The sequence below is a fragment of the Mycolicibacterium aromaticivorans JS19b1 = JCM 16368 genome, assembly GCF_000559085.1.
GTDB classification, from domain to species: domain Bacteria; phylum Actinomycetota; class Actinomycetes; order Mycobacteriales; family Mycobacteriaceae; genus Mycobacterium; species Mycobacterium aromaticivorans.
Map to the genome: position 1 here is coordinate 519,045 of NZ_JALN02000001.1, position 56,792 is coordinate 575,836.

General features: G+C 67.6%; 54 protein-coding genes and 2 pseudogenes (2 of these 56 cut by a window edge). 27 read left to right on the forward strand and 29 right to left on the reverse strand.

The genetic code is table 11. The annotated features are described in order from the left end of the window. Positions 1-187, forward strand: the 3' portion of a protein-coding gene (sthA, locus tag Y900_RS02490; protein WP_036338600.1) for a Si-specific NAD(P)(+) transhydrogenase. It extends 1,226 nt beyond the left edge of the window; only the last 187 of its 1,413 coding nucleotides appear in the window; its start codon lies off the left edge, out of view; its stop codon occupies positions 185-187. A 4-nt stretch (positions 188-191) separates the two neighbouring features. Here sthA and Y900_RS02495 read toward each other — a convergent pair whose 3' ends face one another. Continuing rightward, on the reverse strand, positions 192-977 hold the full coding sequence (locus Y900_RS02495) for a trypsin-like serine peptidase (RefSeq protein ID WP_036338603.1): 786 nt from the start codon (positions 975-977) through the stop codon (positions 192-194). 217 nt (positions 978-1,194) lie between these two features. Here Y900_RS02495 and Y900_RS02500 point away from each other — a divergent pair, with 217 nt between their 5' ends. The 3 genes from Y900_RS02500 to Y900_RS02510 are packed head-to-tail and all read left to right on the forward strand — an operon-like array spanning position 1,195 to position 3,959. Then, positions 1,195-2,169 (forward strand): proteasome assembly chaperone family protein, encoded by a 975-nt coding sequence (locus Y900_RS02500; protein ID WP_036345646.1) that lies wholly within the window; start codon positions 1,195-1,197, stop codon positions 2,167-2,169. Positions 2,170-2,202: 33 nt separating this feature from the next. Then, positions 2,203-3,249, forward strand: a complete 1,047-nt coding sequence (locus Y900_RS02505; protein ID WP_036338606.1) for an alpha/beta fold hydrolase — start codon at positions 2,203-2,205, stop codon at positions 3,247-3,249. Between the two features lie 23 nt (positions 3,250-3,272). Continuing rightward, positions 3,273-3,959, forward strand: a complete 687-nt coding sequence (locus Y900_RS02510; RefSeq protein WP_036338609.1) for a PhzF family protein — start codon at positions 3,273-3,275, stop codon at positions 3,957-3,959. Positions 3,960-3,965: 6 nt separating this feature from the next. Here the strand turns inward: Y900_RS02510 and nrdR are convergent, their stop codons facing one another. Both nrdR and Y900_RS02520 read right to left on the reverse strand, forming a co-directional pair. Then, a complete protein-coding gene (gene nrdR, locus Y900_RS02515) occupies positions 3,966-4,430 on the reverse strand; it encodes a transcriptional regulator NrdR (protein WP_036338613.1) in 465 nt (154 codons plus the stop codon). An 89-nt stretch (positions 4,431-4,519) separates the two neighbouring features. Continuing rightward, positions 4,520-5,002, reverse strand: coding sequence for a LysM peptidoglycan-binding domain-containing protein (locus Y900_RS02520; RefSeq protein ID WP_036338616.1), 483 nt, complete (start codon positions 5,000-5,002; stop codon positions 4,520-4,522). 213 nt (positions 5,003-5,215) lie between these two features. Here Y900_RS02520 and lexA point away from each other — a divergent pair, with 213 nt between their 5' ends. Then, a complete protein-coding gene (gene lexA, locus Y900_RS02525; RefSeq protein ID WP_051659839.1) occupies positions 5,216-5,875 on the forward strand; it encodes a transcriptional repressor LexA in 660 nt (219 codons plus the stop codon). A 17-nt stretch (positions 5,876-5,892) separates the two neighbouring features. On the opposite strand, the gene Y900_RS02530 is transcribed toward lexA, so the two are convergent. Continuing rightward, a complete protein-coding gene (locus tag Y900_RS02530; protein ID WP_051659840.1) occupies positions 5,893-7,974 on the reverse strand; it encodes an LGFP repeat-containing protein in 2,082 nt (693 codons plus the stop codon). A 262-nt stretch (positions 7,975-8,236) separates the two neighbouring features. After that, positions 8,237-9,409: an acyl-CoA dehydrogenase family protein gene (locus Y900_RS02535; protein WP_036338622.1), complete on the reverse strand. Its 1,173-nt coding sequence runs from the start codon at positions 9,407-9,409 to the stop codon at positions 8,237-8,239. A gap of 137 nt (positions 9,410-9,546) precedes the next feature. On the opposite strand from Y900_RS02535, the gene Y900_RS02540 reads away from it, so the two are divergent. Further along, on the forward strand, positions 9,547-11,829 hold the full coding sequence (locus tag Y900_RS02540) for a molybdopterin-dependent oxidoreductase (protein ID WP_036338625.1): 2,283 nt from the start codon (positions 9,547-9,549) through the stop codon (positions 11,827-11,829). A 96-nt stretch (positions 11,830-11,925) separates the two neighbouring features. Further along, complete coding sequence (locus Y900_RS02545) at positions 11,926-13,359, forward strand: PE-PPE domain-containing protein (RefSeq protein WP_051659841.1); 1,434 nt, start codon at positions 11,926-11,928, stop codon at positions 13,357-13,359. On the opposite strand, the gene hflX is transcribed toward Y900_RS02545, so the two are convergent. The 5 genes from hflX to Y900_RS02570 all read right to left on the reverse strand — a co-directional run bounded on the left by hflX (position 13,356) and on the right by Y900_RS02570 (position 18,258). Continuing rightward, positions 13,356-14,759, reverse strand: coding sequence for a GTPase HflX (gene hflX, locus Y900_RS02550; protein ID WP_036338628.1), 1,404 nt, complete (start codon positions 14,757-14,759; stop codon positions 13,356-13,358). The genes Y900_RS02545 and hflX overlap by 4 nt on opposite strands. Positions 14,760-14,831: 72 nt before the next feature. Further along, on the reverse strand, positions 14,832-15,701 hold the full coding sequence (gene dapF / locus Y900_RS02555) for a diaminopimelate epimerase (protein WP_036338631.1): 870 nt from the start codon (positions 15,699-15,701) through the stop codon (positions 14,832-14,834). 15 nt (positions 15,702-15,716) lie between these two features. Beyond that, entirely contained in the window at positions 15,717-16,634 is a 918-nt protein-coding gene (gene miaA, locus Y900_RS02560; RefSeq protein WP_036338635.1) for a tRNA (adenosine(37)-N6)-dimethylallyltransferase MiaA, read from the reverse strand. Further along, complete coding sequence (locus tag Y900_RS02565) at positions 16,631-17,353, reverse strand: class III extradiol ring-cleavage dioxygenase family protein (RefSeq protein WP_036345655.1); 723 nt, start codon at positions 17,351-17,353, stop codon at positions 16,631-16,633. The genes miaA and Y900_RS02565 overlap by 4 nt, the downstream gene beginning before the upstream one ends. 20 nt (positions 17,354-17,373) lie before the next feature. After that, positions 17,374-18,258, reverse strand: coding sequence for a DMT family transporter (locus Y900_RS02570; RefSeq protein ID WP_036345657.1), 885 nt, complete (start codon positions 18,256-18,258; stop codon positions 17,374-17,376). A 215-nt stretch (positions 18,259-18,473) separates the two neighbouring features. Here Y900_RS02570 and Y900_RS02575 point away from each other — a divergent pair, with 215 nt between their 5' ends. Continuing rightward, a complete protein-coding gene (locus tag Y900_RS02575; protein WP_051659842.1) occupies positions 18,474-19,799 on the forward strand; it encodes a DUF349 domain-containing protein in 1,326 nt (441 codons plus the stop codon). Here the strand turns inward: Y900_RS02575 and Y900_RS02580 are convergent. Next, complete coding sequence (locus tag Y900_RS02580; RefSeq protein ID WP_036338641.1) at positions 19,796-20,392, reverse strand: Rv2732c family membrane protein; 597 nt, start codon at positions 20,390-20,392, stop codon at positions 19,796-19,798. The genes Y900_RS02575 and Y900_RS02580 overlap by 4 nt on opposite strands. Beyond that, entirely contained in the window at positions 20,389-21,915 is a 1,527-nt protein-coding gene (gene miaB / locus Y900_RS02585; RefSeq protein ID WP_036338643.1) for a tRNA (N6-isopentenyl adenosine(37)-C2)-methylthiotransferase MiaB, read from the reverse strand. Before miaB ends, Y900_RS02580 begins: the two co-directional genes overlap by 4 nt. A 117-nt stretch (positions 21,916-22,032) precedes the next feature. Between miaB and Y900_RS02590 the strand changes: the two genes are divergently transcribed. From Y900_RS02590 to Y900_RS02605, 5 genes and pseudogenes are all read left to right on the forward strand, one after another. Beyond that, positions 22,033-22,761, forward strand: coding sequence for an amino acid ABC transporter ATP-binding protein (locus Y900_RS02590; protein ID WP_036345660.1), 729 nt, complete (start codon positions 22,033-22,035; stop codon positions 22,759-22,761). Between the two features lie 16 nt (positions 22,762-22,777). Then, positions 22,778-23,578, forward strand: a pseudogene (locus Y900_RS32935) (glutamate ABC transporter substrate-binding protein); the annotation flags it as partial. 33 nt (positions 23,579-23,611) lie between these two features. Next, entirely contained in the window at positions 23,612-24,286 is a 675-nt protein-coding gene (locus Y900_RS32940; protein WP_237752657.1) for an amino acid ABC transporter permease, read from the forward strand. Then, a complete protein-coding gene (locus Y900_RS02600; RefSeq protein ID WP_036338649.1) occupies positions 24,283-25,146 on the forward strand; it encodes an amino acid ABC transporter permease in 864 nt (287 codons plus the stop codon). The genes Y900_RS32940 and Y900_RS02600 overlap by 4 nt, the downstream gene beginning before the upstream one ends. Before the next feature lie 54 nt (positions 25,147-25,200). Next, on the forward strand, positions 25,201-26,496 hold the full coding sequence (locus Y900_RS02605; protein ID WP_036338652.1) for a DUF1254 domain-containing protein: 1,296 nt from the start codon (positions 25,201-25,203) through the stop codon (positions 26,494-26,496). A 62-nt stretch (positions 26,497-26,558) separates the two neighbouring features. Here Y900_RS02605 and Y900_RS33420 read toward each other — a convergent pair whose 3' ends face one another. Beyond that, entirely contained in the window at positions 26,559-29,909 is a 3,351-nt protein-coding gene (locus Y900_RS33420; RefSeq protein ID WP_051659843.1) for a hypothetical protein, read from the reverse strand. Positions 29,910-30,054: 145 nt separating this feature from the next. Here Y900_RS33420 and Y900_RS02615 point away from each other — a divergent pair, with 145 nt between their 5' ends. Next, on the forward strand, positions 30,055-32,661 hold the full coding sequence (locus tag Y900_RS02615) for a helix-turn-helix transcriptional regulator (RefSeq protein WP_036338655.1): 2,607 nt from the start codon (positions 30,055-30,057) through the stop codon (positions 32,659-32,661). Positions 32,662-32,702: 41 nt separating this feature from the next. Here the strand turns inward: Y900_RS02615 and Y900_RS31575 are convergent, their stop codons facing one another. Further along, the gene (locus Y900_RS31575) at positions 32,703-33,149 is read right to left on the reverse strand and encodes a hypothetical protein (protein WP_051659845.1); all 447 of its coding nucleotides are present in this window, start codon (positions 33,147-33,149) and stop codon (positions 32,703-32,705) included. Positions 33,150-33,354: 205 nt separating this feature from the next. Then, positions 33,355-34,182 (reverse strand): TIGR03560 family F420-dependent LLM class oxidoreductase, encoded by an 828-nt coding sequence (locus Y900_RS02625; protein ID WP_036338658.1) that lies wholly within the window; start codon positions 34,180-34,182, stop codon positions 33,355-33,357. Positions 34,183-34,282: 100 nt separating this feature from the next. Between Y900_RS02625 and Y900_RS02630 the strand changes: the two genes are divergently transcribed. The 4 genes from Y900_RS02630 to Y900_RS02645 all read left to right on the forward strand — a co-directional run bounded on the left by Y900_RS02630 (position 34,283) and on the right by Y900_RS02645 (position 37,095). After that, the gene (locus Y900_RS02630) at positions 34,283-34,717 is read left to right on the forward strand and encodes a DUF4189 domain-containing protein (RefSeq protein ID WP_036338661.1); all 435 of its coding nucleotides are present in this window, start codon (positions 34,283-34,285) and stop codon (positions 34,715-34,717) included. 55 nt (positions 34,718-34,772) lie between these two features. Next, the gene (locus Y900_RS02635) at positions 34,773-35,000 is read left to right on the forward strand and encodes a hypothetical protein (protein ID WP_036345668.1); all 228 of its coding nucleotides are present in this window, start codon (positions 34,773-34,775) and stop codon (positions 34,998-35,000) included. A gap of 166 nt (positions 35,001-35,166) precedes the next feature. Then, entirely contained in the window at positions 35,167-36,453 is a 1,287-nt protein-coding gene (locus Y900_RS02640) for a cytochrome P450 family protein (RefSeq protein ID WP_237752489.1), read from the forward strand. Positions 36,454-36,534: 81 nt separating this feature from the next. Next, entirely contained in the window at positions 36,535-37,095 is a 561-nt protein-coding gene (locus Y900_RS02645) for a DUF305 domain-containing protein (protein ID WP_036345670.1), read from the forward strand. Here the strand turns inward: Y900_RS02645 and recX are convergent, their stop codons facing one another. The 4 genes from recX to Y900_RS02665 all read right to left on the reverse strand — a co-directional run bounded on the left by recX (position 37,096) and on the right by Y900_RS02665 (position 40,151). Beyond that, positions 37,096-37,614 carry a recombination regulator RecX gene (gene recX, locus Y900_RS02650; RefSeq protein ID WP_036338667.1) on the reverse strand — a complete coding sequence of 173 codons (519 nt, stop codon included), beginning with the start codon at positions 37,612-37,614 and terminating at the stop codon, positions 37,096-37,098. Continuing rightward, on the reverse strand, positions 37,583-38,635 hold the full coding sequence (gene recA, locus Y900_RS02655; RefSeq protein ID WP_036338669.1) for a recombinase RecA: 1,053 nt from the start codon (positions 38,633-38,635) through the stop codon (positions 37,583-37,585). The genes recX and recA overlap by 32 nt, the downstream gene beginning before the upstream one ends. Positions 38,636-38,780: 145 nt before the next feature. Beyond that, a complete protein-coding gene (locus tag Y900_RS02660) occupies positions 38,781-38,975 on the reverse strand; it encodes a DUF3046 domain-containing protein (protein ID WP_036338673.1) in 195 nt (64 codons plus the stop codon). A gap of 9 nt (positions 38,976-38,984) precedes the next feature. Next, a complete protein-coding gene (locus Y900_RS02665) occupies positions 38,985-40,151 on the reverse strand; it encodes a glycosyltransferase (protein ID WP_036338676.1) in 1,167 nt (388 codons plus the stop codon). A 42-nt stretch (positions 40,152-40,193) separates the two neighbouring features. Between Y900_RS02665 and Y900_RS02670 the strand changes: the two genes are divergently transcribed. Beyond that, on the forward strand, positions 40,194-40,637 hold the full coding sequence (locus Y900_RS02670; RefSeq protein WP_036338677.1) for a limonene-1,2-epoxide hydrolase family protein: 444 nt from the start codon (positions 40,194-40,196) through the stop codon (positions 40,635-40,637). An 11-nt stretch (positions 40,638-40,648) separates the two neighbouring features. Here Y900_RS02670 and pspM read toward each other — a convergent pair whose 3' ends face one another. From pspM to pgsA, 5 genes are all read right to left on the reverse strand, one after another. Further along, positions 40,649-41,479 carry a phage shock envelope stress response protein PspM gene (pspM, locus tag Y900_RS02675; protein WP_036338679.1) on the reverse strand — a complete coding sequence of 277 codons (831 nt, stop codon included), beginning with the start codon at positions 41,477-41,479 and terminating at the stop codon, positions 40,649-40,651. 14 nt (positions 41,480-41,493) lie between these two features. After that, positions 41,494-42,306 (reverse strand): phage shock protein PspA, encoded by an 813-nt coding sequence (pspA, locus tag Y900_RS02680; protein WP_036338681.1) that lies wholly within the window; start codon positions 42,304-42,306, stop codon positions 41,494-41,496. A gap of 117 nt (positions 42,307-42,423) precedes the next feature. Beyond that, positions 42,424-42,759, reverse strand: coding sequence for a transcriptional regulator ClgR (gene clgR / locus Y900_RS02685; protein WP_036338684.1), 336 nt, complete (start codon positions 42,757-42,759; stop codon positions 42,424-42,426). Between the two features lie 71 nt (positions 42,760-42,830). Beyond that, entirely contained in the window at positions 42,831-43,319 is a 489-nt protein-coding gene (locus Y900_RS02690) for a CinA family protein (protein ID WP_036338688.1), read from the reverse strand. After that, entirely contained in the window at positions 43,297-43,902 is a 606-nt protein-coding gene (gene pgsA, locus Y900_RS02695) for a CDP-diacylglycerol--glycerol-3-phosphate 3-phosphatidyltransferase (RefSeq protein WP_036338691.1), read from the reverse strand. Before pgsA ends, Y900_RS02690 begins: the two co-directional genes overlap by 23 nt. A 55-nt stretch (positions 43,903-43,957) precedes the next feature. Here pgsA and Y900_RS02700 point away from each other — a divergent pair, with 55 nt between their 5' ends. Next, a complete protein-coding gene (locus Y900_RS02700; protein WP_036338694.1) occupies positions 43,958-44,458 on the forward strand; it encodes an amino-acid N-acetyltransferase in 501 nt (166 codons plus the stop codon). A gap of 57 nt (positions 44,459-44,515) precedes the next feature. Beyond that, positions 44,516-45,327: pseudogene (locus tag Y900_RS02705) on the forward strand (endonuclease domain-containing protein). 58 nt (positions 45,328-45,385) lie between these two features. On the opposite strand, the gene Y900_RS02710 reads toward Y900_RS02705, so the two are convergent. Next, a complete protein-coding gene (locus tag Y900_RS02710) occupies positions 45,386-47,899 on the reverse strand; it encodes an FtsK/SpoIIIE family DNA translocase (RefSeq protein WP_051659847.1) in 2,514 nt (837 codons plus the stop codon). Positions 47,900-48,105: 206 nt separating this feature from the next. On the opposite strand from Y900_RS02710, the gene Y900_RS02715 reads away from it, so the two are divergent. The 5 genes from Y900_RS02715 to Y900_RS02735 are packed head-to-tail and all read left to right on the forward strand — an operon-like array spanning position 48,106 to position 51,700. After that, positions 48,106-48,420, forward strand: a complete 315-nt coding sequence (locus Y900_RS02715; protein ID WP_036338698.1) for a putative quinol monooxygenase — start codon at positions 48,106-48,108, stop codon at positions 48,418-48,420. Positions 48,421-48,425: 5 nt separating this feature from the next. Next, positions 48,426-49,241, forward strand: a complete 816-nt coding sequence (locus Y900_RS02720; protein ID WP_036338701.1) for a mycofactocin-coupled SDR family oxidoreductase — start codon at positions 48,426-48,428, stop codon at positions 49,239-49,241. A gap of 19 nt (positions 49,242-49,260) precedes the next feature. Further along, entirely contained in the window at positions 49,261-49,791 is a 531-nt protein-coding gene (locus Y900_RS02725; protein ID WP_036345672.1) for a dimethylamine monooxygenase subunit DmmA family protein, read from the forward strand. Further along, entirely contained in the window at positions 49,788-50,711 is a 924-nt protein-coding gene (locus Y900_RS02730; protein ID WP_036338704.1) for a PDR/VanB family oxidoreductase, read from the forward strand. Before Y900_RS02725 ends, Y900_RS02730 begins: the two co-directional genes overlap by 4 nt. Before the next feature lie 5 nt (positions 50,712-50,716). After that, on the forward strand, positions 50,717-51,700 hold the full coding sequence (locus tag Y900_RS02735; RefSeq protein WP_036345674.1) for a heme-dependent oxidative N-demethylase family protein: 984 nt from the start codon (positions 50,717-50,719) through the stop codon (positions 51,698-51,700). On the opposite strand, the gene Y900_RS02740 is transcribed toward Y900_RS02735, so the two are convergent. From Y900_RS02740 to Y900_RS02755, 4 genes are read right to left on the reverse strand one after another with little or no spacing between them, the layout of a single operon-like run. Continuing rightward, a complete protein-coding gene (locus Y900_RS02740; RefSeq protein ID WP_036338707.1) occupies positions 51,697-53,376 on the reverse strand; it encodes a ribonuclease J in 1,680 nt (559 codons plus the stop codon). The genes Y900_RS02735 and Y900_RS02740 overlap by 4 nt on opposite strands. Beyond that, on the reverse strand, positions 53,373-54,281 hold the full coding sequence (gene dapA / locus Y900_RS02745; protein WP_192827467.1) for a 4-hydroxy-tetrahydrodipicolinate synthase: 909 nt from the start codon (positions 54,279-54,281) through the stop codon (positions 53,373-53,375). Before dapA ends, Y900_RS02740 begins: the two co-directional genes overlap by 4 nt. Positions 54,282-54,299: 18 nt before the next feature. After that, positions 54,300-55,064, reverse strand: coding sequence for an FAD-dependent thymidylate synthase (gene thyX, locus Y900_RS02750; protein ID WP_036338713.1), 765 nt, complete (start codon positions 55,062-55,064; stop codon positions 54,300-54,302). Positions 55,065-55,073: 9 nt separating this feature from the next. Continuing rightward, the gene (locus Y900_RS02755) at positions 55,074-56,189 is read right to left on the reverse strand and encodes a GGDEF domain-containing protein (protein WP_131536068.1); all 1,116 of its coding nucleotides are present in this window, start codon (positions 56,187-56,189) and stop codon (positions 55,074-55,076) included. A 91-nt stretch (positions 56,190-56,280) separates the two neighbouring features. On the opposite strand from Y900_RS02755, the gene Y900_RS02760 reads away from it, so the two are divergent. Next, positions 56,281-56,792: the 5' portion of a class I adenylate-forming enzyme family protein gene (locus tag Y900_RS02760; protein ID WP_036338719.1), read on the forward strand. It continues 1,048 nt past the right edge of the window; only the first 512 of its 1,560 coding nucleotides appear in the window; it begins with the start codon at positions 56,281-56,283; its stop codon lies beyond the right edge, outside the window.

Below are 56,792 nucleotides of genomic sequence, written 5' to 3' on the forward strand. Positions count from 1 at the left end.
CGTCCACATCTTCGGCACCGCGGCAACAGAATTGGTGCACATCGGCCAGGCCGTGATGGGTTGCGGCGGGACCATCGAGTACCTGGTCGACGCTGTCTTCAACTATCCGACGTTCTCGGAGGCCTACAAGGTGGCCGCGCTCGACGTGATGAACAAGCTGCGCGCGCTGAACCAGTTCCGCCGTTAGGCGCTCAGCACTCGCTGTCGAACGACGTCGGCGCGTCGTCGCCCGGACCCCCCGCTTCGGCGCGCGCCAGCAGCGCTGCCGTCGCCGCGTCGAACGGCGCCGAGTAGGACACGTTGTCCTGGCAGCCGCCGCCATTGCGCCCGCCGATCACGCCGACCACCGTCGCCCCGGCGATCCATGGGCCGCCGCTGGTTCCGTCGACCAGGCCGTTACAGCGCAGTGCCGGGTATCCGTCCTCGATGCGGGCAACGGTGTCGCAGCCCAGCGGGGGTCCGCCGTCACCCGTCGGGTAGCCGATCACCGTCACCGGCGCGGACTCGGTGGGCGCCGCGCCGAGGGTGAGCGCCCGGCCCGCAGCGGATTCGACAGTGCCGCCAGCAGAGCGGCTGACTCGGGCGAACGCATAGTCTGCCTTCGGGTCCTGTGTGCTCAGCCATCGGGGATCGAGGTAGACGGAGTCGACGGTCCAGACGTCGCCGGGAGCGGCGCTCTCGCTGAATCCGGGTACGAAGGTGGCGGGCAGGCCCGCCGCCAGGCAGTGCGCGGCGGTCAGGATCAGATCCTGGGCTGCCGAATGAACCACCGAGGCGGTGCAGGTGTGGGTGTCGGTGGCGCCGAGGAACAGTGCTCCCACGGCGGGCCGGGCCGCCACCGGCTGGGCATTCGCGGCCGACACCGCCGCCGCCCGGGGCTCCTCGGCGGCCTTGGCCCGCGGCTCGACGGTCGAATGGCACCCGGACACCAGAGCCGTGGCCACCACCACGTTCAGGGTCACCGCGACCATCCGCATGCCTCGATCATGCCCGATCTGCGCGCTTTCGACTCGGTTGAACGGCCGGCACCGGGAACGACAGGCAGGTCGCCGGCGTTGTCCAACACGGGCGCTATGGTCAGCGCTCACCCGATTCTCTGCCCGATGTCGCCGGCCCCGCGGCTCCTGAGAGACACTGGTTGTCACGGTACAAGGGGACGACGACGTGCCCGGGCACCGCGAGGAGGCGGAGACGATGACTGACGAGCAGGGACAGCCCTACCAACCCGAGCAGACCGGGATGTACGAACTGGAGTTTCCGGCGCCACAACTGTCCGCACCCGACGGGCGTGGCCCGGTGATGATTCACGCTCTCGAAGGCTTCTCCGACGCCGGCCGCGCGATTCGTCTGGCTGCCGACCACCTCAAAGCCAAGCTGGACACCGAGTTGGTGGCCTCGTTCGCGATCGACGAACTGCTGGATTACCGCTCCCGCCGGCCGCTGATGACGTTCAAGACCGATCACTTCACCGACTACGACGATCCTGCGCTGAATCTGTACGCCCTGCGCGACAGCCTCGGCACACCGTTCCTGCTGCTCGCCGGGCTGGAGCCGGATCTGAAATGGGAGCGATTCGTCACCGCGGTCCGGCTGCTGGCCGAGCAGCTCGGGGTACGCCAGACCATCGGGCTGGGCACCATCCCGATGGCCGTGCCGCACACCCGGCCGGTGACGATGACCGCGCACTCCAACAACCGCGATCTGATCACCGAATTCACCCCGTGGGTCGGCGAGGTGCAGGTCCCCGGCAGTGTGTCCAACCTGCTGGAGTACCGGATGGCCCAGCACGGCCACGAAGTCATCGGCTTCACCGTGCATGTGCCCCATTACCTGGCCCAAACGGATTTTCCGCCCGCTGCCGAGGCGCTGCTTGAGCAGGTCGCCAAGCTGACTTCGCTGCAGGTGCCGTTGCGGGGGCTCACCGATGCCGGCGCGGCCATCCGCACCAAGATCGACGAGCAGGTCGAAGCCTCGGCGGAGGTCGCTCAAGTGGTGAGCGCGCTGGAGCGACAGTACGATGCTTTCGTTGCCGCTCAAGAGAACCGGTCGCTGCTGGCACGCGACGAAGAACTCCCCAGCGGCGACGAGTTGGGCGCGGAGTTCGAGAAATTCCTGGCCCAGCACGCCGAGGACTTCAAAGAAGGTTTCAACGACAGCGGCGAGACCTAGCGGAGTCCACCGCACCGATGACAGGGTTGGCCAGTGACTCAGCAGAAGACTCAGCAGAAGTCTCAGCGAAAGCCCAATCTCCAGCCGGTGCGGGATGTGACGCCCACCCTGCACTTCCGGACCATTCATGGCTACCGGCGCGCCTTCCGGGTGGCCGGGTCGGGTCCGGCGCTACTGCTGATCCACGGGATCGGTGACAACTCGACGACGTGGCATCCGGTGCACAGCAAGCTCGCCCAGCGGTTCACCGTCATCGCCCCGGACCTGCTGGGGCATGGACAGTCCGACAAGCCGCGAGCCGACTATTCGGTGGCGGCCTACGCCAACGGCATGCGCGATCTGCTCAGCGTGCTCGACCTCGACAAGGTGACCGTGGTCGGGCATTCACTCGGCGGCGGCGTGGCTATGCAATTCGCTTACCAGTTCCCGCAATTGGTGGAGCGGCTGATCCTGGTCAGCGCAGGCGGGGTGACCAAAGAGGTCAACATCGCGCTGCGGGCCGCCTCGCTCCCGTTGGGCGGGGAGGCGTTGGCCCTGCTGCGACTGCCGATGGTCCTGCCCGCGTTGCAGCTTGCCGGCCGCGCGCTGGGCAGCGTCTTCGGCTCCACCGGTCTGGGCCGCGACCTGCCGGACGCGCTGCGCATCCTGGCCGATCTGCCCGAGCCGACGGCCTCGTCGGCATTCACCCGCACACTGCGCTCGGTGGTGGACTGGCGCGGCCAGGTGGTCACCATGCTGGACCGATGTTATCTCACCGAATCCGTTCCGGTGCAACTCATTTGGGGCGACTTGGACGCGGTGATCCCGGTCAGCCATGCCCGGATGGCACACTCCGCCATGCCCGGCTCCCAGCTCGAGATCTTCGGCCGCTCCGGCCACTTCCCGTTCCACGACGACCCCGACCGTTTCGTGGAGGTCGTCGAGAAGTTCATCGACGCGACAGCCCCGGCCGAGTACGACCAGGACGCCTTGCGGGAACTTCTTCGCACCGGCCTCTCCGAACGCCTGGTCACCGGGTCGCTGGACACCCGGGTCGCCGTGCTCGATGCCCTGGGCGCCGACGAGCGCAGTGCCACCTGACTTCAGCGTCGTAAAGTCGAATCATGACCGTCGACGTGACCGTGCTGCGGGTATTCACCGATGAAGGTGGCAATTTCGGCAATCCGCTGGGCGTGGTCGACGCGGCAACCGTGCCGCCCGGTGACCGCCAGCGCATTGCGACCGAATTAGGTTACAGCGAAACAGTATTCATCGATCTGCCAACCGACGGGTCAACCACCGCGCACGCCCGCATCTTCACTCCGGCCACGGAATTGCCATTCGCCGGGCACCCCACCGTCGGCGCGGCCTGGTGGCTGCGGGAGTGCGGCGCACCGATTCACACCCTGCAGGTTCCTGCCGGCATCGTCGGAGTCACCTACGACGACGATCGCACGGTGATCCGGGTTCGGGCCGAGTGGTCGCCGGAGTTCGCCATCCACGACCTGGACTCGGTGGACGAGCTGCTGGCCGCCGACCCGGACGACTACTCCGACGACGCGGAGCATTACCTCTGGGCGTGGCTGGATCGCGACGCCGGCCACCTCCGGTCGCGGATGTTCGCCGCCGATCTCGGGGTGCCGGAAGATGAGGCCACCGGATCGGCGGCGGCACGGGTGACCGATTACCTGAGCCGCGACCTGACGATCACACAAGGCAAGGGATCGCAGATCTTCACGACGTGGGACGCGCAAGGGTGGGTGCTGATCGCCGGCCGAGTGGTCAGCGACGGTGTGCGACAGCTGGATTGAACTTGCTCAGCCCGACGTGCCGACGGACCGGTGGGCGCGCAGCGCCTCGATCTCACGCTCGAAGTCCTCGGCTGAGCTGAACGAGCGGTACACCGACGCGAATCGCAGATAGGCGACCTCGTCGAGTTCACGAAGCGGGCCGAGGATGGCGAGTCCGACCTCGTGGCTGGGGATCTCGGGCGAGCCGGCGGCCCGCACCGTGTCCTCTACTTGTTGGGCCAGCAGATTGAGCGCGTCGTCGTCGACGTCGCGGCCCTGGCAGGCCCGGCGAACGCCGCTGACGACCTTTTCCCGACTGAACGGCTCGGTGACGCCGCTGCGCTTCACGACCGCCAGAACCGCGGTCTCCACGGTGGTGAAGCGCCGGCCGCACTCCGGACAGGAGCGGCGACGCCGGATGGCCTGGCCCTCGTCGGTCTCGCGGGAATCGACAACACGAGAGTCCGGGTTGCGGCAGAACGGACAGTGCATGACCGCTCCTTCGCTCAATGGCCCGATACGTCGAACCACTGAGAGCCTACCTGCGCCCTCCGCGGGAGCGGCTGCGGCCAGCACGGCGGTCAGCCGATCGGCGCGATCAGCGTCTGCCCGGCGTCCAGCGACGCCGATTCGAGCTTGTTCAAATCGCGGATGCGCTGCACCACCTGTCCGGCGGGCGCATCCGGCGCGACCCGTCCGGCCAGCTGCTGCAGCGTCTCCCCCGCCTGGACCTGGACGACGGCGAGCTGGTCCGGCATCCGCTCGGGGGCCGCAGGCGTGGCGCTGAAGTGGCCGACCATACCGAGCCAGAGCGTGATCAACGCGGCCACTCCCGCCAGCGCGATCGTGACTGCCGTGCTGACCGGCCTGCGTGTGTGCGACGCCCGCGAGAACGCGACACCCGTGCCCGGGTACCGCATCGGCGTGACAGCCGGCCGAGCCGGGTGCGGCCGGTGCGCGCGAACACGGGCCGGACGGCGCCGAGCAGGGGAAACAGGCGCGCCGGCCGTCCGCCGGTACACCGGTGCCGAGATGTAAACCTGTCGATCATCGATGACTGTCACGTCCGTGTCCTTCCTTCAGGGCCGCCCCGGTTCGCTCTTGTGTTCGAAATATACTCGATCATCCGTTCGAAACCCGAACATGTGAGCGAGCGTGTTCGAAGAATAAATCCGGCCACCGACAAGTTCTGCTCCGCCGGCCGCCGAGAACACCGAATCGCGACACGGTCGAACAAATGTTTGAATTTTGACGCGGGCCCGGCTAGATTCGGCCCCATGAGCGAGCGCAGTGAGACATCCGGGCTGACCGACCGGCAGCGAACCATCCTCGACGTGATCCGCGCCTCAGTCACCAGCCGCGGCTATCCCCCCAGCATCCGTGAGATCGGCGACGCCGTCGGGCTCACGTCTACGTCATCAGTGGCCCACCAGCTGCGCACCCTGGAGCGCAAGGGCTATCTGCGCCGCGATGCCAACCGGCCGCGCGCGGTGGACGTCCGCGCAGCCGACGATGCGGTGAGCCACGTGCGCACCGAAGTCGCGGGTTCGGACGCGCTGCCCGAGCCGACCTTCGTGCCGGTGCTCGGACGCATCGCCGCAGGCGGCCCGATCCTCGCCGAGGAAGCCGTCGAGGACGTGTTCCCGCTACCGCGCGAGTTGGTCGGCGACGGGTCGCTGTTCCTGCTCAAGGTCGTCGGTGAGTCCATGATCGACGCGGCGATCTGCGATGGCGACTGGGTCGTGGTCCGTCAGCAGAACGTAGCCGACAACGGCGATATCGTCGCGGCGATGATCGACGGCGAGGCAACGGTGAAGACGTTCAAGCGCACCAGCGGCCAGGTCTGGCTGATGCCGCACAACCCAGCGTTCGACCCCATTCCCGGTAACGACGCCGCGATCCTCGGCAAGGTCGTCACCGTTCTCCGCAAGGTCTAGCGGAGGGGGCGAAAGCCTCACTCCGCCTTGTGGAAGCCGTTCGCCTGCGCGAGTTCCTCACTGGCGAACCACACTTCGGGCACGGTGTGGTCGTACAGCGCCGAGTCCGGGGTGTAGTACAGCCCCGAATGTGTGTTGGCCTTGACCACGTAGCCCTCTGGCGCCTGATACGGATCCGAGAGCGGCAGGTGGATAGCCGGACGATTGGCTGCGGCTTCGGCATGCACGTCGGACTGCAGGACTTCCGCCGGCTGCGTGGAGTCTTCTTCCTCGACGTCGACGACGTCGGACTCGACGATCTCCTCCGGTGCCGGCTCGGGCTCCGGGGCGGGCTCGGGCTCGGCAGCGCGACGTCGCCGTGGCGTGCCGAGCTCTCCCATATCGAGTCGCCACATCGATTGCGACTCACCAAGATTCACCGCCGCATGGCGGCCTGAATCACTTGACTCGTCGTCGATGTCCTCGATCTCGGCGTACTCGAGTTCCGCAGGCACCTCGTCGGCCGCACCTGCCTCGTACCCACCGGTTTCGGCGGCCTCGGCGGGGATGCGGGTTGGCGTGGTGTCGATGGAGTCCTGGTCGCCATCGAACACATCCTCGGGTCCGGGCTGCGACTTCTCGTCTTCTGTGGGCGCCCAGCCGAAGCCCGGCGCAGCGGCGACCTGCGGAACGCCGCCGTCGGGGTACGTCGAGAAGCGCGAGGCGGCCGCGGCGTCAGCCTCACCGGCGACCTCACTGGGCCAGTGATCGTCGTCGTCGTAGTCCGAGTCGTCGAAGTCGTCGTCGATCTCCTCGCCGCCGCTGCGGCGGCGCTGCAGCCACAGCACGCCCAGGCCGATCACGGCCAGCAGCAACAGCACCGGGACGATGATCAGCAGCCACCACCAGTGGAAGGCGAAACCGTTGCCGGACTTGGCCCCCGCGGGGCCGGCCGGCCCGGCGGCCGGAACCTGAACGCCGGACAGCGAACCCGCGAGCTCCGGCGGTTTGGTGGTGAAGGTGTTGCTGGCCTTGTTCCAGGAGATTTCGCCGCCGCTGAACTTCTGCGTCACGGTGTCGCCGCTGATGCTCTGCTCGCCGGTCGGTACACCGAGCTTGCCGGTCGCGCCGCCCAGCTTGGCCCAGGCGGCGTTGATTGCGCCGCGCACCACGATGGCGCCGTTGTCGGGCGTCCAGAAGATCACCGGTTTGTCGGCGGCACCGAAGGTGCTGACCCGGCTGTTGGGCGCGCCGCCGTCGGCTTCGGTCCCGGTCGGCCAGCCCAGGTCGCCGGTCGGCCCGCCCTGCGCCTCGTACTTGGCCAGGATCGCGCCCGTCACCGCATGCGCGCCGGTGGCCGGTGAGTAGAAGATCTTGCCGCCCGCGTAATCCTGGGTGGCGCCGTCGGTGCCGAGGGCCTGCTGCGGTCCTTGGCGGGCACCGAGCGGTCCCGCCAGCCCCCCGGCGGCCCGCCACGCCTGGTTGATCACCGTCGTCGCGTCGGTGGGCACCTCGACGCCGGCCACGTTGGCTGCGAGCTCGGGTGGCACGGTGGTGAACGTCTTCGCGGCCGTGTCATAGGAGATCTCGCCACCGGTGAACTTCTGGCTGATCACAGTGCCGTTGAACGTCTCGTCCTCGGTGGGGACGCCCATCGTGCCCGCCGAGCCGCCGAGCTTGTCCCACGCGGCGTTGATCGCGCCGCGTACCACCCACGCGCCGGTGGCCGGTGTCCAGAAGATGGCCGGTTTGTCGCTGGCACTGAACGTGCTGACCAGGCTGTCGGGCCCCACCAGACCCGCGACCGCGTCGATGGTGGGGAATCCGAGGTCGCTGTCGGCTGCACCGCCGAGCGCCTGGTACTTGTCCAGGACCGCCCCGAAGAGCAGGTGGGCGCCGGTGGCCGGGGTGAAGAAGATCTTGCCGCCGCTGAAGTTCTGGGCGAATCCGTCGCCGACGGCGTAGACGTCGCCGTCCTTGGTGCCCACTGGAGAACCATCGCCGCCCGCGGTCTGCCACGCCTGATTGATGGCGTCCCCCGCGTCGGTTTCGGGGCTCGCGATCGCCCCGGGCGCCCACAGCAGCGCGGCCGCAGCCGTCGCGAAGACGCCGAGCGCCATCCGCCCGACGCCTCTACTGAGACGACTTCCAAGCCTGGTCATGCACTCTCCCCGCAGTGTCGGTCAAGATGCTTCCCCTCATCCTCCGTGTCAACTGTGCTTGAGCACCTCACGACACGCGGCGTTTCTACGAGATAACCGGTGCGTTGACGGGGGAAAACACCCTAAATTCCCAGGACAAACCGGGGCGCATCACCAGCGCCCGCCGCTTCGACAGCCGAGCGACGGAGAACCAAACCGCAGTTCAGCCCCGCTTGCGGGGTCAGACGCCCAGGCTGCGGCCGATGATCTCCTTCATGATCTCGGTGGTGCCGCCGTAAATCGTCTGAACGCGGGCGTCCAGGTAGGCCTTGGCCACCGGATATTCGCGCATATAGCCGTAACCGCCGTGCAACTGCAGGCAGCGGTCGACGAGATGGACCTGCTTCTCGGCCGCGTACCACTTGGCCATCGAGGCCTGCTCGGCGGTGAGCTTGCCGTCGAGGTGCAACCGGATGAACTCGTCGACCATGATGCGGACGGCGGTCGCTTCGGTGGCCAACTCGGCCAGCAGGAAGCGGCTGTTCTGCTGGCTGCCGATCGGCTTGCCGAATGCCTTGCGCTCCTTGGTGTACTGCAGAGTCTGCTCGAGAACGCTCTCCATGGCGGCAGCCGCCATCACCGCGATGTTCAGGCGCTCCTGCGGCAGGTTCTGCATCAAGTAGATGAAGCCCTGACCCTCTTCGCCGAGAAGGTTCTCGACAGGGACCTTGACATCGGTGAAGGACAGTTCGGCCGTGTCCTGCGCGTCCAGGCCGATCTTGTCGAGGTGGCGGCCACGCTCGAAGCCCTCCATACCGCGCTCGACGACCAACAGCGAGAACCCCAGCGCGCCCTTCTCGGGGTCGGTCTGAGCCACCACGATCACCAGATCGGAGTTGATGCCGTTGGTGATGAACGTCTTCGAGCCGTTGAGCACGTAGTGATCACCTTGCTTGACCGCGCGGGTCTTGATGCCCTGCAGGTCGCTACCGGTGCCGGGCTCGGTCATCGCGATCGCGGTGATGTACTCGCCACTGCAGAACTTGGGCAGCCAGCGCTGCTTCTGCTCCTCGGTGGTCAACTCCAGCAGGTACGGCGCGACAACATCGTTGTGCAGGCCGAATCCGAGGCCGCTGTAGCGGGCCGCCGCGGTCTCCTCGGTCAGGATGACGTTGTAGCGGAAGTCCGCGTTGCCCCCGCCGCCGAACTCCTCCGGCACGGCCATTCCGAGGAAGCCCTGCTTGCCGGCCTCCAGCCAGACCCCGCGATCGACGATCTTGTCCTTCTCCCATTGGTCGTGGAACGGGGCGACGTGCCGCTCCAGGAACGACCGGTAGGCCTCGCGGAACAGGTCGTGCTCGGGCTCGAACAAGGTCCGCTCGTACTTGACGGTTGCGTTCTTCTCGACAGCCATGACTAACCTCCGGACGGCGCTGTGGGTGTGCAAACGAGGATAACCAACCGGATGGTTGGTTATCACGGTGGGCCTGCGCTGCGACGGGCGGATTCGCCAAAGTCGCTGGTGGAAGGTCCGCCGATTAGACTCCTGGGGTGTCCGACGCCCGCAGCAGCCTCGCCCACTGGGGAGCGTTTCGCGCCGACGTCGCCGACGGCGACATCGTCGCGGTCACCCCCTTTCCCGGCGATACCGACCCGTCTCCCCTGCTCGGCAACCTGCCCGGGTCGCTACGACATTCCTCGCGCATCGCCACACCTGCGGTCCGCCGCGGATGGCTGCTCGACGGGCCCGGGCCGAGCAGCGCCCGCGGCGCCGACGAGTTCGTCGCGCTGGACTGGGAGGAGCTGACGGAGCTTCTCGCCGGCGAACTGCGCCGGGTGGTCGACACCTACGGCAACCAGGCCATCTACGGCGGGTCCTACGGCTGGGCGAGCGCGGGGCGATTCCACCACGCCCAGAGCCAGGTCCACCGATTTCTGAAACTGCTTGGCGGATATACCTTCTCGCGGCACTCGTACAGCCTGGGCGCCACCGGCGTGATAATGCCGCGGGTGGTCGGCACCCATGACGACCTGTTCAAGCGGTCCACCGAATGGAACGTCATCGTCGAACACACCGAGCTGATGGTGTGCTTCGGCGGGGTGAACCTGAAGAACACCGGGATCAACCACGGGGGGACCACCGGGCACCCGGCCCGCGACGCTCTGCACCGGTTCCGGGCCAACGGCGGGAAGATCATCTCGATCAGCCCGCTGCGCAGCGACGTCGACGGCGAGTGCGACTGGCTGCCGGCCGTCCCCGGAACCGACGTGGCGATCATGCTGGCACTCGCCTATGTGCTGGCCACCGCGAACCTCGCCGACCGCGAGTTCCTCGACACCTACTGCACCGGCTACGAGCAGTTCGAGCGGTATCTGCTCGGCACCGAGGACGGTGTGCCGAAATCGCCGCAGTGGGCCGCCGAGATCTGCGGCATCGACGCCGCGATCCTCACCGAGCTGGCCACGACGATGGCCAGCCGGCGCACGATCGTCACCGTCAGCTGGTCACTGCAACGCGTCCGGCACGGCGAGCAGGCGCCGTGGATGGGGCTGACACTGGCGGCCATGCTCGGCCAGATCGGCCTCCCCGGAGGCGGATTCGGCCACGGGTACGGCTCGATGAACGAACCCGGCCTGCCGCCGCTGCGATACCGGCTGCCGACGCTGCCGCAGGGGGTCAACCCGGTCCGCACATTCATCCCTGTCGCGGCCGTCAGCGATATGTTGCTGCACCCCGGTGAGACGTTCACCTACAACGGCCGCACCTTGACTTATCCCGACATCAAATGCGTGTACTGGGCCGGCGGCAATCCCTTTCACCACCATCAGAACCTGTCCCGGCTGCGTCGCGCGCTGGGTCGCGTCGACACCGTGGTGGTGCACGAGCCGTACTGGACTGCAATGGCACGGCACGCCGACATTGTCGTGCCGTCCACCACCGCGTTCGAACGTGACGACTATTCCGGGTCGCGAAACGACCCCCTGCTGGTGGCGATGCCTGCGCTGGCTCGGCCCTACGCACGCTCGCGGGACGACTACACCACCTTTGCCTCGCTCGCCGAGCGCTTGGGCTTCGGCGAGCAGTTCACCGAAGGCCGCACCGCCCGGCAGTGGCTGGAGCACATGTACGAAAAGTGGTCGGAAGAAATCGATTTCGCGGTCCCCGGCTTCGATCAATTCTGGGCCGACGGGATGCTGCGGCTTCCGGTGGAGACGGGACTGACTCTGCTGGCCGACTTTCGCGCCGACCCGGCGCGGCACGCGTTGGCCACCCCCAGCGGCAAGATCGAGATCTTTTCCGACGACATCGCGCGTTTCGACTATCCGGACTGCGCCGGTCACCCGCGCTGGTATGAACCCGTCGAGTGGCTGGGCGGCGAACGCGCCCAACGCTTTCCGCTTCACCTGATCGCCAACCAACCGGCCACCCGGCTGCACGGCCAGCTCGACGGCGGTCCGGTCAGCCAGAATGCCAAAGTCCAGGGCCGCGAACCGATCCGGATGCATCCGTCCGACGCCGCGCAGCGCGGGCTGTCCGGCGGCGATGTGGTGCGGGTGTTCAACGACCGCGGATCGTGCCTGGCGGGGGTGGTCATCGACGAGGCGCTGAGGCCCCAGGTGGTGCAATTGTCCACCGGGGCTTGGTACGACCCGCTGGATCCCTCGGACCCGGATTCGATGTGCGTGCACGGCAACCCCAACGTGCTGACCGACGACGTCGGCACCTCGTCGCTGGCCCGCGGCTGCACCGGCGCTGCAGTGCTGGTGCAGATCGAGAAGTTCGACGGGCCGCTGCCGCCGGTGCGGGCGCACCGACCCCCGGTCATCCGATAACTGGTTTTCTCAGCTTTTTCTCACATTCGACGTACGACGTAAGTCCGCTCATGCCATCATCACAGCAATCTCGAAATCGATGAGGAAAGTTTGCTGATGCGTAAAAATCTCCGCACTGCCGCGCGCTCGGCGATGGTGGCCGTCCTGGCCACGTTCGCCACCATCGTTCTCGCTATCACCAGCACGATCACCGCGGCGATCAGCCTGGCGGCGGTGGCGCTGATCGTTCCCGGCACCGGCACGCCCAACCCGTCGCTGCCGCCGCGCGGCACTAACTACATGCAGAACGCAGTGAACTACTACATCCAGCCGCTGGATCCCGCCTGCGCGACAGTCTGCACTCCTGAGCCCGTCCCCTACATCGCACAGTTCTGGCCGTTCCCGTTCTCGGGCTGGGGCGGTCTCAACGGCGCGAAGTGGAACGTCTCGGTGGCCAGCGGCGTGCAGAGCCTCAACGACCAGATAGCCGCCGCCAACACGACCGATCCGGGCGGCGACATCGTGATCTTCGGCTACTCCCAGGGCGCGACGGTCTCCAACCTCGTCAAGCGTCAGCTGGCCGACGCCAACGGCGGTGTCATTCCGCAGCGCTATTCCTTCGTCTTCATCGGCGACCCCAACCGGCCCAACGGCGGCCTGTTCGAGCGGCTCGCCATGCTCGGCACGGTGCCGATCCTGGACACCACGTTCGGGCAGCCCGCGCCCACCGACACCACGGTGCTGCCGGCGGTGAACACCACCGACATCGCCTTCCAGTACGACGGCGTGGCCGATTTCCCGGCCAATCCGCTCAACGTTCTCGCCGATCTGAACGCGCTTGCCGGATTCTGGTACGTGCATGGAACGTACCTGGCGCCCAAGGGAACCGACCCGTCGACGGCGTTGCCCTATGGGTACACCATCCCTGAGCTCGAGACCGCGATGAACTGCTCGCAGAGCCCGAAGAACTGCCAGACCTACAACGACACGCTCTACATCACGATCCCGGCCAAGACACTGCCGATCATGCAGCCGCTGCTGGACATCGGCGCCGCGACCGGCACCACCGCGATCATCAAGCCGTTCGTCGACCTGATCTCGCCGGTTACCCGTGTGCTGATCGAAACCGGTTATGACCGAAGCAATTACGGGCAGCCGACACCCTTGACGATCTTCACGCCGATCAATCCGGTGAAGCTGGGCGTCGATCTCGCCAAGGCCGCCGTGCAGGGTATCCACGACGCGCTCGGCGACCTCGGTGTGGCGGTCCCCGCGGCGCCGTCCGCGCCGGCCTCGACCCCGGCGAGCACGCCGGCCACTGCGACCACCAGCGCGCCTGCCGCTCAGAAGGCGGCCCCCGAAACCGTGTCCAAGCCGGTGCTAGGCAAGGCAACGCCGAAGCCCAGCCTCACAGCCAAATCCGACAAGCCCAAGACCGGTGCCGAGGTCACGAGCTCCGGCAAGCCGGCGAAGGCGGGCACCGCTAAAAGCGGAAAGCCCGCAGCAGCAAGCGCTTCCGGGCACGGCAACTCGGCGAAGGACGCCGCCTAACTGCTGAATTCGCGCAGGCCTGCAGCCAGCGCGGCGGGCACCCGGGCTTTCAGGCGGGTGCCCGCTTCGGTGTGCTCGACGGCATCGACGTGCCCGTCGCTGTGCAACCGCGCGACCAGGTCGCCCCGGTCGTACGGGATCGTCACGTCGACGGTGATCTCGCGCGGTTCGACGAGCTCACCCAATCGGGCCCGCAGCCGCGGCAATCCCTCGCCGGTGTGCGCCGAGACGAAGACCGCACCGGGCAGAGCGCGACGCAACTGAGCCAGCATCAGGTCGTCGGCCGCATCGATCTTGTTGACCACCAACAACTCCGGGGCCGGCGGTGCGTGGTGGTCGTTCTGCACTTCGCGGATGACCTGACGAACAGCCTCGATCTGCGCGAGTGGGTTGCTGTCGGACCCGTCGACCACATGCACCAGCAGGTCGGCGTCGACAACTTCTTCCAGGGTGGAGCGGAACGCCTCGACCAGCTGGGTGGGCAGGTGCCGGACGAATCCGACGGTGTCGGTCAGTACGAACGGCCGCCCGTCGTCGAATTCGCCCCGCCGAGTGGTGGGTTCGAGGGTGGCGAACAGTGCGTTCTGCACCAGCACACCGGCACCTGTGAGCGCATTGAGCAGACTGGACTTCCCGGCGTTGGTGTAGCCGACGATCGCGATCGACGCGGTGTCGCTGTGCAGCCGCCGGCTGCGCTGCGTGTCGCGGATCTGTTTCATGTCCTTGATCTCGCGGCGCAGCTTGGACATCCGTTCGCGGATGCGGCGTCGGTCGGTTTCGATCTTGGTCTCACCGGGGCCGCGGGTACCCACGCCACCGCCCGCACCACCGGCCCGGCCACCGGCCTGCCGCGACATCGATTCACCCCAGCCGCGCAGCCGCGGCAGCATGTACTCCATCTGCGCGTACGCTACCTGCGCCTTACCCTCCCGGCTGGTGGCGTGCTGGGCGAAGATGTCCAGGATCAGGGCGGTCCGGTCGATCACCTTGACCTTGACCACCTTTTCCAGCGCGTTGAGCTGGGCGGGGCTGAGCTCGCCGTCGCAGATCACGGTGTCGGCGCCGGTCGCGATGACGATCTCGCGGAGTTCCTGCGCCTTGCCGGAGCCGATATAGGTGGAGGGGTCGGGCTTGTCTCGGCGCTGGATCAGCCCTTCGAGCACCTCGGAACCGGCGGTTTCGGCCAGCGCAGCCAGTTCGGCGAGGCTGGCCTCGGAGTCGGCGGCGCTGCCCTCGGTCCACACCCCCACCAGGACGACCCGTTCCAGCCGCAGCTGGCGGTACTCGACCTCGGTGATGTCGGTGAGTTCGGTGGAGAGCCCGGCCACCCGCTTGAGGGCGGCGCGGTCTTCCAGCGCGAGTTCGCCGACGCTGGGGTCGGGGGCGTCAGCTCTTGTCATAGGTGTTTCTGTCATAAGCGGTAATCGATGGTGCCACGGGTGTCCGACGTCGTGCACCTGAATAACGTGCCTTCAGAGTTGGGCCGCCCACCAGTCGTCGGCGAGTTCGCCGTGCGCGACGAGGACCGAAGGGCCCCGCAGCGAGCTGGAGGTGTGGCTGACCTCGACGGTGACCTCGCCGCCGGGAATGCGGACGCGCAGCGTGCCGGTGGACAGGTTGAGGTGAGCCAGGGCCGCGACCGCAGCGGCGACAGTTCCGGTTCCACAGGAGCGTGTTTCACCGACACCCCGTTCGTGTACCCGCATGCTGACTGCGCCATCGCGGGCGATTGTCAGCACCTCGACGTTCACACCGTCCGGGAACTGGCCGCGGTCGAAGAGCACCGGCGCGGCGACGTCGAGTTCGGCCAGCGCTTTTTCGGTGAGATCCGGATCCAGGCAGGCCAGGTGCGGGTTCCCGACGTCGACACCGACGCCGGTGAAGTGCCTGCCGCCGACGGTGGCTGTCCCGCTGCCGAGCAGGTTGACCTTGCCCATGTCGACGGTGACCTCGGCTGCCAGAGCGTCGGCGTGGTGCACGACCACCGGGCGCGGTCCGGCCAGGGTGCCGACCACGAACTCGTCGCGCTGCTCCAGGCCGCTGGCCCGCAGGTAGTGCGCGAAGACCCGGACCCCGTTGCCGCACATCTGGGCGATCGAGCCGTCGGCATTGCGGTAGTCCATGTACCAGTCGCCGCTGTCCACGCCTTCGGGCAGCCGGTCCAGCACGCCGGCTTCGACGACCGCTCCGGCGGTGGTGACCCGCAGCACGCCGTCGGCGCCAAGGCCCCGGCGCCGGTCGCACAGCGCGGCCACGGCGGCGGGCGCCAACTCCAGCTGCGCGGGCAGGTCGGGCAGCAGCACGAAGTCGTTCTCGGTGCCGTGCCCCTTCGAGAAGATCATGCGAAGATCACCTGATCAGGATACGTCCCGCCACCGGGCGACCACCTCGTCGGCAAGGTCGGGGGCGGCACCGTCGAGCCAGCGGATGCGATGGTCGCGGCGAAACCACGACCGCTGCCGGCGCACATAACGCCGGGTGCCGATGAAGGTCAGCTCGCGCGCCTGGGCCAGATCCTGATCTCCGGCGCCGGCGTCCAGCGCGGCGAGCACCTGGGCGTAGCCGAGTGCCCGCGCGGCGGTCACGCCCTGCCGAAGCCCGGCGTCGAGCAGTGCGCGCACCTCACCGACCAGGCCGGCCTCGAACATGAGGTCGGTGCGACGCGCCAGACGCTCGTCGAGAATGCTTGTGTCCCAGTCCAATCCGATGATGACCGTGTCCCAGCGCGGCGCGCCGATCTGGGGTGCCGACGCCGCGAACGGCTGGCCGGTCAGTTCGACCACCTCCAGCGCGCGCACGATCCGGCGGCCGTCGGTGGCCAGGATCGACTCGGCCGCGGCCGGATCGCGGCGGCCCAACTCGGCGTGTAGGGCGGCCACCCCGATCTCGGCGAGCCGGCGTTCCCACCGGGCCCGCACCTCGGGATCGGTGGCCGGGAACGCCCAGTCGTCGAGCAGCGACTGGATGTAGAGCATCGAGCCGCCCACGATCACGGGCGGCACTCCGCGCGACGCGATCGTCTCGACGTCGGCGGCGGCGGCCTCCTGGTAGCGCGCCACGGTCGCGGTCTGCGTCACGTCGAGGACGTCGAGCTGGTGGTGCGGGATGCCGCGTCGTTCGGCGACGGTGAGCTTGGCGGTGCCGATGTCCATGCCGCGGTACTGCTGCATGGCGTCGGCGTTGACGATTTCGCCGCCGAGGCGTTCGGCGACGTCGAGGGCCAGCGCCGACTTCCCGGTGCCCGTCGGCCCGATCACGGCGATCGGCCGGGTCATGCCGATTCCCGGGTCGCTGCGCTCCTGCCCTCCGCTGCATGCCACGTACCGACGAAGTACCCCACCCCGTACGGCGCGCCCCGCACCAACTCGGTGGCCTCCTGCGGCCCGGAACCCACCAGCCCGGCCAGCACCTGGTACGCGACCCGGCCGACGATGCCGCCGGGGAGCCCGGCCAGCGCAGCACTGTCACCTGAGGCCAGCGCATCGTCGAGGGCGGCTTGCGCGGCCGTCGCGGCGGGGTCGTAGCCGCCGGGCGCGGGCGGCGTCAACGTGTTGGCGCCGTCGGCGACCACCAGCACACCGACCGGGTCGTCGGTGGCGTCGATCTCGGCGCGCAGCAGTCGCCCGAACTCCAGAGCCCGGTCGGCGTCGTGGTCGGCGTCGTACACCCGGACCTGCGCTCGGGCCGCGGGGCTTGCCTGCCCACGCAACCACCCGGTGAACAGTGCGCACAGGGGCAACCCACGCACCGCCGGCGCAGCGTCCGGGGACAGCGCGACGGGGACCTCCACCCCGTAGCCGGCGAAGGTCCCGCGAGTGTCGGCCTCGATGGTCTGATCGGCCGCGCCGACGCCGATGGCAACCCACAGATCAGGTAGCGCAGCGGCAGCTTTCAGCGCGGCGTCGCGAAAATCGGCCACCTCGGCGGCGGCCGCACCGGCCAGTTCGGGCACCAGGACGGGCGCCGAGGGCGTCAGGACAACGGCGGACAGCACGTCCCCCACGCTAGTGGCCGTCAGCCGACCACCGGCTCGGCGGGATCCGGCATCGGCGCGGCCTCGGTGCGGGCCAACTCCACCGTGGCCGCGATCATCACCACGACGGCGATCACCAGAAGCGCCCAGCCGGACCGGCCGGGGCGCAACATCTCCCCGAGGATGGCGACGCCGAGAACCGAGGCGACCAATGGTTCGCTCACCGTGACCGCGGGGAGCGAGGCTGCCATCGACCCGGCCCGGAACGACGATTGCTGAATCGCCGTCGCCGCGATGGCCACCACCGCCCACACGTAGAGCTCGGGAAGCTTGAGCACCGCCACGATCCCGTGATCGAGTTCGTCGACCACGCCCTTCATCAGCACGGCGAACAACCCCCACAACGAGCCCGCCACCAGCCCCAGCAATACCGCCGCCACCGGTTTGCCCCGAAAGAGGCGCGCCCCCAGCAGGCATAGCAGCAAAACCGGACCGAGCGTGGCCGCCACCCAGCTCCACATCTCGAACCCGGCCCGCGCCTGCCCCTTGGACGGGTCGCCGACCGTGACGATCACGGCAACGGCCGCGGCCAGCAGCACAGCCCAGATCCACTGGTAGCGAGTGATCCGACGGCCCGCGAAGCGCGCGCTCAACGGCAGCGCGAACAGCAGGGACGTCACGATCAGGGCCTGCACCAGCAGGACCGAGCCGAATCCCAGTGCGGCAGCCTGCAACGCGAATCCGCCGGCAGCCACCAGGCTGCCCAGCCACCAGGTCTTGTCCCTGAGCAACTGCAGGAACAGGGCGATGGGACCGACCTGTTCGTCGGTGACGTCGTGGGCGGAACGTTGCTGGATGACGTCGCCGATCGCGATCAGCAGCGCGGCCCCTAGGGCGAACAGGGTGGCGATGTCCGACCTGTGCATCACTGATCTCCTCGTGCTCGGGCAGTCAGCGTGCCCGCCGATTGGCGTCGTCCGCAACCTCAGACCAGCCAACCCGGGCGCATGGGTGGCATCGACCTGGTTCAATACCAACGAGGACGGCGGCCGTGACCACGGTCGCCGGACGTGCAGCAGTGGCGCCGCGTCGCGCGGCAGATGCGCGGGAACACCGCGCGGAGGGTAGGTGAGGCGAGTCCATGACGATCGACCAACCCAGCGCCGACGGAGCCCCGAAGCCGGCTCCCCGACCGGGACCGCCACGACCCGTCCCCAAACCCCACGCACCCACCGCCCCGGTGATACTGCCGCCATCGAGCGACCCACACCGGTTCGGCCGCGTCGACGACGATGGCACGGTCTGGCTGATCACCTCGGACGGCGAACGCAATATCGGCTCGTGGCAGGCCGGCGACACCGAGGCGGCCTTCGCCCACTTCGGCAGGCGCTTCGAAGATCTCGCCACCGAGGTCACGCTGATGGAGACCCGGCTGGCCTCCGGCACCGGCGATGCCCGCAAGATCAAAGCGGCGGCTGCCTCGCTGGCTGAAACGCTGCCCACGGCAAGCGTTCTCGGCGACCTCGACGCGCTGGCCGCTCGACTGACCGCGATCCGCGACCACGCCGAGGAAACCGCGGCGGCCGATCGGGCCCGTCGCGAGCAACACCGGGCCGAGCAGACCGCACGCAAGGAGGCGCTGGCCGCCGAAGCCGAGGAGCTGGCGACGAGCTCCACCCAGTGGAAGGCCGCCGGCGACCGGCTGCGCGCGATTCTCGACGAGTGGCGCACCATCACCGGCCTGGACCGCAAGACCGACGACGCGCTGTGGAAGCGCTACTCGGCGGCCCGCGAAACATTCAACCGGCGCCGGGGCTCGCACTTCGCCGACCTGGACCGCGAACGCGCCGGCGCCAGGCAGGCCAAGGAGCAGTTGTGCGTGCGCGCCGAGGAGCTGGCCGGCTCCACCGACTGGTCGGCGACGGCGGCGGCGTTCCGCGATCTGCTCGCCGAGTGGAAGGCCGCCGGCCGGGCAGCCAAGGACGTCGACGACACCCTGTGGCATCGATTCAAGGCGGCCCAGGACACCTTCTTCGCCGCGCGCAATGCGGTGAATGCCGAGCGCGACAGCGAATTCCAGGCCAATGCCGCCGCCAAGGAGGCCTTGCTGGCCGAAGCGGAGAAACTCGACACCTCCAACCCGGACGCGGCCCGCTCGGCATTGCGGACCATCACCGACAAGTGGGATGCGATCGGCAAGGTGCCGCGGGAGCGGTCGGCCGATCTGGAACGCCGGTTGCGTGCGGTCGAGAAGAAGGTGCGCGACGCCGCCGACTCGGGGCGCACCGATCCGCAGGCGCAGGCCCGCGCCGAGCAGTTCCGCGCACGGGTCGAGCAGTACGAGCGGCAGGCCGAGAAGGCTGAAGCCGCGGGCCGCACCAAAGATGCCGAAGCGGCCAGGGCCAGCGCCGAGCAATGGCGGCAGTGGGCCGACGCGGCAGTCGAGTCGCTCAGTAAGAAGCGTTAATCCGCGGCCGGAGGCTGCTTGCGCTCACGATGCTCGACGTCGTCGAGCAGGCTGCGGGACTGGCCCTCCCTCGCGGCGGCGCGGCGCTGTTCCTCGGCCGCCAGCTGCACCGCGGTGCGCGTCCAGACCACCCGCGCCCAATGGAAGGTCAGCAGGATGACCGCCACCCAGCCCAGCAGCAACCCGATACCCGGCCCGGGATGGCCGTGCACGGCCGTCTGCCGGGACCACACGGCCAGCAGACCGAGCGCGCAGGACAGCGCAGACCCGGCGAGGGCGACCCAGGCCAGCACCCAGCGCCGGGTGGTCAGTGCCAGCATCGAGAAGCCGACGCCGAACACCAGCGCGAACCAGCTGAACAACCGAGACGGTAGGGCGATTCCCACACTGATCGCCTTGTCGTCGCCCATCAGGACGTCGACGCCGCGGGCGGCGCCGGTGTGCGGCAGGATCAGCGACACCAGCAGGACGAACACCAGGATCGCCACCACCATGGCGCGAGCTCCCGGCTGGATCTCTCCGGCGACCTTGCGCTCGGCCTTCTCCATGTCGGAGCGGTAGGCCTCGCTCGGGTCTTCGTCGTGGCGACTCATTGCTGGCATCCCGTCGTTTCCTCGATCTGCGGTCTGCCCACCGGCGGCAGCCCCAGACCGACGGTACGGGGCCGTTGCCCGGCGGCGTGGGCGTCGCCGGCGCGGGTGCGGCGGTGACGGTGCAGCGGCGCATCGGCGATCAGATGGTGTGGAGCAGCGCCGGTGACCGTTGTGGTCACGATGTCGCCGGGGCGCGGGGTGGCATCGCCCGGCGAGAAATGCACCAGCCGGCCGTCGCGCGCGCGTCCGCTCATCCGGGCGGTGCTGGCGTCTTTGCGGCCCTCTCCGGTGGCCACCAGCAATTCGACCTCACGACCGATCTGCGCGGTGTTCTCCTCGAAGGAGATCTGCTCCTGCAGCTCGATGAGCCGGTCATAGCGTTCCTGCACAACGGCTTTGGGAAGCTGGCCGTCGAGATCGGCGGCCGGGGTGCCGGGACGCTTGGAGTACTGGAAGGTGAAGGCGGTGCTGAACCGTGCCCGGCGCACCACGTCCAGGGTGGCGGCGAAATCGTCCTCGGTCTCGCCGGGGAAGCCGACGATGATGTCGGTGGTGATCGCCGCATGCGGCATAGCCGCGCGCACCCGGTCAATGATGCCGAGATACTTCTCGGCACGGTAGGAGCGCCGCATCGCCCGCAGCACACGGTCCGACCCGGACTGCAGCGGCATATGAAGGGCGGGGCAGACATTCGGGGTCTGGGCCATCGCCTCGATGACGTCGTCGGTGAACTCGGCCGGGTGCGGTGAGGTGAACCGGACGCGCTCCAACCCGTCGATGCGCCCACAGTCGCGCAGCAGTGCGGCGAACGCGCCACGGTCGCGGGGGGTACCGGGGTCGGCGAACGAGACACCGTAGGCGTTGACGTTCTGGCCCAGCAGGGTGATCTCCAGGACGCCCTGGTCGACCAGCGACTGCACCTCGGCGACGATCTCGTCGGGCCGGCGGTCCACTTCCTTGCCGCGCAGCGCTGGCACGATGCAGAACGTGCAGGTGTTGTTGCAGCCGACCGATATGGAAACCCATGCGGCGTAGGCAGATTCGCGCGCAGCGGGCAGCGTTGACGGGAATTCACGCAGCGACTCGGCGATTTCGACCTGAGCCTGCCGGTTGTGCCGGGCCCGTTCGAGCAGCGTGGGCAGTGAGCCGATGTTGTGTGTGCCGAACACGACGTCGACCCAGGGCGCTTTCTTCAGCAGGCCTTCGCGGTCTTTCTGGGCCAGGCAGCCGCCCACCGCGATCTGCATGTCGGGATCGGCTTGCTTGCGCGGCGCCAGGTGGCTGATGTTGCCGTACAGCTTGTTATCAGCATTTTCCCGGACCGCGCACGTGTTGAACACCACCACGTCGGCGTCGGCACCCTCGGGTGCGCGGTGATATCCGGCGGCCTCGAGGAGTCCGGCGAGCCGCTCGGAATCGTGGACGTTCATCTGACATCCGTAGGTGCGCACCTGATAGGTGCGACCTTCACCCGAAGCGGGCGGTTCGCCCGTCGGATTGTTGTTGGTCAGCACCGATGTCACCTGCTCATCGTACGGAGCATTGCGAGGTGGAGAGAAATCGCGGATTGGTCAACGCTCGGCAAACTGGGGGTTACCTGGGTAGGGTCTGAACGCATGGGACGCGACGGCGAGAAGCCGATGATCTCGATCAAAGGCGTCGATAAGCACTTCGGCGAACTACACGTACTCAAGAACATCAATCTCGAGGTCGACCGCGGTCAGGTGGTCGTGGTCCTCGGGCCGTCGGGCTCGGGTAAGTCGACATTGTGCCGGACGATAAATCGGCTGGAGACGGTCGATTCCGGGACGATCGAAATCGACGGCGAGCAGTTGCCCGCGGAGGGGCGCAAGCTGGCGCAGTTGCGCTCCGACGTAGGCATGGTCTTCCAGTCCTTCAATCTCTTCGCGCACAAGACCATCCTCGAGAACGTCACGCTCGCGCCGGTGAAGGTGCGCAAGACCGACAAAGCCAAGGCGCGCGAAAAGGCCATGGCGTTGTTGGAGCGGGTAGGGGTGGCTAATCAGGCCGAGAAATATCCTGCTCAGCTCTCCGGTGGTCAGCAGCAGCGCGTGGCCATCGCCCGCTCGCTGGCGATGGACCCGAAGGTGATCCTGTTCGACGAGCCGACCAGCGCGCTGGACCCCGAGATGGTCAACGAGGTGCTGGCGGTGATGACCTCCCTGGCGTCCGAGGGCATGACGATGGTGGTGGTCACCCACGAGATGGGCTTCGCTCGCCGCGCCGCCGACCGGGTGGTGTTCATGGCCGAGGGCGCGATCGTGGAGGACGCCCCGCCCGCCGAGTTCTTCGACAACCCACGATCCGAGCGCGCCAAAGACTTCCTCGGCAAGATCCTCAACCACTAGCGCGAGAGGCCAAGACATGTTGTCACGGGCTGTGCGCCTGCTGGTGATCGCGATGATCGCGCTGGCGCTTCCATTCGCCATGACCGCCTGCGGGGGCAGCGGCAAGAAGATCACCATCGGCACCAAATTCGACCAACCCGGTCTCGCGGTGAAGAAGCCGGACGGGACGATGGCCGGCTTCGATGTCGACGTCGCCACCTACGTCGCCGGCCAGCTCGGCTACAAGCCGGACGAGATCGAATGGAAAGAGGCGCCGTCCGGGCAGCGCGAGACACTGATCCAGAACGGTCAGGTGGACTTCATCGCCGCGTCCTATTCGATCACCGACGCCCGCAAGCAGAAGGTCGACTTCGCCGGCCCGTATCTGATCACCGGTCAGAGCCTGCTGGTGCGCGCCGACAACAACGACATCACCGGCGCGGATTCGCTGCAGAACGGCAAGCGCCTGTGTTCGGTGTCGGGATCCACGCCCGCGCAGCGGATCAAGGACAAATACCCGGGTGTCCAACTGCAGCAATACGATACGTATTCGGCGTGTGTCGAAGCGTTGCGCAATGGCGCGATCGACGCGGTGAGCACCGACGAGGTGATCCTGGCCGGCTTCGCCGCGCAGTTCCCCGGCGCGTTCAAGATCATCGGCAAGCCGTTCTCCAAGGAGCCCTACGGTATCGGGCTGCGCAAGGGCGACAGTCAGCTGCGGACGAAGATCAACGACGCGATCGTGAAGATGGAGAAGGACGGCGACTGGAAGGCCGCCTTCGACAAGAATCTCGGCCCGGCCGGGATCACCGCGCCGCCTCCCCCGCCGCTGGATACTGGCGGGACGGCGGGGCAGGCCCAGCACGTCGACATTCTCGGCAAGTACAAGAGCCAGATCATCCGGGCGTTCTGGACGACCATCCAGCTCACGTTCTTCGCCGCGATCGGGGCCTTGATCCTCGGCACATTCCTTGCGGCGATGCGACTTTCGCCGGTTCCGATGCTGCGGACGCTGGGCACCGCCTACGTCAACGTGGTGCGTAATACGCCCCTGACGTTGATCATCCTGTTTTGCTCGTTCGGGTTGGCGCAGACATTGGGTGTCACGCTGGCCGATCCGAAGTCGCCGACGTCGATCGCGGACAGCAACTTTCGGCTGGCCGCACTGGGTTTGACACTCTACACGGCCTCGTTCGTCTGCGAGACGGTGCGCTCAGGCGTCAACACGATCCCGCTGGGCCAGGCCGAGGCCGCTCGTTCGCTGGGGCTGACGTTCGGTCAGAACCTGCGAATAATTCTGCTGCCGCAGGCTTTTCGGGCGGTGATCATCCCACTGGGCTCGGTGTTGATCGCCTTGGTCAAGAACACCACGATCGCCTCGGCGATCGGCGTGGCCGAGGCGGCACTGCTGATGAAGGAGATGATCGAGAACACCGCGGCACTGTTGGTGGTGGGCACGATCTTCGCGATCGGCTTCGTGATACTGACTCTGCCACTGGGGTTGTTGTTCGGGTGGCTCGGCAAGCGGTTGGCGGTGGCCAGATGAGCGAAGCCTCGGTTCTCTACGACGTCCCGGGACCGCGGGCGAAGGTCCGCGACCGGGTGACGTCGGTGGTGACGATCGCCGTCCTGGTCCTGGTCCTCTGGGCCGTGGTCGCGAAGCTCGCGAGCAAGGGTCAGCTGACAGCCGCGAAGTGGCACCCATTCTTGACCGCCGATCTTTGGAAAACGTATGTGCTGCCCGGCATTCAGGGCACGCTGACCGCCGCGGCGTTGTCGATCGTGCTGGCGGGGGTGCTCGGCTTCGCCCTCGGCGTGGGGCGGATGTCACCCAATAGTGTCGTGCGCTGGCCGTGCGCGGTGATCGTGGAGTTCTTCCGCGCCGTGCCCGTGCTGATCATGATGATCTTCGCGTACTTCCTGTTCGCGCTGTATGACGTCTTTCCCTCCAAGCAGCTGGCTCTGGCCGGTGTGGTGACCGGACTGACGCTCTACAACGGCGCGGTGATCGCCGAGATCGTGCGGGCCGGTGTGAGTTCGCTGCCGCGCGGGCAGTCTGAGGCCGCTTCGGCCCTGGGTCTGCGGTGGGGCCAGACGATGCGCGCGATCCTTCTCCCCCAGGCGGTGACATCGATGCTGCCGGTGCTGGTGTCGCAGCTGGTGGTGGTGCTGAAGGACACCGCGATCGGTTACCAGATCACGTTTTTGGAGATGGTCCGGCAGGGCACTGTGGTGGGCTCGACCTACGGCAACTACATTCCGGCGTTGATCGTGATCGCGGTGTTGATGATCAGCGCGAACTTCGCGTTGTCGTCGGCCGCAACCCGGCTGGAGCGGCGGTTGCGCCGTTCCAAGCGCGCGGGTGTCCCAGTGCAGACGCAGGCCGCGCTGGAACCGGGCGACTAGACAGGCCGATCGGGTAGGGTCGGCGCACAATTTGACGCCGACGATAGGACGCACATGAGCACCTTGTCCGCTGACCTGCGCACGCTCAGCTACGAGGCGTACATCTACTTCTATCCGTTGGTAACGATGGATGTTTCGCGACTTCAGACACTCAACCGTTCGGGAATCGGTGCCGGGCCGCCCAACGAGTTTCACCACATCCGGCAGTACCCGGACGCCGCCTTCCGCGCGGTGGTGCGCCCCAACTTCGACACGCTGTACTCGTCGGCGTGGCTCGACCTGACCCTGGGCCCGGTGATCCTCGACGTTCCCGACACCGACGACCGGTACTTCATGCTGCCACTGCTGGACATGTGGACCGACGTCTTCGCCAATCCCGGGAAGCGAACGTCCGGAACCGGACCGCAGCGCTACGCGATCGTAGGCCCCGGCCACAGCGGTGAGCTGCCGCAGGGCGTTGCGGTGATCCACGCACCGACGCCGTATGTGTGGATCATCGGCCGTACTCAAACCAACGGGCCCGCCGACTACCCGGCCGTGCATGCCGTTCAGGACGGCTACACCCTGACCCCGCCGGCAGCGCCGGCGTTCGTCCGGGACGATGCCTACGACGTCACCACCGAGCCGCTGCGCAAGGTCAATGCCATGGCAGCACTCGACTATCTGTCCTACGCCGCGGATTTGCTGTGCGTGAATCCGCCGCACCCGACCGACTTTTCGATCCTGGCCCGACTATCCGGCCTGGGCATTGAGGTGGGTAAGCCGTTCGATGCGCAGCGGTTCTCCGCCGAGCAGCGTGCCGAGATCGAGGCGGGAGCACAGGACGCACTTGCCGCCATCACGTCGTCCGCCCCGACGTTGGGCAACATCGTCGACGGGTGGATGACCCTGAGCGAGGGTATGGGCGTCTACGGCAACGCGTATCTGCGGCGTGCCGTGGTCACGCTGGTGGGGCTGGGAGCCAACCCTGCCGAGGATGCGGTGTATCCCATGCTGGTGACCGACGCCGACGGCCAGCCGCTGGCCGGCGAGAACGACTACGTCATCCACTTCGATGCCGGCGAGCTCCCCCCGGTGGATGCCTTCTGGTCGGTGACGATGTACGACGCCGAGGGTTATCAGGTCGCCAACGAGATCGATCGCTTTGCCATCGGCGATCGGGATACGTTGCTGTACAACGCAGACGGTTCACTGGATCTGTACTTGCAGCACCGCAACCCAGGCCCCGAGAAGGTGGCCAACTGGCTGCCCGCACCGCTGGGGACTCTTGGGGTGACGATGCGGCTGTACGCCCCGCGCCGCGAGGTGATCTCCGGTGCGTGGCATCCGCCCGCAGTGCGCCGGGCGTGAACACACCAGAGCGCAGCTGCCCGAAAGTCAAGCCGCCCAGGCGGATTGCGCCACGCCATCGCTTACGGGTACGCGCCGCGTAGGCCGCCGGTACCGCCTACGCCGGACGAGCCGTTACCGCCGTTCGATCCGGGGTACCCGAGAAGGGCGCCTTGGAGGCCGCCCGCACCACCAGCACCGCCTATGCCGAAGAAGCCGCCTGGACCGCCGGTACCGAACAAGCCCCGGTTGTTGCCCCCATTGCCGCCGTTGCCGCCGTTACCGGCGTGCCCCCCGTTACCGCCGTAGCTGTAGCCCTTCAGACCCCCGTGTGTGAGCTCTAGTCCCCCGTTGCCGCCGTTACCGCCATCCCCGCCACCACCTCCCCGGCCACCGGCACCACCGGCACCGAAGTAGCCGACAAAATCGCCGCCGGCACCGCCGGCTCCGCCGTTAGCGCCCAGGCCGGCGTTACCGCCCAGGCCGGCGTTGCCATTGACCTTCCCCGCTACGACGCCGGCCATGCCGCCGACCCCCCCGGTCCCGCCCTTGCCCCCGACACCGCCGGTGCCGCCTGCACCGCCGGTCCTCTTGAGGAGTTGAAGGACGTTGGGAGCGTATGGGCCGTCGGTGTAATAGGGGGCGGTCCCCCGGCCGCCAGCGCCGCCCGCACCGCCGACGCTGCCGTCACCGCCGTTGCCACCGTGGCCGCCATATGAGTTGAGTTGTCCACTCCCGCCGGCCCCGCCGACGCCGCCATTTCCGCCGACGGCGCCAGCGCCGCCGTCACCGCCGCGACCGCCGTTGCCGTTAGACCCTGCCGCGCCGCCGGCCCCGCCCACTCCCGCGGCGCCGGCGTTGCCGCCGTCACCGCCGTCTGCGCCTCGGCTGGACACATTCCGTTGCCGGCTGTAGCCGCCGGTGCCGCCGACCCCGCCGGATCCGCCAATCCCGGCGTTGCCGCCGACCCCTCCAGCGCCGCCATCGCCAGAGCTCGAGCCACCCCTGCCGCCGGCGCCGCCATTGCCCGCATCGCCGCCGACACTGCCCTTGCCCGCGGCGCCCCCAGCCCCGCCATTGCCCCCACTGAAGGCGGTCTCAACACCTTCGCCGCCGTGACCGCCGGTGCCGCCCCTTCCGCCAGTGCCTCCGTTGCCACCAGCCCCGCCGGCGCCGCCGTTACCTGAGCTCAGGGCGCCACCGCCGGCACCGCCGGCGCCGCCCTTGCCCGCGAGGCCACCCGCCCCCGCGACACCTCCTGGTTTGCCATTGAAGTTGGCCGAGGAGATCCCGTAACCCGATGCGCCATTGCCGCCGTTGCCGCCTTGTCCGCCGGTGCCGCCCGTGCCGCCCGCACCGCCGGCGCCGCCGTTGCCTGAGCCAGCAGCGACACCGCCGACCCCGCCCATTCCGCCGTTGCCCGCGTTGCCGCCGATGCCGCCGGATCCCATGGATACGATGCCGTTCCCGCCGTGGCCGCCATTGCCGCCGATCCCCCCGGCTCCGCCGGCTCCGCCGTTGCCTGAGATGGAACCGCCGAGACCTCCCGCAGCGCCGTCCCCGCCGTTTCCGCCGGCGGTTCCAGCAGTTCCGTTGATCGTGGGGGTGTGGCCGTTCCCACCGTTCCCCCCGGCGCCACCGGCTCCCCCGGCGCCACCGTTGCCGACCGATCCTCCGTTGCCTCCAGCGCCGCCGTTGCCGCCGCTGACCCCGGTAAGGGCGGCGGGAAGGCTGGCGCCGCTGAATCCCCTTCCACCGTTGCCGCCGTTGCCGCCGCTGCTGACCGCGACGCCGCCCGAGCCCGTGGCGCCCTGGTGGCCGCTGCCGAGTACGCCACCGCTGCCCGCTACGCCGCCGGCACCGCCGACGCCGCCCGCGCCCGGGTTACCGCCGTTGCCGCCCGCGCCGCCGTTGCGAATCAAGTAATTGCCGTCGGCACCGTTGCCACCGCTGCCGGGTGTGCCGCCGGTACCGCCGACGCCGCCCGCACCGCCATCGCCGTCGAGTCCGGCATGCCCCGCGCCGCCCGCCGTACCACCGCCGGCACCACCGGCACCGCCGACGCCGCCGGCACCGCCGGTGGCTCCGTTGGCGCCGTTGCCTCCTGTGCCTGTGCCCACTTGTGAGCTGAAAAACGAGCCGAATTCGCCGTGGGCGCCGTTGGTGCCGGTGCCGCCGGTACCGCCGCGGCCCCCGACGCCGCCGACCCCACCCTTGCCGCCGTCACCAGAGGTCGAGCCGCCGAGGCCGCCCGCACCACCGCGCCCGCCTGCGCCGCCGGTGGCGCCGTTTCCGGCGGGAATGGCGGCGACGTGCCGTCCGAGAGCATCCAGAATGACGAACCCGGGGTTGCCGTCCTTGCCGGCTGCCCCGCTGCCGCCGGCACCGCCGTCGCCACCGTTGCCGACCGATCCACCGTTACCGCCGGCGCCCCCGGCGCCCCCTGCGCCGTGGTTGATCCCGGTTACTCCTGCTGCGCCGGCCCCGCCGGCCCCGCCGTTGCCGACGTACAACCCACCGGCCCCGCCGTTACCACCGGCCCCGTTGTTGATTCCGATGACGCCGTCGCCGCCGTTGCCGCCGTTGCCTTCCAATTCGGCGTCGCCACCGGCGCCGCCGTTGAATCCGTTGCCGCCGTTGCCGATCAAGCCTGATCGTCCGCCGTTACAGGCTTTCCCGCCCGTGCAGGTGGTCGCGTCGTAGCTGAATCCATTGCCCATCAGGAGCCCGGCATTGGGATGCTCAGCTGTGCCGTCGCGGACGAAGACCCGCATGAGGTCGCCGATCGGATCCGGGATCAAGACAGGGACGGCAGCGCCCGAATTGACGCCAGACGTCACCTGACTGAGTGTGCGTTCGGTCGCCGAGACACCCACCTCACGGCGCGCAAACGCCAACGCAGCCCAGATCACCGGCGCCGCAATCGGTTCCCCTGGATGCCCGGCAGGTGACTGCGGCGCCGACCGCAAACCCGATGACGGCGAAAAGCCGGCGGCGAAACTGCTCTCCTGCTGCACCGCGGGCGCTGGCAGCGAGACTGCTGCGGCATTGGGCTGAGATACCTTGGCGGCAGCTGATGCCGCGCGCTGCACCGGCGGATGGGCATTATCGGATGTCGCACTGCCTGCCGACGGTCCGCCGCTGCCGCGGCCACGTGCGTCAGCCACGCTGTACGGACGCGAGGCGCCGGCGGCCGTGGAGCGAACACCATCGCGGTGTATGTCTCGCACGCCTGGCTTCACCGCCGACGCCGGGCCTCGCGAACCGGTGGTGGTGGAACGGCCCGTGCCGGCCACACCAGCGGTCCGGTCATTGGTCTGGCCGGCCCCTGTGTCAGCCGAGGCCACCACCGGGCTCCACGCGATCGCGGACCCGATCCCCAGCGCAGCCGCCAACGCGCCAATCCGGCCGATATTCGCGGCGTAACTCTTCAATTGAGGCCCTCCCGGTGAATCACCGACGTGCGGCGACGCTTGCCCCGATGATTGTGTGCTCCTGATCGGTGGACCTGATCCGAAAGTCACTACCTGATTTCGGCGTGAGCAAATAGAACTACTACCTACCGGCTAAGATTTGCGGGTGCGAGAGCACTGGCCCTTGATCGGCCGGGACCGCGAGTTGGGCGAGCTCACCGGCCAGTTGAGCAGTACCGAATACCGCGGCGTGGTGCTAGTCGGCAAGCCCGGCGTCGGGAAGTCGCGACTGGCGCGCGAGGTTGTTTCCGCGGCACAGGCCGCAGGGTGGACAGTTCGAAAGGCAGCCGCCACCGCTACCAGCCAGCTGATCCCGCTCGGTGCCTTCACGCAGTGGACCGACGATCTACGGGGCGAGCCCATCGAGTGGGCGCGCAGAGTCGCGCAAGCACTGACAACCGGTGTACAGCCACAACGCGTTCTGGTCTTCGTCGACGATGCCCACCTTTTGGACGCCTTGTCGGCGCTGGTCGTGCATCAGATTGTGCAGTCACAGGCCGCGCCCGTCATCGTCACCATCCGCGCGGGCGAGTCCGCGCCGGCCGCGATCACCGCACTGTGGAAGGACGGCCTGCTCTGCAGGCGCGAGGTCGAGCCGCTGGCTCGCAACGAGATCAATGCGTTGATGGCGGCCGTACTTGGGGGCACGCCGGATCAGCACTGTGGAGACAAGCTGTGGCGTCTGACGCGCGGGAATGTGCTGTTCCTGCGGCAGCTGGTCGAACAGGAGTCCCAGGCCGGACGTCTCGTGTCGCACGACGGGGCGGTGCGCTGGTGCGGCGATGCCGCAATCTCCGGTTCGCTCGCTGAGGTGGTGGACGCACAGATCGGTGCCGTTCCCGGCGGCGTGCGCGACGTCGTCGATCTCGTTGCGGTTGCCGAACCGCTCGACTGGAAGTGTCTGAGGTTACTCGCCGACACTGCGGCGATCGAACAGGCCGAGCAACGTGAACTCATCCGGACCGTCGGCGACGACGTCTACATCGGTCATCCAATGTACGCCGAGATTCGAGTAAATCGTTGTGGTCCAACGCGATTGCGCCGACTTCGGGGTCAGATCGCCACCGCGATGAAGGACGGTGGCGGCCCGGCCGCAGCCATGAAGCGGGGCATCCTGTGGCTGGACTCCGACCTTTCACCGGAGCCAGATGTGCTGTTGTCCGCGGCGACAGCCGCCACTTCGCTGCTGGACTTCGAGATGGCCGAGCGGCTCTATACCGCGGCCGCGTCAACCGGCATGGCCGCGCAGGCGCGAATACCGTTGGCCTACACGCTTTTCATGACGCAACGAGGTGAGCTTGCGCTAGAGGTCCTCGACGGTGCCGATTCCGACGCCGATGGGAAAGCCGGCTTCGTCAACGAAGTGATAATGCGCGCAGCGAACCTGTTGTGGGCGAAGCGATCAATCGAACAGTCGTGGCGTGTCATCGACCAGGCACTCGACGAGGTCGGGCCCGGCGCACGGCGGCAGCAGCTGCTGGTGTTCCGCGCCAACCAGCTCGCACTCGCGGCGCGGCCGGTCGAAGTTCTGGAGACCCTGACGGACGTCGACTACGGCGAACTCGATTATTACGGCGCAACAATGGGTCTCAGCGCCGCGTGCATGGCCTACGGAGAAATCGGACGAGCTGACCAGGCTGTGCAGTCGGCGATCGCGTCCGGCCGAGCGCTTACGCTGAGCGAACACGGTGAATACCTTCGTCAGCCGTTGGCCGAATTTCACACCTTCGCCCTCGCGGCGGCGGGTCGCATCGCAGAAGCTGTCGAAGTCGCCGAACGGCATCGACGCAGCCAGCGGTCAGACCCGGTACCGGCCCAGGCGGTCGCATCGCAGATCCTCGGTATGACGATGTTGGCCGCGGGAGACCTCGCCGCGGCTTTGCGCCTCCTTCCCGAGGCATTGGATGACTCCGAGGTGGCCAACAACTTTCACGCCGCCAACAGTTTCCATCGGTTTCATCTGCTGCGCGCCCAGGCGTTGGCTCTGTCCGGTGATGTCGATGCAGCGCAACGCGCGCTGGAAACGGCTCGCGCGCAGCGGCACCCCGCCTACGAGTTCGTCAGGTCGACCGAGGTGCTGACCGAGGCATGGCTGGCCGCATGCCGCGCGCGGCTCAGCGAGGCGCGACGACTGGCACGAGCCGCTGCCGCGCTTGCCAGAGAACATAGCCAATTCGCGCGGGAGGTCTGGTGCCTACAGACCGCTGTGCAATTCGACGACGTCGATGCGGGCGCACGCCTGGCCGAGTTGGCAACCATCGTGGACGGTCCGCGCGCTGCGGTCGCGGCACGGTATGCGAGAGCAGTGAGCGCCGACGACGCCGTTGAACTCGACCAGGTATCAGCCCAATTCGAAGCGATGGGCGATCGTCTGGCCGCGGCCGACGCCGCGGCGCAGGCCGCAGCGTCGCACCGCCGCGCACGCCGCACCGGAAGCGCGATCACTTCCGCGGCGCGCGCAGGCCGACTTGTCGCCGATACCGGCGGAGCGACAACCCCCGCGATCGCAGCGGCGTCGTTTCCGTTGCCGTTCAGTCAGCGCGAGCACGAGATAGCTCTGCTGGTCGCGCAGGGACTATCCAACCGCGACATCGCCGTGGCGGTATCGCTATCCGTCAGAACCGTTGAGGGACATATCTACAGCGCATGCAACAAGGTGGGAGCGAAGGGACGCGCCGATCTGGCCGAGCTCGTGCACAGTGTCGGACGCTGAATTGACGACGGCTTTGCGGCGGACTGCAGCCTTGCGGTTGATCAGAACGGTCCGCCGGCTTGGATGCCTTGGTTCACTTCGTCGATCGCTTGTTGGGCTAGATTCAGCGCGCTGACTCGGTGACCGCCCTTGTTATCTTCGGCCGCTTGCAGCTCTCCGACCGCCATCTGCAACCAAGCATCGGCGTTGTTCATCGCGGGTCCCACCGGCGGCGGCGGCGGGGCAAAGTCGCCGTCGGGCGGTCCACCCGCGAACTGGATCCCGAGGTTGACTTGATCAATGGCCTGCTGCGCCAAATTGATGGCCGTCACCCGATGCCCTCCTTTATCGTCCAGCGCGGCTTGCAAGGCACCCACTGCCTGCTGCAGGTCGTTTCTGGCGCTGTACATGCGGGGCTGGTCGGCGTGGGCGGTACCCACACCTACCGTGGCGAGAGTCAGCGCGGCCAGACTCGCGGCGAAGGTGGATCGAAGCGTTGCACCGGGCATCGGTACGGTGTCCTCTCTCGGCTGGTGATATCGCGGTCATTCTCGCATGAGCAAACGCGAAGCACCCGCGAAACGGCATTCGTCGGCCAGTTTGAGGCCACCCGCAAATCATCGTGGCGAGAACATGATTGGCAACTCGGGTAAGCGTGCACCCGTTGTGGCCCCGCAGCGCGCACGAAGGGTTCAGCCAACGAGAGCCCGGGAATCACGCCCGCGACGCCGCGCACCGCGCCAGCAGCTCGGTCGACGGCGGCTGGTAGAAGCTCAACACCGCATGCTCGCAGCCAAGGTCGACGTACTGCGGTAGCTGATCCAGTTGCGCGGCAACCTGTTCGGGGTCACGTGGGTGAAGGAAGAGCTGGACCGAACGCCGGATGTCGCGCGGGTCGCGGCCGACCTCGGCGCAGGCTTCGGCGAGCCGCTCGTTGACCTCGCCCCACTGCTGCGGACCCTCGTGGCTGGGCATGTTCCACTCGTCGGCGTGCCGGGCGATCACTCTCAACATCTTGGGCTGGGAACCGCCCACCACGATCGGCGGGTACGGCCGCTGCAGCGGCTTGGGTTCGCAGATGGCCTCGTTCAGCGTGTAGAAGCGGCCCTCGAAAGTGACCGTCTCCTCGGTCCAGAGCCGGCGGATCATGGTGATCGCCTCGTCGAGCATCGCCACTCGCGTTCCCGCACTGGGGAATTCGAGACCGAAACCACGATGTTCGGCTTCGTGCCAGCCCGCCCCGATACCGAAGTTCAGCCGTCCGCCGCTGATGTGGTCAACGGTGACGGCCATCTTGGCCAGGATCGCCGGATTGCGGTACGTCACGCCGGTGACCATGCAACCGACCCGCGCCTGACGGACCACCACGGCCATCGCCGCCAGTGTCGTCCATCCCTCGTACGTCGGCTTACGGTCCTCGGTCAGTCCGTAGAAGTGGTCGTAATTCCAGACCGCTTCGAAACCCAGCGCATCCGCCGTGCGCCAGAACCGTTCGACTTCCGGATAGTCGAACGTGGGCGCGAGCTTGGCCGAAATCTGCATGCCTGAAGCCTAGTCTCGCGCTCGATGCCCCGACGAACGCGTCAAATACGGCTACAGTGACGGATCACCTTTGCCGATCAGCGTGAAAGGCAGGACCCGAATGGCGTTCGCCCGCAGAGTTTCTACGATCCTCGCCGTCGGACTCGTCACCACGACGCTCTCCGTGGCGCCAGCGTGGGGCGGGGGCCCCGACGGTGCGGTCGACGGCGCCGACGACATGTCACAAGCTGTCGGCTCCGGCGTGCTCAACGGAGTGCTTACCGGATTCTCGGCTACCGGGCCCACCAACGAGGCCGCCTCGGCCTCCGTGATCGCCGCCTGTCAGCAAGCCGGCGCGCAGGAGTGCAGCCGCGACGAAGTCACCAATGACAACCTCTGCGTGGTCTCGGTGGGCGCCGACGACGGCAGCGGAATCGTGTCCGGTGGAGCCGGGCCGACCGTCGACGCGGCACGGGCTGATGCATTCAAGCACTCTCAGGATGCCGACGCACCGCTCGACCCGAGCGCTCGAGTCCTCGTGTCAGCCTGCCCGTGATCAGCGCGGCTCGGATGACCACCAGATACTGCGCGAAAGGAATGACGTTGTGAACATGCGAGGAAAAATCTCTCTCCTGACGACGGCCGTGGTTGCGGCCGCACTCATCTCAGCTCCGGTGGCCGGCGCCCGGCAGACCTGCCACGACGCGGGCAGCCACGTCATGTGTGAGACCAGCGGCAGCGTGTCGATCAAGGCCGTGCCGCAGACACGCGCCCCCAACGTCAGTGAGATCACGCCGAACGTCCGAGATCGCCGTCGCGGCATCGTCTGGAGCTGGTAGCCCGGACACACTCCCGTGGTGCTTTCCGTGAAGAACGTTGGCCGTCTGATCGAGACGGTATCGTCAGCCTCGTGGCCTCTCGCGATTCGATGATGGCGCCGCGATCAACGGGCGATCTGCCCCTGCGTAGCCGGGTCCCCACGGTCCACAAGATCACCAGCCGATAGTGCCGAACCCGCTCGACGTCCTACCCGTCGCCGACGGCATCGGACTGCCGTGGGATGTAGCGGTCGACGATGCGGTTGCCGCGATCGCCGCGGCACGAGAACACTGCGGCGAATCGTTCGTGGTGAACAGTGGCGGCGAGCAATACCTCTTCACCTTCTCGCCAACCGGCGTCGAATCGTTCTACGCGCTCGTTGAAGAAGCGGCGAGCAAGGGTGTCGCGGATTTCCTCATGCTGCGGCGCAAGCTGCCCGAGGAGGTGTTCGCCGGTAGACGCCTGCTGCCAAACTCGCTGTTCCGGCGTGACGACGTCACGTCCTACCTCGCGAACCTCGACCGTGCTCTTGACGCGACGGAGATCGAACTCGGCGAGAGCGGCACGGTCGACCTGTTCGCGCTCACCCGACGGCTCGGCCACCGTATGGGTTTGGCGTCGTGGGCCGGGCCCGGCTGCGCCGACGGCGAGGCGTTCGAGCGGTTGGTACGCGCGTTCGACGTGCTGGACGGTTCGGATGCGTTCGTTCACCCCGATGCCATGGCAGCCGTGGCCGCTTCGGGTATGCGAGCCGAACGGGCCGCCTTGGACGAAGTCGCCGAGGTGATTGAAGCCTCGCTGCAACAACATGATTCGACGCCCGAGAACGGCGATCAGTTGTTCAGCCGAATCGTCAGTGCGTGGGCTATGGAATCGCCGGATGTCCGCAGCCGCGGTGTCGCGATGGATGTCGCGCTCATCCACATCGCCTCGATGTCGAACCTGATGGCAGCGCTCGGCTGGGCGCTCGTCGACCTGATCGCCCATCCCGATCAGCTCCGCCTGGTCGCGGGTGGCGATCGTGAGCTGGCTTCCAGCTGTGCTCTCGAAAGCACCCGGTTGGCGCAGCGTTCGATCATGGCTCGCGCCGTCCTCGAACCGGTCACATTCGACACAGGCGCGGGTGTGGTCGACGTACCGAAGGGCTGGACCATCGCGACGCTGCTACCGCTGCTGAACACTTCGGCCGCCGCCGGCTTGGAGGAGTGGAATCCCAGCCGGTGGCACCGGCACCGGCTCGCCGATGCGCATGCGTTGCCGTCACCGATGCTGGTGACCGCCTTCGGGCACGGCAGGCATTCCTGTCCGGCACAGCCGTTTTCGTTGGCGGCGATGGCGATGGCGATGACTCGCCTCGTGGGCCGCTACGACATGAGGCCCGAGTGGACAGGACATCCGCGTCCGGTGCCCGCTCAGATCGGCGGCGTGGCGCGCGCGGCCGATCCCTGCCCGCTCGGCTACACCGTGCGCTGAGCCACGCAGGCTCTGATCAGACAACTTCAAGGTTGCGTCGTGCTGTCACGTGGGTATCCGCAGTGGCGGAAGGAGAACGACATGCGCAGGCAATTCGTCACGACCAGTGCAGGCGCCCTACTGGCATTCGGCGTACTCGCCGGATGTTCCCCGCAGCAGGCAGCAACCCCGCAAGCGAGTCCCACCCAGCCGCCGGGCTACGAAGAGCACAACGACGCCGACGTTTCCTTTGCCCAGCAGATGATCCCGCTGGAGCAGCAGGCGGTCGCGATGAGCGAGGCACTGCTGGCCAAACCCGGCGTCGACCGCGACGTCTCGGATATAGCCCGTGCGATACACGAGAACGATCGTCCGGAGGTGGTTCAGCTGCAGCAATGGCTCAAGGACTGGGGCGCTCCGGCCCCGGGCGCCGCCGAGCAGGCGTCCGGCACACATACGGCCGCGATCCAGGACGCCGAACCAGCCCTGGCGGCCAGGCTGTACCTCGAGCAGATGATCGCCAACCGCGAGCGAGCCCTCGCCCTCAGCAAGACCGAGGTCGACAAGGGCACCTATCGTGCGACTGTCGCAGTCGCCGGTGGCGGCGAGGCCACCCAGGAACGGCAGATCACCACGATGAAGACGCTGCTGGGATCGCCGTGATCAGACCCGGCGGCGTTCCCGCTCCCCCGCCAGCTCGTCTCTGACCACGGCCACGGCCATGCTCTGGTTATAGCCGCGACGGGCCAGCATGCCGACCAGCCTGCGCATCACCTTGGTGTCGTCGCCGTCGTCGAGCTTCTCCCGGCGCAGCTTCTGCTGCACCAACTCCTCGGCACGTTGCCGTTCGGCGCCGGCGTCGATGTCGTCGAGCGCGGCAGCGATCACCTCGTCGTCGACACCTTTGGTCCGCAACTCAGCGGCCAAGGCGCGCTTACCTTTTCCCGCGCGCGCCCGTCGCGAACGCACCCACTGTTCGGCGAAGTCAGCGTCGTCGATCAGACCGACAGCGGCCAGCCGATCGAGTTCATTCGCGGCGACCTCGTCGGGGTACCCCCGCTTGACCATCTGGCCGGCGAGCTCGGATCGGGTTCGCGGACGCACGGTGAGCAGGCGCAGGCACAACGCATGCGCCTGCTCTTCGCGGGTCTCAGAAGTCGACTGGGGCGGGGAGGACGTCATCGACGAGTTCATCGGTCACCACCGCACCGATACCGAGCTTCTCTTTGATCTTTTTCTCGATCTCGTTGGCCACATCGGGGTTTTCCATCATGAAGTTGCGGGCGTTCTCCTTGCCCTGACCGAGCTGCTCACCTTCGTAGGTGAACCACGATCCGGACTTGCGGATGAAGCCCTGCTCCACACCCATGTCGATGAGCGAGCCTTCGCGGCTGATGCCCTTGCCGTAGAGGATGTCGAACTCGGCCTGCTTGAAGGGCGGCGACACCTTGTTCTTGACGACCTTGACGCGGGTGCGGTTGCCGACCGCGTCGGTGCCGTCCTTGAGTGTCTCGATCCGCCGCACATCCAGGCGGACCGAGGCGTAGAACTTCAAAGCCTTACCACCCGTGGTGGTTTCGGGTGAGCCGAACATCACGCCGATCTTCTCGCGCAGCTGGTTGATGAAGATCGCGGTGGTGCCCGAGTTGTTCAGTGCACCGGTCATCTTGCGCAGCGCCTGGCTCATCAGGCGGGCCTGCAGGCCGACGTGGCTGTCACCCATCTCGCCCTCGATCTCGGCGCGGGGTACCAGGGCGGCCACCGAGTCGATGACGATGAGGTCGATCGCACCTGAACGCACCAGCATGTCGGCGATCTCGAGTGCCTGCTCACCGGTGTCGGGCTGGCTGACCAGTAGCGCATCGGTGTCCACCCCGAGCTTCTTGGCGTAATCCGGGTCCAGCGCATGCTCGGCGTCGATGAACGCCGCGATGCCACCGGCGGCCTGCGCATTGGCCACCGCGTGCAGTGCGACGGTGGTCTTACCCGACGATTCCGGGCCGTAGATCTCGACGACGCGGCCGCGCGGCAGACCGCCGATACCGAGTGCGACATCGAGGGCGATCGATCCGGTCGGGATGACGGAGATCGGCTGGCGGACCTCGTCGCCGAGGCGCATCACCGAGCCCTTGCCGAAGTTCTTGTCGATCTGCGCGAGTGCGAGCTCGAGGGCCTTCTCGCGATCAGGTGCCTGCGGAGCCATGGTGATACCTCTTCCGGTAGTCGTTGTTGACCGGTTCTCGGTCGGTTGGCCGTGACGTTAGGACAAGGCTCCGACAAATCGATCGAACATCGACCACGATAGCGAACAGGTGTTCGAAAGCAAGCGCAACGCGCCGCGTGTCGGCTTACCACTGATCGCGCGGCACGTCGAAGTCGGCGCACAGCGCCCGCCACACGTCGCGGGGCTCCACACCGTCCTCGATGGCCTGCGCGGCGGTCCGTCCGCCCAACTGGGTGAGCACGTGATCCACCAGCAGCGAGCCACCACGAACCCGGCCGAATTGCCCCTCGACGAGTTCGGTGAATTCCGTCAGCCGCACGCCACCAACTTACCCAGCCACCGATTCATGGCACACCCGTACCGGATCGGCGACGTCCGCGATGGTCTCGCCGGCGCGCCGGGCCGCCTCCCGATAGCCCGGCGAGGACAGCACTTCACCCACCTCCGCCACCAGAACCTCGGCGGCAAGCGGCCGGACCAAGCGCGCACTGCCTTGGCGCACAACGCGATTCGCCAACTCCCATTGGTCACCCCCACCCGGGATCACCACCATCGGCACGCCTGCCAGCAGTGTCTTGGTCAGCATCCCGTGCCCACCGCCGCAGATCACCAGATCAGCGTGGGTCAGCAGTTCGTCCTGGCGGCCCAGCCCGACACTCGCCCACGGCGGCACCTCGAGTTCCCGGCCGCCGAGCCGGGAGATCACCACCCGTGACCCGTCCGGGAGGGTTCGGCCGGGCACCAGATGTTCCAGCACCAGCTCGGTCACGCCCCGGGCACCGATCGCGGCGGTTGACGGCGCCACCACGATCACTGGGCCGTCACCCGGCGGAACCGGCAACACCGCGTCGGTGGGCTCGAAGTGCAGCGGCCCGACGACGACAGCTTCGGCCGGCCAGTCCGGGCGCGGCACCTCCAGGGCGGGCAGGGTCGCGATCAGCCGGCGCACCGGCCCCGGTTCGCGGGCGGGTAGCCCGATCTGCACCCGTGCTGCCGAACGCTGTCGCTCCCCTTCCTTCCACGACCGCGCCGTCAGGGCGCGCAGAATCGAGTCCCGCACCCGGCCGCGGATGCCGGTGCCGGGCGCCAACCCACTGCCCAAGGGCGGCAGTCCCCGCGACGGCCGGTACAGCGGCTGAGGATTCAGCTCGACCCATGGGGTGCCGATCAGCTCGGCGGCCATCCCGCCGCAGACGGTGATGACGTCAGAGACGATCAGGTCGGGCGCCAGTTCACGCAGTACCGGAACGTTGAGCACGGCCATCCGCGCCGCGCGCTGGTGGATCTTGGCGCCGGCGTCGGTGTCGTCATCGTCGTCGGTGACGTCGAGTCCCAGGAGTTCCACCGCCTCGATACCGGTGGCGCGGGCAGTGTCCAGCCATTCGGTTCCGGTCAGCAGAGTGGGATGGTCGCCCGCGGCCGCCAGGCGCAGGCACAGCGCGATCGCGGGAAACGCATGGCCGGGATCCGGTCCTGCCACCACCGCGACGCGCACGGGCCTACCCTGCCACAGCGCATCCGGCCTAGGCTCGAGAGCATGACCGAGCAGATCACCAACGTGAGCTCCGATATCGACAATGCCCATACGGTCGAGATTTTCCTGAACGCACTGCAGGACCAGGACCTGGCCACCGCCGATCTCCAGCTGGACGACAATCTCGTCTACCAGAACGTCGGCTTCCCCACCGTCCGCGGCCGCAAGCGAACCATGAAGCTGTTCAAAGGCCTGCAGCGTCCCAGCTTCGGCTTCGAGGTCAAGATCCACCGCATCGCGGTCAACGGCCCGGTGGTGCTCACCGAGCGCACCGATGTGCTGCGGGTCGGCCCGGTGCGGTTGCAGTTCTGGGTGTGCGGCGTCTTCGAGGTCACGAACGGCCGAATCACCCTGTGGCGGGACTACTTCGACATGTTCGACATGACCAAGGCCACCGTGCGCGGCCTCATCGGCGCAGTGGTGCCGGGGCTGCGCCCGAGGCTCTAGGGCCTCACGCTCTAAGCGCGGCGGAGCTGGCCCAGTTCGTCGAAGGCCTGCGCCCAGCCCATCAGCCGGTCAGTCGCACCCGCGAGTTCGTTGCGGTAACGCTGCTGCGACATCGGCGAGCTCGACATCCCGCCGGTGTTGGCCGCAGAGACCAGTTGCGCTGCGGCAGTGACCATTTCGTTGTACTGCCGCACCCCGGTGTTGAGCTGCGCGGTGAACGCGTTGATGGTGGGCGCCAGATAGGACTGTGAATGGGGCGTCTCGATCGCGGCGCGCTCCATTGACACCACCTCGTCGGCCGTGGCCGCCATGGTCGCGGCGGTGCGATCCGCTGCTGCGACGAGTTCGCGAATCTCCTCGGGCGGCAACATGTTCCCGCGCTGCATGACGCCCAGTAGCGAGTGAAAGCCCCGCTCAGAGGCGCCGAGGGCCGACATCGACGGCCGGGCCACCGATCCGTGCGGCGGCAGCCGGCGGCCGCTGACCTGCCGGCTGGGCGGCAGCGGCTCGCCACGCAGCCAGCGATAACGCAGCAAGAACAAGGTTGCGGGCACTGCCGCACCGGCGGCGATCACCCCGGTGATGATCAGCCCCCAGACCGGTGTGCTCCACGTGGCGAGCAATCCGGTGACGGCCACCCAGAACACGGTGGCGAATGAGAAGAAGATTCCCAGCCGCAACGCCCAGCGCCGCTTGCGCAGCAGCCGGGCCCGCGGATCGGAGACGGCACTGAGCTTCTGGGCCGCCACGTCGGCGTACTCGCTGACGGTGTCGATACCGCGCTGCATGACCGAACGCCATTGACGCGCTACGAATCCCGGTTTGTCCGGTGTCACCGCCATCGAATGCTCGCCTCCTACTGGCCTAATGGCTTCTCGGGCTCGGGGGTGACGGCCGGAGCGGCTGGGGTGGCTGGAGCAGCCGCGGTGTCACCGGCAGGCAGAGCCTCCCCGCGCATCGACGCGCGGATCTGCTCGAGCCGGGAATGTCCGGCCATCTGAACGGTGGCCTGCTGCACCTCGAGCATGCGGCCCTGCACCGAGTTCTGCGCGAGCTCGGCGGCACCCATCGCGTTGGCGTAGCGGCGTTCGATCTTGTCGCGGACTTCGTCGAGGCTGGGAGTGTTGCCGGGTGCGGCGATCTCACTCATCGACCGCAGCGAGGCACTGACCTGTTCCTGCATCTTGGCCTGCTCGAGCTGGCTGAGCAGCTTCGTGCGCTCGGCGATCTTCTGCTGCAGCACCATGGCGTTCTGTTCGACGGCCTTCTTTGCCTGGCCGGCGGCCTGCAGCGCCTGGTCGTGCAGACTCTTGAGGTCTTCCACGCTCTGCTCGGCGGTGACCAGCTGCGCGGCGAACGCCTCGGCGGCGTTGTTGTACTCGGTGGCCTTGGCGGCATCCCCGGACGCCACCGCCTGATCGGCCAGCGTCAGCGCCTGCCGCACGTTGACCTGCAGCTTCTCGATGTCGGCGAGCTGACGGTTCAAGCGCATCTCGAGCTGGCGCTGATTGCCGATGACCTGCGCGGCCTGCTGGGTCAAACCCTGGTGCTGGCGCTGGGCATCCTCGATCGCCTGCTGGATCTGCACCTTGGGGTCGGCATATTCGTCGATCTTCGAGTTGAAGAGCGCCGTGACGTACTTCCACGCCTTGACGAACGGATTGGCCATCAGTTGCTCCGTCTATGTATCGGGTGCCGCAGTTCGGTGGTCGTGCCCAATTTATCGGTTAACCACGCCCGGCCACACCCTTGTTCGCGTGTGACGCGGTCGCGGCACGTCCGTAGCTCAGGCCACCGCCATCGTGACGGGGTGCGGAATGACGACCTTGGTGGCGACGTCGATGGTGCCGTCCTGGGCCGGCACGGAGGTCAGCCGGGCGACCCGCTCGCGGTCGGCCATCTTGGCGCCGGCATCGGTCAGGACCCGCGACAGCGGGACGTCCAACGCGGTGCAGATCGCGCTGAGCAGCTCGCTGGAGGCCTCCTTACGGCCGCGCTCGACCTCGGAGAGGTATCCCAGGCTCACTCGGGCCGAATCGGACACCTCACGAAGGGTGCGTCCCTGCGACGTGCGAGCGTCACGCAGCACATCGCCGATCACCTCACGCAGCAGTATCGCCATCGGGTGTCCTCCTCCAAGAGTTGCAACGAACCGTTCAACGCCGCGGACACCCGATTTGGTTCCCAGGAACCTCAGGATCGCTCGACCAGCTCGTGCAACCGCCCGACCGCCTGGTGTACGGCCGCCAGCCGGATATCCCAGCGTGAGCCGGCCAGCCGTAGCTCGGCGAACTCCGTCGGGCCAGGACCGGCCAGCCCCAGGAAAACGGTGCCGACCGGATGTCCGCCGTGCGGTTCCGGCCCGGCCACCCCGGTGAGGCCGACACCCCAGGTCGCCTGACAGCGATCGCGTGCCCCTTCGGCTAGCGCGGCGGCCGTCGCGGGCGCGACCGGCCCGACATCGTCGAGCAGCTGCCGCGGCACGCCTGCCAGCGCAATCTTGGTCTCGACGGTGTACGTCACCACGCCGCCGCTGAGCACCGCGCTGGCACCGGGCACCCCGGCCAGGGTCGCCGCCAGCAGGCCTGCGGTCAGCGATTCCGCCGTCGCCACGGTTTCACCGCGTGCGGTCAGCAGAGCGACCAGCGCGCGGGCACCGTCATCGGCCAGCGGTTCGCTCACGGGAGTCCTTGATCGCCGAGACCACGTAGTCGGCCCCGGTGATCACGGTCAACACGATCGCCGCCCACATGATCACCCAGGCCACGATGTGCCAGGCCGGTGGCCAGTTGTGCAACGGCAGCACGAACAGCCCGATCGCGACGGCCTGCACCAGCGTCTTGACCTTGCCGCCGCGGCTGGCGGGGATCACTCCGCGCCGAAGTACCGCGAACCGCAGCACCGTGATGCCGAGCTCGCGGATCAGGATGACCACGGTCACCCACCACGGCAGGTCGCCGAGCATCGACAGCCCGATCAGGGCGGCACCGATCAGCATCTTGTCGGCGATCGGGTCGGCCAGCTTGCCGAATTCGGTGACCATCCCGTAGGTGCGCGCCAGGGAACCGTCCAGCCGGTCGGTGATGACCGCCACCGCGAAAATGATGAAAGCCGTTAGACGGCTGGCTGTTTCGTGGCCATCACCGGCGAACAGGAACAGCAGGAAGATCGGGACCAGGACCAGACGGATACCGGTCAGGAAGTTGGCTAGGTTGGCGACCCGCACGCGCGGGACCGCCGGACCGGTTTGGGGTTGTCCCGACACGACGACCAGAATATCGGTTGGCAGCCGGGCGCCTCACGCCCGATACTCTGCACCCGTGAGCTCCGATGTCGTCGTCCGCCGCGCCCGCACCTCGGATGTCGCCGATATCAAGCGTCTGGTCGACATCTACGCGGGTCGCATCCTGCTGGAGAAGAACCTGGTCACCCTCTATGAGGCGGTCCAGGAATTCTGGGTGGCCGAGGTGGACGACGAGGTCGTCGGATGCGGGGCGCTGCACGTCCTGTGGGCCGACCTCGGCGAGGTTCGCACAGTCGCCGTCGACCCGAAAGTCAAGGGCCGCGGTATCGGCCACACGATCGTCGACCAGCTGCTGAAGGTCGCGCGCGAGCTGCAACTGCAGCGGCTGTTCGTGCTGACCTTCGAGACGGAGTTCTTCGCCCGGCATGGTTTCGCCGAGATCGAGGGCACCCCCGTCACCTCCGAGGTGTACGACGAGATGTGCCGGTCCTACGACATCGGCGTCGCGGAGTTCCTCGACCTGTCGTACGTCAAGCCCAACATCCTCGGCAACACCCGGATGCTGCTCAAGCTCTGAGTGGGGCTGTGGACAGCCGGCAGCGTGCTCTTCGGTTGACTGGCAGCGTTGGCCGGCGTGACGCGAGTGTTCGTCGGCAGTGAAGCGTTGGCGGCCGGTTGGGTGAACCGCTACCAGCTTGCGAACACCTATCAGCGGGTCTTCCCCGATGTGTACGCCCCGCGCACAGAGTTGACGCTGGAAGACCGAACCGCCGCGGCCTGGCTGTGGTCGGGGCGGCAGGCAATCGTGACCGGCCGCGCGGCGGCAGCGCTGCACGGTGCGCGCTGGATCGATCCTGACATTCCGATCGAGCTCAACTTTGCCAACAATCGCTGTCCGCCGCGGGTCGTCACCCGGCGGGAGACCCTGCTGGCGTCCGAACTCACCCACCGCGGCGGCTTTCCTGTCACCACCGTCGCCCGAACCGCATTCGATCTGGCGCGGCGCGGTCCGTCGAGGCGCGCGATCGCCGACCTGGACGCGTTGGCCAACGCGCGCCCGTTCTCAGCCTGCGAGGGGTTGGGCGAGTGCCGTCGATGCTGACGGCTATCGACGCCGGTGCGCAATCTCCCCGGGAGACGTTCCTGCGCCTGGATCTCATCAATGCCGGTTTCCCCCGACCGACAACCCAGATTCCGGTCGCCCGATCGGGTGGGCGGCGGTACTACCTGGACATGGGGTGGCCGGACATTCTCGTGGCAGTCGAATACGACGGTGAGCACCACCGCACCAGTCGCACCGCGTACACCGTCGACGTGGATCGCCAGGAGTACTTGGGATCACTGGGATGGATCGTCGTTCGCGTGCTGGCCGACCACCGACGCAGCGATGTCATCGATCGAGTGCGACGGGCGTGGCACACCCAATCACGGCGGGCCGCAAGTTGATTGAGCGCTCACGTCTCATTCGCGGGCGGAACATGAGACGTGAGCGCTCAATGAATGATCAGAAGTCGTCGTCCTCGTCGTCGTCCTCGGCACTGCCGCCGCGGATCAGCATCAACGTCGCGGCGAGTTCATCAGGCTTGACCAGCACCTCGCGGGCTTTGGAGCCTTCTGAAGGTCCGACGATGTTGCGGGTCTCCATCAAATCCATGAGCCGGCCGGCCTTGGCGAAGCCGACCCGCAACTTGCGCTGCAGCATCGACGTCGAGCCGAACTGAGAGGACACCACGAGTTCGACGGCCTGCAGGAAGACGTCCATGTCGTCGCCGATATCGGGGTCGACGTCGGTGCGCTCACCGCTGGGCTTCGCCGCGGTGACGCCTTCGGTGTACTCCGGCTCGGCCTGGTCCTTACAGGCCTGCACGACGGCGTGGATCTCCTCGTCACTGACGTAGGCACCCTGCAACCGCTCCGGCTTGGAGGCGCCCATCGGCAGGAACAGACCATCGCCCATGCCGATCAGCTTCTCGGCGCCTGGTTGGTCGAGGATGACCCGGCTGTCAGTCAGCGACGACGTCGCGAACGACAGCCGCGACGGCACGTTGGTCTTGATCAGACCCGTGACGACGTCGACTGATGGCCGCTGGGTGGCCAGCACCAGGTGAATACCGGCCGCACGAGCCTTCTGGGTGATCCGCACGATGGCTTCTTCGACGTCACGCGGCGCGGTCATCATCAGGTCGGCGAGCTCGTCGACGACAGCCAGGATCAACGGGTACGGCTTGTACACGCGCTGGCTGCCCAGCGGCGCCGTGATCTCCCCGGAGCGCACCTTGGCGTTGAAATCCTTGATGTGGCGCACCCGGGAGGCCTGCATGTCCTGGTAGCGCTGCTCCATCTCTTCGACGAGCCACGCCAGCGCCGCGGCCGCCTTCTTGGGCTGGGTGATGATCGGCGTGATCAAGTGCGGAATGCCTTCGTAGGGCGTGAGTTCCACCATCTTCGGGTCGATGAGGATCATCCGCACTTCTTCAGGGGTGGCCCGAGCCAGCAGCGACACCAGCATCGAGTTGACGAAGCTGGACTTACCCGAACCGGTGGAGCCCGCCACCAGCAGGTGCGGCATATCGGCCAGGTTCGCCGAGACGAAGTGCCCCTCGATGTCCTTGCCCAGCCCGATCACCAGCGGGCGGTGGTCGCCGCGGGTGGACGGCGCGGTGAGAACGTCTGCCAGCCGGACCATTTCACGGTCGGTATTCGGCACTTCGATGCCCACCGCGGACTTACCGGGGATCGGCGCGAGGATGCGGACGCTTTCAGTGGCCACCGCGTAGGCGATATTGCGTTGCAGCGCAGTGATTTTCTCGACCTTGACGCCGGGGCCGAGTTCGACCTCGTAGCGGGTCACGGTCGGGCCCCTGGTGCAGCCGGTGACCGCGGCGTCGACCTTGAACTGGTGCAGGACGTTCGAAATGGCGTCCACCATCTGGTCGTTGGCCGCGCTGCGCCGCTTCGGCGGATCGCCGGCCACCAGCAGCTCCAGCGACGGCAGCGTGTACGGGCCCTCGACCACGCGATCCAGGACCTTGGTCTCCTGCGTGGCGGTGTCCGGGGTGGGCTCCGGCTTCGGAGTCGCCTTCTTGCGCCGCGCCTTCACCGGCTCGGGTGCCATCGGCGCTTCCTCGTCGAGCGGATAGTTGTCCAGCGGCGTGCCGACCGGCCCGTCGGCGCCCGGCCAGGCCGGCGCCTCGTCGGTATAGGACCGCGGATCGTCGTAGTAGCCGTCGGAGAAGTCCTCCGGCTCCGCGGGAACGACGTCCTCAGGCTCGTCGTCGTCGTAGTACTCGTCGTCATCGCCGTAGTGGTCGCGCGTGCTGAACATCGCGTAGAGCGTGTCCGGCACCTCGCGGATCGTTGTGCCGGTCAGCAGCAGCAGCCCGAACAGCGCGGCGATGATCAGCAACGGCGTGGCGATCCACGGGGTCAGCCCGTCGGACAGTGGACCGCCGATGGCGAAGCCGATGAAGCCGCCCGCGCGTTGACGCGCCGCGGGGTCCTGTGGCGAACCCGACCAGAGATGCCACAGACCAAGTACGGGCAGGGCGACCATCGCGCACCCCAGGATGAGGCGGGGCCGGGCGTCGGGATTGGGTTCGGTGCGCATCAGAAGGACAGCGATGGCGCAGATGATGACGGGCAGCAGAACGACGGCTCCGCCGACCATCGTGCGCAGCACGGAGTCGATCCAGGCGCCGACCGGCCGGGCGGCGTCGAACCACGAACTGGCCGCGATCACGACCGCGACCCCAAGCAGCCCCAGCGCTATGCCGTCACGGCGATGGCCGGGCTCGATGTCGCGGGCTCGACCGACCGATCGAGCGGTCGAGCCCGCCCCCTTGGCCAACATCAGCCAGGTCGCCCGCGCTGCGCGTCCCCCGGTCGCGGCCGCGGTGGCAACCGGCGAGGAGGTGCGCTTCTTGGCAGGCTTGCGCCGCGGGGCCGGCTTGGCCGACCGCGTCGCACCCTTTGACCTGGTCGTTCGCGCGCTTGAGCGAGCGGCCGTCTTGTTCGCCATGCGGGCAAGCCTAGTCGCATGTGCCCCATCTGCACCATCCGCAACACCCGTTCCGCGGCGCGTCGTTGCCAGACTGCGACCAACGGCGACTGAGGTCGATTTCGGGCACCCCGCGCCGCTGACCGGGACCCCTTCTCGTGGCATTACAAAGCAGGGCTAACGTAAGCGCCGTCACACTTGCCCCGAAGAGCTGAGGAGCCTCCTTCATGCCCGTCGTCGTCGTTGCCAGCTTCACCGTCAAGCCCGAATCCGTCGACGCCGTGCGCGAGGCCTGCAAGAAGGCCGTCGCAGAGGTTCACAACGAGCCCGGCTGCGACCTCTACGCCGTCCACGAGGGCGACAAGACGTTCGTGTTCGTCGAGCAGTGGGCCGACGAGGACGCCCTCAAGACCCACAGCACCGCGCCCGGCGTGACCGCGCTGTTCGGCGCGATCGGTGAGCACCTCGACGGCGCCCCCGACATCAAGATGCTCACCCCCGTTCCGGCCGGCGACCCGGCCAAGGGCCAAGTTCGTCCCTGATCGTCATGGGTGAACTCGACGGCAAGGTCGCGCTGATCACCGGCGCGGCCCGCGGCCAGGGCCGAGCGCATGCGGTGAAGCTGGCATCGGAGGGCGCCAGCATCATCGCGGTGGACCTCTGCGACCAGATCGCCAGCGTCCCCTACCCGATGGCCACGCCGGAGGACATGGCGGCCACCGTCAAACTCGTCGAGGACACCGGCGCGCGGATCGTCGCCCGCGAAGCCGACGTCCGTGACCGGACGGCGCTCAAGAACGCCATGTACCAGGGCATCGAGGAACTCGGCCGGCTCGACATCGTGATCGCGAACGCCGGGATCGCCCCGATGGCCGACGACGGCGCCTGGCAGGACGTCATCGACGTCAACCTCACCGGCGTCTATCACACCGTCGACGTGGCGATGAAGCCGATGATCAAGCAGGGCGACGGCGGCGCGATCGTACTGACCAGCTCGGTGGCCGGCCTGGTCGGCATCGGTGCGCCCGTTGCCGGATCGCTGGGCTACACCGTCGCCAAGCACGGTGTGGTCGGCCTCATGCGGGCGTACGCGAATTTCCTTGCCGCATTCAATATTCGGGTCAACTCGGTGCATCCAGCCGGGGTGAACACCCCGATGATCGACAACGAGTTCACCCGCTCCTGGCTCGAAGGCTTCGCCCAGCAGATGCAGGGCGGCCCGGACATGAGCAACGCGCTGCCGGTCCAGACGCTGGAACCTGAGGACATCGCCAACGCGGTGTACTACCTGGTGTCGGACGCGGGCCGCTATGTCACCGGCGTCACGTTGCCCGTAGACGCCGGGTTCACCAACAAGCGTTAGCACTTACGATCGGGTGACGATGACACCCGATCTGGAGCTGACCAGCGTCCCGGCCTGGGCCGTCGAACCAACCTGTCCGACGGCCGATCTCACCGGCCGGTACTGGACGGTGCTCGCCGTGGGTACCGACGCGGCCGCCATCGCCGCGCGGTGGGTCGGCGAGATCCGCGCCGTCCATCCGAACGCCCGGCCCCGGCTCCATCAGGTCAGCGACGCCGATGCGGCGTGTGCCGCTCTGGGCGCGGACATCGAGGCTGCCGTGGTCGGGTGGCGGCTGCTGCTGGCCGGCCCCGCGCACGTGTGTCTTCGTATTCGCGCCCGCGCACTCGAGCTCGGCGCCGCCGACGACGAAATCACCGTCGCGAGTACCGAAGTGGCCACCCGCGAGGTCTACTGCGCGCACTGCAGGATGACGACCACGGCTGCGACGGGATTGGCCGAGGAAATCACCTGCCCTGGCTGTGCACGCCGATTGTTCGTGTACCACCACGTCTCTCGGCGGATCGGAGCCCACCTCGGATTCGCGACGACCGCCGACGCCCCGGCATGACCAGGCTGACGTTGCACGTCGTCGCGATCGACGACGCGGTGCCCGGAATCAGGACTCTGACCCTGGCCCGCGCTGATGGTGCGGCGCTGCCGTCGTTCACACCCGGTAGTCACGTGGTGATCGAATACGCCGGCGGGGCCAACGCCTATTCACTGACCGGGGAGAGTGCTACGCCGAGCGAATACGTGGTGTCGGTGCTGGAATGCCCTGCCGGCCGCGGTGGCTCGCGATGGATTCACCGTGAACTGAGTCTGGGCGACACCGTCGTCGTGCACCCGCCGCGCAGCGCCTTCGCCCCGGTGTTGCGCGCCCGGCGGCACCTGTTGATCGCCGCCGGCATCGGGATCACCCCGATGGTGTCGCACCTGCGCAGCGCGCGGCGCTGGGGTCGAGATATACTGCTGCTCTACATCTTTCGGGACGGCCGCGGCGCGTACGTCGACGAGATCCGCACACTCACCGAGAACGCGTCGTTCTTCACCGCCCGCGCGGCCTTCCTCGCCGAGTTGACGGCAACTCTGGCCGCGCAGCCCTTCGGCACGCACGCCTACCTCTGCGGTCCGAGCCAGTTCATCGACGACGTGGTCGCGGTCGCCACCGAGCTGGGCTGGCCACGAGGGCGCATCCATATCGAGCACTTCGGCGGAGAACTGGCACCCGGCGATCCGTTCGAGGTCGAACTGTCCTCCGACGGAAGCATTTTCGCCGTCGAATCGGGCGTCTCACTGCTGGAGTCGCTGACCGCAAACGGATACGTCATTCCCAATCTGTGCCGGCAGGGCGTCTGCGGTGAATGCCGGGTTCCGGTGCGCGGCGGGGTGGTGCTGCACCGCGACCTCTACCTCACCGACGATGAGCGCCGGGATTCGATGATGGCCTGCGTCTCCCGCGGCTCCGGCCGGGTGGAGCTGGACCTGTGAGCGGGTTGGTGTCGGCACCGGATCTGGTTGCATCCTTTCCGTTTCCGTATACGGCCGACTCCTACCGGTACACCACCAACATCGCGCCCGCCCGCGCAGTGGTGACCACCGCGACCGGGCAGTGGGGCGAGCGGGTGGTCGACGTCGACAGCGAGTACACCCTCGAACTCGCCGAACGCCGCCGCATCCTGGCCGCCGATCCATCCCGGCATGCGGTGCTGCCGCACATGAGAATCGCGTGCTGGGACACCATGCTGACGTTGATGACCGAGCTCGCCGGCTCATATCCGGCGGTGATGTCCTTGAGCCGCGACGGCGACACCTGGTGTTGGCGCAACGAATTGCTCGGCATCGCCCAAGAATTCGTCGTCGGCGACGAGTCAAGCCTGCCGTGCGATCCACTGGCCTACATCGCCGGGCAGGTGCAGGAGGACATCGTGCTGCTCGACCAGCGTGACGACGACCTGTTCGCCGACGCCGGCGTGGTCACGTTCGCCGCGGGCTGGTCGTTCGGCTTCGACCTCGGGATGACCTTCCTGGAGATTCATGGACCGGTCCCCCGGTTACGTGAGACCGGGGTGATCACCCGGGCCCGGGAGTTCCTGATGCGATTGCAGGCGGGCGACATCTACCGCCGGACGAACTGGTCGATGACCGTCGGCAGACGGCTCGATGTGTCCACCGAAGCCGTCCCGCACTGGCTGCCCGACCGCGCGAACCTGGACGCCGTCGATGACGACACGTTCGGCCGTCTCATCCACTTGCGGGTGGAGGTCCAGCATCTGATCCGCCTGCCGGAATCGGGTGCGATCTGTTTTCTGATTCGCAGCTACATGCTGCCGCTGGCCGACCTCTGCACTGTTGAGCAGTGGCGTGTGCGCACCGCCGCAGTGTTGGCCGAACTGCCGGATGACATGGTCGATTACAAGGGACTGAGTTCCTACCGGGACCGGGCAGTCAGCTGGCTGCGCTCGCAGCAACCGGTCTAGATTTCGATGACCGTCGGCACAATCATCGGCTGGCGGCGATAGGTCTCCCCCACCCACTTTCCGATGGTGCGCCGCACCGCCTGCGCGACGCGCACCGGGTCGGTGACATTCTCGGCGGCAAGCTTTTCCAGCTCGGCTTCGACCTTGCGGGCGGCGGGCTCCAACGCCTTCGGGTCTTCGGAGAACCCCCGCGAATGCAGCTGCGGCGCGGCCACCGAGCGCCCGGTCTCCCGGTTCAGCACCACCGTGGCGGCAATGAATCCCGAACTCAGGATGAGTCGCTCGCCCAGCGTCGCCTCGCCGACGTCGCCCATGATCAGGCCGTCGACGAACATCTTGCCCACCGGCACCGCGCCTGCGATCGACACCCGTCCACCGACCAGATCGACGCTGACGCCGCTCTCGGCCACCACGATATTCTCCTCGGGCACGCCACTGCGCGCGGCGAGCTTGGCGTTGGCGCGCAGCATCCGCCAGGTGCCGTGTACCGGCATCACGTTGCGCGGCCGCACCCCGTTGTAGAGAAACAGCAGCTCGCCGGCATAGGCATGGCCCGAAACATGGACTCGCACTTGTTGATTGGTGACCACCCTGGCGCCGATCTTGGCCAGGTCGTCGATGACACCGTAGACCGCCTCCTCGTTGCCGGGGATCAGCGACGAGGACAGGATGATCAGGTCGTCTGAGGTGATCGTGATGCTGCGGTGCTCTCCGCGCGACATCCGGGACAGCGCCGCCATCGGCTCGCCCTGCGTGCCGGTGGTGATCAGCACCACCTGCCCGGGCGTCATCTCCTCGGCCATCGCGATGTCAACGACGTCGCGATCCTCGACATGCAGGAATCCCAACTCGCGGGCGATCGCCATGTTCCGCAGCATCGAGCGGCCGACGAACGACACCCGCCGGCCCAATGCGATTGCGGCGTCGACGATCTGCTGCACACGGTCGACGTTGGAGGCGAAGCAGGCCACGATGATCCGCTGCCCTTCGGCGTTGCGCATCAGCCGGTGCAGGTTGGGCCCGACCTCGCTTTCCGAGGGCCCTACTCCGGGGATTTCGGAGTTGGTCGAGTCGCACAGGAACAGGTCTACCCCGGCATCGCCGAGTCGGGACATGCCGGGCAGGTCGGTGGGCCGGCCGTCGGGCGGCAATTGGTCGAGCTTGATGTCACCGGTGTGCAGGACGGTGCCGGCACCGGTGTGGATGGCGATCGCGAGGGCGTCGGGGATGGAGTGGTTGACCGCGAAGTACTGACATTCGAACACCCCGTGGCTGCTGCGCTGACCCTCGGCGACCTCGACGAACACGGGGTTGACCCGGTGCTCACGGCACTTCGCGGCCACCAGGGCGAGGGTGAACTTGGAGCCCACCACCGGAATGTCGCCGCGCATTTTCAGCAGGTACGGGATCGCGCCGATGTGATCTTCATGGGCGTGGGTCAGGACCAGTGCTTCGATGTCGTCGAGGCGGTCGGAGATGTGCCGCAGGTCGGGCAGGATCAGGTCGACGCCGGGCTCGTCGTGGTTGGGGAACAGCACCCCGCAGTCGATGATCAGAAGCCGGCCGAGATGCTCGAAAACGGTCATGTTGCGGCCGATTTCGTTGATGCCGCCCAGCGCGGTCACGCGCAGACCTCCAGGGGCCAGTGGCCCGGGAGGTGACAATTCCTCGTTCACCTCAGTACGCCCGCGGCGCGGAGTTCGGCGGCCAGTTCGTCGAGCTGCTCGGCGGTGGCGGGCACCTGCGGCAACCGCGGGTCGCCGACCTCGATGCCCAGCAGATGCAGCCCGGCCTTGGCGAACGTGACGCCGCCCAGACGAGTCTGCGGGGCGTTCAGCGGCGCCAGCGCCACCGCGATCTTGCGCGCGGTGGCGATGTCGCCGGAGTTGAAGGCGCTCAGCATGTCTCGCAGCTGACTTGCCGCCACATGCCCCCACACGCTGACGAAGCCGACCGCACCCATCGCCAGCCACGGCAGGTTCAGCGCATCGTCACCCGAGTAGTAGGCCAGCCCGGTCTCGGCCATGATCTGCGCGCCGCCGTGCAGATCAGCTTTCGCATCCTTGACCGCCACGATGTTCGGGTGCGCCGACAGCGTGCGCATGGTGTCCCACTCGATCGGGACAACCGAGCGCGGCGGGATGTCGTACAGCATCACCGGTAGGTCCGTCGCATCGGCGACGGTGGTGAAGTGCGCGATCAGACCAGCCTGCGGGGGGCGCGAGTAATAGGGCGTGACGACGAGCAGGCCGTGCGCCCCCTCGGCGGCCGCGGTCTTGGCCAGACGGACGCTGTGCGCAGTGTCGTAGGTGCCGGCGCCGGCGACGATACGGGCCCGGTCACCGACCGCCTCGAGCACCGCGGCGAGCAACGCTCGCTTCTCGTCGTCGGTGGTGGTCGGCGACTCGCCGGTGGTACCGGACAGCACGAGACCGTCGCATCCGGAGTCGACGAGGTGGGTGGCCACCCGCGCAGCGGCGACCGTGTCCACGGTCCCGCCGGGCTTGAACGGAGTCACCATTGCGGTCAGTACGGTGCCCAACTGGGCGCTGACATCGATTCCGCTGGTGCTCACGGACACCTAGATTACCCGCTCCGCTCAGACCTCTGTCGCCAGCGGGGACGTCGCGACCTCCGTGCCGTCGGCCAGTTCGGTGATCTCGAAATCGGCGAAGACGGCGGGCGCGGCGGCGCCGAGTTCCCGCAGGCAGGCAATGGCCAGGCGGCGAATCTCGACGTCAGCATGTTCACTGGCCCGCATCGCGATGAAATGCCGCCAAGCCCGATAGTTGCCGCTCACCACGATGCGGGTCTCGGTGTCGTTGGGCAGTACTGCACGGGCCGCCTGCCTGGCTTGTTTGCGGCGCAGCACCGCTGTGTTCTCGCCGGGCTGACCGGCCATGAACTTCGCTTCCAGCCGGTTCAGCAGTTCGAGGTAGGCCGCCCTGCTGGCGTCGGCCGCCCTCAACAGAATCTGCTGGAGTTCCTGGTCGTCCTCCAGACCGGGCGGAACGACGACCTGGGCGTCGTTCTCGGGCACATACCGCTGCGACAGCTGCGAGTAGGAGAAATGCCGGTGCCGGATCAGCTCGTGGGTGCAGGACCGAGAGATGCCGGTGATGTAGAAGGTCACCGACGCGTGCTCGAGCACCGAGAAATGACCGACGTCGATGATGTGCTTGAGGTACGACGCGTTGGTCGCGGTCCGGGGGTTCGGCTTGGACCAGCTCTGGTAGCAGGCACGGCCGGCGAACTCGACGAGCGCCTGACCGCCGTCCGCGTCGGTGGTCCACGGCACGTCGGCGGGCGCCAGGAACTCCGTCTTGGCGATCAGCTGCACACGCAGCGGCGCGATCTCGGCCACGGGCTCACCTTAATGCGCCTCGGACCCGTCGCCCGTCAGGTCCCCGGCGAAGCGAATCTGATTCCCGCCGCTGCGTTTGGCCTCGTACATCGCGGCATCGGCGCGCGCGATCAGCCATTCGATCAGTTCGAGCGGTTTCAACGCGGGCGCACGGATCACTGTCGACGCCAAACCCAGGCTGGCGGTCACACCCCACGGCGCGGCGGCGATGGCCGTGCGCAGTTCTTCGCTGCTCTCCCTGGCGTGCTCCGGGGTGGACAGCTGCGCGTAGAGGAATTCCTCGCCTCCGACTCGGGCGATCGCGGTGTCGGTTCCGCTGACTTCTCTGAGGATGTCGGCGACAGCGACCAGAACCCGGTCGCCGGTCGGGTGACCCAAGGTGTCGTTGAGCCTTTTGAAACCGTCGAGATCGATCATGGCGATCGTGAAGTGCGGCCGAGATCGGTAGTCGGCGTGCCGCAACAGGGTCTGTGCCGACCGGAAGAAGCCGCGCCGGTTCGGCAAGCCGGTGAGCGTGTCGGTCGAGGACTTCAGGGAGTCGACCGACAACCAGTGGACGATCACCTGACCGCAGAAGGGCACCGCCAATATCCCGCCGCACAGGATCAGCAACTTGGCCACCGCCATCGCCGTATCGCCCGACATGGCGATGCGTGCGGCGCTGACGGCGGCGGTCGCCACGCCCGTCCCGAGTGTCAGAACCAGAAACGGTGCGGTGTGGAAGAAGGCGACGTATCCGGCCAGCCCGACAAAGGCGACCGCGCCGACCAGCGCGGTGCGGGGGTCCGCTTCGGCCAGCACGCCCACGGCGATGCACGCGTTACCCGCAACCGAATACACCTGTGACTGAACACGAGTCGGCCACCGCCAGAGGTACGACAGTGCGATCACGGCCAGGACCGCACTGGCAACACAGGTGACCGCGCGCTGCACCGGAGTCTGCGGGCCCGAGGGGCTGGCCAGTGCCAGCGCGTTGGCGGCGGCGATGGTCGACAATACGGCGAACATCAGCCAGCGCATGAACGTCACGAGCCGGCGCGCAGTCAGGTACGACGTCAGCCAGTCGTAGTGGTCGGGTTGGCGCCACCACAGGCCGATGCCATGCACTTGTCCCCGCGCCCCCAAGCTGTGATCGTGATTGCCCCTGATGGTAGTGATGTCGCAGGGACGCGTGAACAACTTCCCACAGGTCACTGAGCAATGCCGAAGGAGTCAGATGCCAGACGCGCGCTGGGGAAGCGATATCGACGCCGCTGGCTATGCCGGGCACCCGGGCCTGCAGTACTCCCCTCGGCCAACCACATTCGCGCAGGTGTTCGCCGACACGCAGCGCTGGGCCGAACGCACCTTTCTGGTGCACGGCGAGCACCGCATGACCTACGCGGCGTTCACCGAGGCGGTGAACGCGGGAACCGCCGCCCTGCGAGATGACGGTGTCCAACCCGGCGACCGAATCATGCTGTACGCCTACAACAGTCCGGCCTGGGTTGTCGCCCTGTGGTCGGCGTGGCGCAGCGGCGCTGTCCCGGTACTCGCCAATCGTTGGTGGAAGCAGACCGAGGTGGACCACGCCATCGGTCTGCTGGATCCGCATCTGGTCATCGCCGACACGTCCTTGGAGTGCGTGGCGCCGTCGAAGACACGAGACGTCGGTGGATTCACCGACGGCAGCCTCGCGTCCCCCGCGGTCGGCTCATCTGAGATCGAGGATCCCGACGCGACCTCGGT

What these genes read in the sequence shown, in the direction of transcription:
- Y900_RS02495 (WP_036338603.1), bottom strand. Translation starts at nt 977, where the DNA reads ATGCGGATGGTCGCGGTGACCCTGAACGTGGTGGTGGCCACGGCTCTG.
- Y900_RS02500 (WP_036345646.1), top strand. Translation starts at nt 1,195, where the DNA reads ATGACTGACGAGCAGGGACAGCCCTACCAACCCGAGCAGACCGGGATG.
- Y900_RS02510 (WP_036338609.1), top strand. Translation starts at nt 3,273, where the DNA reads ATGACCGTCGACGTGACCGTGCTGCGGGTATTCACCGATGAAGGTGGC.
- nrdR (WP_036338613.1), bottom strand. Translation starts at nt 4,430, where the DNA reads ATGCACTGTCCGTTCTGCCGCAACCCGGACTCTCGTGTTGTCGATTCC.
- lexA (WP_051659839.1), top strand. Translation starts at nt 5,216, where the DNA reads ATGAGCGAGCGCAGTGAGACATCCGGGCTGACCGACCGGCAGCGAACC.
- Y900_RS02530 (WP_051659840.1), bottom strand. Translation starts at nt 7,974, where the DNA reads ATGGCGCTCGGCGTCTTCGCGACGGCTGCGGCCGCGCTGCTGTGGGCG.
- Y900_RS02535 (WP_036338622.1), bottom strand. Translation starts at nt 9,409, where the DNA reads ATGGCTGTCGAGAAGAACGCAACCGTCAAGTACGAGCGGACCTTGTTC.
- Y900_RS02545 (WP_051659841.1), top strand. Translation starts at nt 11,926, where the DNA reads ATGCGTAAAAATCTCCGCACTGCCGCGCGCTCGGCGATGGTGGCCGTC.
- hflX (WP_036338628.1), bottom strand. Translation starts at nt 14,759, where the DNA reads ATGACAAGAGCTGACGCCCCCGACCCCAGCGTCGGCGAACTCGCGCTG.
- dapF (WP_036338631.1), bottom strand. Translation starts at nt 15,701, where the DNA reads ATGATCTTCTCGAAGGGGCACGGCACCGAGAACGACTTCGTGCTGCTG.
- miaA (WP_036338635.1), bottom strand. Translation starts at nt 16,634, where the DNA reads ATGACCCGGCCGATCGCCGTGATCGGGCCGACGGGCACCGGGAAGTCG.
- Y900_RS02570 (WP_036345657.1), bottom strand. Translation starts at nt 18,258, where the DNA reads ATGCACAGGTCGGACATCGCCACCCTGTTCGCCCTAGGGGCCGCGCTG.
- Y900_RS02575 (WP_051659842.1), top strand. Translation starts at nt 18,474, where the DNA reads ATGACGATCGACCAACCCAGCGCCGACGGAGCCCCGAAGCCGGCTCCC.
- Y900_RS02580 (WP_036338641.1), bottom strand. Translation starts at nt 20,392, where the DNA reads ATGAGTCGCCACGACGAAGACCCGAGCGAGGCCTACCGCTCCGACATG.
- Y900_RS02590 (WP_036345660.1), top strand. Translation starts at nt 22,033, where the DNA reads ATGATCTCGATCAAAGGCGTCGATAAGCACTTCGGCGAACTACACGTA.
- Y900_RS02600 (WP_036338649.1), top strand. Translation starts at nt 24,283, where the DNA reads ATGAGCGAAGCCTCGGTTCTCTACGACGTCCCGGGACCGCGGGCGAAG.
- Y900_RS02605 (WP_036338652.1), top strand. Translation starts at nt 25,201, where the DNA reads ATGAGCACCTTGTCCGCTGACCTGCGCACGCTCAGCTACGAGGCGTAC.
- Y900_RS31575 (WP_051659845.1), bottom strand. Translation starts at nt 33,149, where the DNA reads ATGCCCGGTGCAACGCTTCGATCCACCTTCGCCGCGAGTCTGGCCGCG.
- Y900_RS02625 (WP_036338658.1), bottom strand. Translation starts at nt 34,182, where the DNA reads ATGCAGATTTCGGCCAAGCTCGCGCCCACGTTCGACTATCCGGAAGTC.
- Y900_RS02630 (WP_036338661.1), top strand. Translation starts at nt 34,283, where the DNA reads ATGGCGTTCGCCCGCAGAGTTTCTACGATCCTCGCCGTCGGACTCGTC.
- Y900_RS02635 (WP_036345668.1), top strand. Translation starts at nt 34,773, where the DNA reads ATGCGAGGAAAAATCTCTCTCCTGACGACGGCCGTGGTTGCGGCCGCA.
- Y900_RS02645 (WP_036345670.1), top strand. Translation starts at nt 36,535, where the DNA reads ATGCGCAGGCAATTCGTCACGACCAGTGCAGGCGCCCTACTGGCATTC.
- recX (WP_036338667.1), bottom strand. Translation starts at nt 37,614, where the DNA reads ATGACGTCCTCCCCGCCCCAGTCGACTTCTGAGACCCGCGAAGAGCAG.
- recA (WP_036338669.1), bottom strand. Translation starts at nt 38,635, where the DNA reads ATGGCTCCGCAGGCACCTGATCGCGAGAAGGCCCTCGAGCTCGCACTC.
- Y900_RS02670 (WP_036338677.1), top strand. Translation starts at nt 40,194, where the DNA reads ATGACCGAGCAGATCACCAACGTGAGCTCCGATATCGACAATGCCCAT.
- pspM (WP_036338679.1), bottom strand. Translation starts at nt 41,479, where the DNA reads ATGGCGGTGACACCGGACAAACCGGGATTCGTAGCGCGTCAATGGCGT.
- pspA (WP_036338681.1), bottom strand. Translation starts at nt 42,306, where the DNA reads ATGGCCAATCCGTTCGTCAAGGCGTGGAAGTACGTCACGGCGCTCTTC.
- clgR (WP_036338684.1), bottom strand. Translation starts at nt 42,759, where the DNA reads ATGGCGATACTGCTGCGTGAGGTGATCGGCGATGTGCTGCGTGACGCT.
- Y900_RS02710 (WP_051659847.1), bottom strand. Translation starts at nt 47,899, where the DNA reads ATGGCGAACAAGACGGCCGCTCGCTCAAGCGCGCGAACGACCAGGTCA.
- Y900_RS02715 (WP_036338698.1), top strand. Translation starts at nt 48,106, where the DNA reads ATGCCCGTCGTCGTCGTTGCCAGCTTCACCGTCAAGCCCGAATCCGTC.
- Y900_RS02720 (WP_036338701.1), top strand. Translation starts at nt 48,426, where the DNA reads ATGGGTGAACTCGACGGCAAGGTCGCGCTGATCACCGGCGCGGCCCGC.
- Y900_RS02725 (WP_036345672.1), top strand. Translation starts at nt 49,261, where the DNA reads ATGACACCCGATCTGGAGCTGACCAGCGTCCCGGCCTGGGCCGTCGAA.
- Y900_RS02730 (WP_036338704.1), top strand. Translation starts at nt 49,788, where the DNA reads ATGACCAGGCTGACGTTGCACGTCGTCGCGATCGACGACGCGGTGCCC.